This is a genomic window from Clostridium sardiniense, assembly GCF_050584765.1.
GTDB lineage: Bacteria > Bacillota > Clostridia > Clostridiales > Clostridiaceae > Clostridium > Clostridium sardiniense_A.
The window spans coordinates 115,344-173,014 of the sequence record NZ_JBNOOR010000001.1; the positions used below are offsets into that span (position 1 = coordinate 115,344).

57 protein-coding genes and 2 tRNA genes (3 of these 59 running past the window's edge) are annotated in these 57,671 nt (G+C 28.9%); 48 read left to right on the forward strand and 11 right to left on the reverse strand.

What is annotated here, in order from left to right; genetic code table 11:
• Position 1 carries a 1-nt sliver of a ribosomal protein S18-alanine N-acetyltransferase gene (gene rimI / locus ACQPUW_RS00590; protein WP_430835572.1) on the reverse strand. 446 nt of this gene lie to the left of the window's left edge, so only 1 of the gene's 447 nt is visible here; its start codon straddles the left edge of the window (only 1 of its three bases is visible, at position 1); its stop codon lies off the left edge, out of view.
• Positions 1 to 701: the 5' portion of a tRNA (adenosine(37)-N6)-threonylcarbamoyltransferase complex dimerization subunit type 1 TsaB gene (tsaB, locus tag ACQPUW_RS00595; protein ID WP_430835573.1), read on the reverse strand. The gene continues 19 nt to the left of window position 1, outside the view; the window shows 701 of its 720 coding nt (coding positions 1-701); the start codon lies at positions 699 to 701; its stop codon lies beyond the left edge, outside the window. Before tsaB ends, rimI begins: the two co-directional genes overlap by 20 nt.
• On the reverse strand, positions 695 to 1,159 hold the full coding sequence (tsaE, locus tag ACQPUW_RS00600) for a tRNA (adenosine(37)-N6)-threonylcarbamoyltransferase complex ATPase subunit type 1 TsaE (protein WP_430835574.1): 465 nt from the start codon (positions 1,157 to 1,159) through the stop codon (positions 695 to 697). Before tsaE ends, tsaB begins: the two co-directional genes overlap by 7 nt.
• 212 nt (positions 1,160 to 1,371) lie before the next feature.
• Here tsaE and ACQPUW_RS00605 point away from each other — a divergent pair, with 212 nt between their 5' ends.
• The 4 genes from ACQPUW_RS00605 to ACQPUW_RS00620 all read left to right on the forward strand — a co-directional run bounded on the left by ACQPUW_RS00605 (position 1,372) and on the right by ACQPUW_RS00620 (position 4,029).
• Positions 1,372 to 2,247: a metal ABC transporter substrate-binding protein gene (locus tag ACQPUW_RS00605; protein WP_430835575.1), complete on the forward strand. Its 876-nt coding sequence runs from the start codon at positions 1,372 to 1,374 to the stop codon at positions 2,245 to 2,247.
• A gap of 52 nt (positions 2,248 to 2,299) precedes the next feature.
• Positions 2,300 to 2,375: transfer RNA gene (locus ACQPUW_RS00610), tRNA-Trp, on the forward strand.
• A 218-nt stretch (positions 2,376 to 2,593) separates the two neighbouring features.
• Positions 2,594 to 3,010 carry a universal stress protein gene (locus tag ACQPUW_RS00615; protein ID WP_430835576.1) on the forward strand — a complete coding sequence of 139 codons (417 nt, stop codon included), beginning with the start codon at positions 2,594 to 2,596 and terminating at the stop codon, positions 3,008 to 3,010.
• Positions 3,011 to 3,039: 29 nt separating this feature from the next.
• A complete protein-coding gene (locus ACQPUW_RS00620) occupies positions 3,040 to 4,029 on the forward strand; it encodes a Gfo/Idh/MocA family protein (RefSeq protein WP_430835577.1) in 990 nt (329 codons plus the stop codon).
• A gap of 127 nt (positions 4,030 to 4,156) precedes the next feature.
• Here the strand turns inward: ACQPUW_RS00620 and ACQPUW_RS00625 are convergent, their stop codons facing one another.
• Entirely contained in the window at positions 4,157 to 5,188 is a 1,032-nt protein-coding gene (locus tag ACQPUW_RS00625) for a hypothetical protein (protein ID WP_430835578.1), read from the reverse strand.
• Between the two features lie 318 nt (positions 5,189 to 5,506).
• Positions 5,507 to 7,201: an FUSC family protein gene (locus ACQPUW_RS00630; protein WP_430835579.1), complete on the reverse strand. Its 1,695-nt coding sequence runs from the start codon at positions 7,199 to 7,201 to the stop codon at positions 5,507 to 5,509.
• A 108-nt stretch (positions 7,202 to 7,309) separates the two neighbouring features.
• Here ACQPUW_RS00630 and ACQPUW_RS00635 point away from each other — a divergent pair, with 108 nt between their 5' ends.
• The 3 genes from ACQPUW_RS00635 (at position 7,310) to ACQPUW_RS00645 (ending at position 9,615) form a co-directional block, all read left to right on the forward strand.
• The gene (locus ACQPUW_RS00635; RefSeq protein ID WP_430835580.1) at positions 7,310 to 8,095 is read left to right on the forward strand and encodes a MerR family transcriptional regulator; all 786 of its coding nucleotides are present in this window, start codon (positions 7,310 to 7,312) and stop codon (positions 8,093 to 8,095) included.
• Positions 8,096 to 8,145: 50 nt separating this feature from the next.
• The gene (locus ACQPUW_RS00640) at positions 8,146 to 9,183 is read left to right on the forward strand and encodes a M42 family metallopeptidase (RefSeq protein WP_430835581.1); all 1,038 of its coding nucleotides are present in this window, start codon (positions 8,146 to 8,148) and stop codon (positions 9,181 to 9,183) included.
• Positions 9,184 to 9,294: 111 nt separating this feature from the next.
• Positions 9,295 to 9,615, forward strand: a complete 321-nt coding sequence (locus tag ACQPUW_RS00645) for a hypothetical protein (protein ID WP_430835582.1) — start codon at positions 9,295 to 9,297, stop codon at positions 9,613 to 9,615.
• A gap of 48 nt (positions 9,616 to 9,663) precedes the next feature.
• On the opposite strand, the gene ACQPUW_RS00650 is transcribed toward ACQPUW_RS00645, so the two are convergent.
• On the reverse strand, positions 9,664 to 10,731 hold the full coding sequence (locus ACQPUW_RS00650; RefSeq protein ID WP_430835583.1) for an NAD(P)H-dependent flavin oxidoreductase: 1,068 nt from the start codon (positions 10,729 to 10,731) through the stop codon (positions 9,664 to 9,666).
• A 156-nt stretch (positions 10,732 to 10,887) separates the two neighbouring features.
• Here ACQPUW_RS00650 and ACQPUW_RS00655 point away from each other — a divergent pair.
• From ACQPUW_RS00655 to ACQPUW_RS00710, 12 genes are all read left to right on the forward strand, one after another.
• Positions 10,888 to 10,963: transfer RNA gene (locus ACQPUW_RS00655), tRNA-Trp, on the forward strand.
• A gap of 426 nt (positions 10,964 to 11,389) precedes the next feature.
• Positions 11,390 to 12,007, forward strand: a complete 618-nt coding sequence (locus ACQPUW_RS00660; RefSeq protein WP_430835584.1) for a hypothetical protein — start codon at positions 11,390 to 11,392, stop codon at positions 12,005 to 12,007.
• A 128-nt stretch (positions 12,008 to 12,135) separates the two neighbouring features.
• A complete protein-coding gene (locus ACQPUW_RS00665; protein WP_204595920.1) occupies positions 12,136 to 12,321 on the forward strand; it encodes an alpha/beta-type small acid-soluble spore protein in 186 nt (61 codons plus the stop codon).
• Between the two features lie 162 nt (positions 12,322 to 12,483).
• Positions 12,484 to 13,611: a metallophosphoesterase family protein gene (locus tag ACQPUW_RS00670; RefSeq protein ID WP_430835585.1), complete on the forward strand. Its 1,128-nt coding sequence runs from the start codon at positions 12,484 to 12,486 to the stop codon at positions 13,609 to 13,611.
• Positions 13,601 to 16,342 (forward strand): ATP-binding protein, encoded by a 2,742-nt coding sequence (locus tag ACQPUW_RS00675; RefSeq protein ID WP_430835586.1) that lies wholly within the window; start codon positions 13,601 to 13,603, stop codon positions 16,340 to 16,342. The genes ACQPUW_RS00670 and ACQPUW_RS00675 overlap by 11 nt, the downstream gene beginning before the upstream one ends.
• A 75-nt stretch (positions 16,343 to 16,417) precedes the next feature.
• On the forward strand, positions 16,418 to 17,317 hold the full coding sequence (locus tag ACQPUW_RS00680; RefSeq protein ID WP_430835587.1) for a metal ABC transporter solute-binding protein, Zn/Mn family: 900 nt from the start codon (positions 16,418 to 16,420) through the stop codon (positions 17,315 to 17,317).
• Between the two features lie 160 nt (positions 17,318 to 17,477).
• On the forward strand, positions 17,478 to 19,223 hold the full coding sequence (locus ACQPUW_RS00685) for a MutS family DNA mismatch repair protein (protein ID WP_430835588.1): 1,746 nt from the start codon (positions 17,478 to 17,480) through the stop codon (positions 19,221 to 19,223).
• A gap of 32 nt (positions 19,224 to 19,255) precedes the next feature.
• Positions 19,256 to 20,173 (forward strand): exonuclease domain-containing protein, encoded by a 918-nt coding sequence (locus ACQPUW_RS00690; protein WP_430835589.1) that lies wholly within the window; start codon positions 19,256 to 19,258, stop codon positions 20,171 to 20,173.
• 72 nt (positions 20,174 to 20,245) lie between these two features.
• Positions 20,246 to 20,653 carry a CBS domain-containing protein gene (locus ACQPUW_RS00695; RefSeq protein WP_430835590.1) on the forward strand — a complete coding sequence of 136 codons (408 nt, stop codon included), beginning with the start codon at positions 20,246 to 20,248 and terminating at the stop codon, positions 20,651 to 20,653.
• A gap of 270 nt (positions 20,654 to 20,923) precedes the next feature.
• Entirely contained in the window at positions 20,924 to 21,199 is a 276-nt protein-coding gene (locus ACQPUW_RS00700; RefSeq protein WP_204595927.1) for a metal-sensing transcriptional repressor, read from the forward strand.
• 85 nt (positions 21,200 to 21,284) lie between these two features.
• Positions 21,285 to 23,963: a heavy metal translocating P-type ATPase gene (locus ACQPUW_RS00705; protein ID WP_430835591.1), complete on the forward strand. Its 2,679-nt coding sequence runs from the start codon at positions 21,285 to 21,287 to the stop codon at positions 23,961 to 23,963.
• Between the two features lie 98 nt (positions 23,964 to 24,061).
• On the forward strand, positions 24,062 to 24,277 hold the full coding sequence (locus ACQPUW_RS00710; protein WP_204595929.1) for a heavy-metal-associated domain-containing protein: 216 nt from the start codon (positions 24,062 to 24,064) through the stop codon (positions 24,275 to 24,277).
• 32 nt (positions 24,278 to 24,309) lie between these two features.
• Here the strand turns inward: ACQPUW_RS00710 and ACQPUW_RS00715 are convergent, their stop codons facing one another.
• On the reverse strand, positions 24,310 to 24,843 hold the full coding sequence (locus ACQPUW_RS00715; RefSeq protein WP_430835592.1) for a PspA/IM30 family protein: 534 nt from the start codon (positions 24,841 to 24,843) through the stop codon (positions 24,310 to 24,312).
• Positions 24,844 to 25,004: 161 nt separating this feature from the next.
• Here ACQPUW_RS00715 and rpsA point away from each other — a divergent pair, with 161 nt between their 5' ends.
• Complete coding sequence (gene rpsA, locus ACQPUW_RS00720) at positions 25,005 to 26,141, forward strand: 30S ribosomal protein S1 (RefSeq protein WP_430835593.1); 1,137 nt, start codon at positions 25,005 to 25,007, stop codon at positions 26,139 to 26,141.
• A gap of 47 nt (positions 26,142 to 26,188) precedes the next feature.
• Here rpsA and pyk read toward each other — a convergent pair whose 3' ends face one another.
• Positions 26,189 to 27,607, reverse strand: coding sequence for a pyruvate kinase (gene pyk, locus ACQPUW_RS00725; protein WP_430835594.1), 1,419 nt, complete (start codon positions 27,605 to 27,607; stop codon positions 26,189 to 26,191).
• A 181-nt stretch (positions 27,608 to 27,788) separates the two neighbouring features.
• Here pyk and ACQPUW_RS00730 point away from each other — a divergent pair, with 181 nt between their 5' ends.
• From ACQPUW_RS00730 to rodA, 13 genes are all read left to right on the forward strand, one after another.
• Positions 27,789 to 29,246, forward strand: a complete 1,458-nt coding sequence (locus tag ACQPUW_RS00730) for an aminoacyl-histidine dipeptidase (RefSeq protein ID WP_430835595.1) — start codon at positions 27,789 to 27,791, stop codon at positions 29,244 to 29,246.
• 95 nt (positions 29,247 to 29,341) lie between these two features.
• Entirely contained in the window at positions 29,342 to 29,521 is a 180-nt protein-coding gene (locus ACQPUW_RS00735) for a MarR family transcriptional regulator (protein ID WP_430834603.1), read from the forward strand.
• 144 nt (positions 29,522 to 29,665) lie between these two features.
• Complete coding sequence (locus ACQPUW_RS00740) at positions 29,666 to 30,433, forward strand: SPOR domain-containing protein (protein ID WP_430835596.1); 768 nt, start codon at positions 29,666 to 29,668, stop codon at positions 30,431 to 30,433.
• A 212-nt stretch (positions 30,434 to 30,645) separates the two neighbouring features.
• The gene (locus ACQPUW_RS00745) at positions 30,646 to 31,215 is read left to right on the forward strand and encodes a Maf-like protein (protein WP_430834605.1); all 570 of its coding nucleotides are present in this window, start codon (positions 30,646 to 30,648) and stop codon (positions 31,213 to 31,215) included.
• A gap of 46 nt (positions 31,216 to 31,261) precedes the next feature.
• Positions 31,262 to 31,951 (forward strand): RadC family protein, encoded by a 690-nt coding sequence (gene radC, locus ACQPUW_RS00750; protein WP_430835597.1) that lies wholly within the window; start codon positions 31,262 to 31,264, stop codon positions 31,949 to 31,951.
• Positions 31,952 to 31,969: 18 nt separating this feature from the next.
• Complete coding sequence (locus ACQPUW_RS00755) at positions 31,970 to 32,983, forward strand: rod shape-determining protein (RefSeq protein ID WP_430835598.1); 1,014 nt, start codon at positions 31,970 to 31,972, stop codon at positions 32,981 to 32,983.
• Between the two features lie 4 nt (positions 32,984 to 32,987).
• Positions 32,988 to 33,833, forward strand: coding sequence for a rod shape-determining protein MreC (gene mreC, locus ACQPUW_RS00760; RefSeq protein ID WP_430835599.1), 846 nt, complete (start codon positions 32,988 to 32,990; stop codon positions 33,831 to 33,833).
• A gap of 11 nt (positions 33,834 to 33,844) precedes the next feature.
• Complete coding sequence (gene mreD, locus ACQPUW_RS00765) at positions 33,845 to 34,336, forward strand: rod shape-determining protein MreD (RefSeq protein WP_430835600.1); 492 nt, start codon at positions 33,845 to 33,847, stop codon at positions 34,334 to 34,336.
• Positions 34,333 to 37,347 carry a penicillin-binding transpeptidase domain-containing protein gene (locus ACQPUW_RS00770; protein ID WP_430835601.1) on the forward strand — a complete coding sequence of 1,005 codons (3,015 nt, stop codon included), beginning with the start codon at positions 34,333 to 34,335 and terminating at the stop codon, positions 37,345 to 37,347. The genes mreD and ACQPUW_RS00770 overlap by 4 nt, the downstream gene beginning before the upstream one ends.
• Positions 37,348 to 37,549: 202 nt before the next feature.
• Positions 37,550 to 38,185, forward strand: coding sequence for a septum site-determining protein MinC (minC, locus tag ACQPUW_RS00775; protein WP_430835602.1), 636 nt, complete (start codon positions 37,550 to 37,552; stop codon positions 38,183 to 38,185).
• A 19-nt stretch (positions 38,186 to 38,204) separates the two neighbouring features.
• A complete protein-coding gene (gene minD / locus ACQPUW_RS00780; protein ID WP_204596237.1) occupies positions 38,205 to 39,002 on the forward strand; it encodes a septum site-determining protein MinD in 798 nt (265 codons plus the stop codon).
• A 12-nt stretch (positions 39,003 to 39,014) separates the two neighbouring features.
• Positions 39,015 to 39,287 (forward strand): cell division topological specificity factor MinE, encoded by a 273-nt coding sequence (minE, locus tag ACQPUW_RS00785; RefSeq protein ID WP_204596238.1) that lies wholly within the window; start codon positions 39,015 to 39,017, stop codon positions 39,285 to 39,287.
• A 220-nt stretch (positions 39,288 to 39,507) separates the two neighbouring features.
• Positions 39,508 to 40,653: a rod shape-determining protein RodA gene (gene rodA / locus ACQPUW_RS00790; RefSeq protein WP_430837250.1), complete on the forward strand. Its 1,146-nt coding sequence runs from the start codon at positions 39,508 to 39,510 to the stop codon at positions 40,651 to 40,653.
• A gap of 229 nt (positions 40,654 to 40,882) precedes the next feature.
• Here rodA and ACQPUW_RS00795 read toward each other — a convergent pair whose 3' ends face one another.
• On the reverse strand, positions 40,883 to 41,341 hold the full coding sequence (locus ACQPUW_RS00795; RefSeq protein WP_430835603.1) for a hypothetical protein: 459 nt from the start codon (positions 41,339 to 41,341) through the stop codon (positions 40,883 to 40,885).
• A gap of 21 nt (positions 41,342 to 41,362) precedes the next feature.
• Entirely contained in the window at positions 41,363 to 42,853 is a 1,491-nt protein-coding gene (locus ACQPUW_RS00800) for a C69 family dipeptidase (protein WP_430835604.1), read from the reverse strand.
• Positions 42,854 to 43,111: 258 nt separating this feature from the next.
• Between ACQPUW_RS00800 and ACQPUW_RS00805 the strand changes: the two genes are divergently transcribed.
• The 14 genes from ACQPUW_RS00805 to ACQPUW_RS00870 all read left to right on the forward strand — a co-directional run bounded on the left by ACQPUW_RS00805 (position 43,112) and on the right by ACQPUW_RS00870 (position 55,487).
• On the forward strand, positions 43,112 to 43,819 hold the full coding sequence (locus ACQPUW_RS00805) for a peptidoglycan DD-metalloendopeptidase family protein (RefSeq protein ID WP_430835605.1): 708 nt from the start codon (positions 43,112 to 43,114) through the stop codon (positions 43,817 to 43,819).
• 33 nt (positions 43,820 to 43,852) lie between these two features.
• Entirely contained in the window at positions 43,853 to 44,710 is an 858-nt protein-coding gene (locus ACQPUW_RS00810) for a site-2 protease family protein (RefSeq protein WP_430835606.1), read from the forward strand.
• 118 nt (positions 44,711 to 44,828) lie between these two features.
• On the forward strand, positions 44,829 to 46,694 hold the full coding sequence (locus ACQPUW_RS00815; protein WP_430835607.1) for a TIGR03960 family B12-binding radical SAM protein: 1,866 nt from the start codon (positions 44,829 to 44,831) through the stop codon (positions 46,692 to 46,694).
• Complete coding sequence (locus ACQPUW_RS00820) at positions 46,669 to 47,370, forward strand: TIGR03936 family radical SAM-associated protein (protein WP_430837251.1); 702 nt, start codon at positions 46,669 to 46,671, stop codon at positions 47,368 to 47,370. Before ACQPUW_RS00815 ends, ACQPUW_RS00820 begins: the two co-directional genes overlap by 26 nt.
• A 14-nt stretch (positions 47,371 to 47,384) precedes the next feature.
• Positions 47,385 to 48,833, forward strand: coding sequence for a ribonuclease E/G (locus tag ACQPUW_RS00825; protein ID WP_430835608.1), 1,449 nt, complete (start codon positions 47,385 to 47,387; stop codon positions 48,831 to 48,833).
• 129 nt (positions 48,834 to 48,962) lie between these two features.
• The gene (gene rplU, locus ACQPUW_RS00830; protein ID WP_430835609.1) at positions 48,963 to 49,274 is read left to right on the forward strand and encodes a 50S ribosomal protein L21; all 312 of its coding nucleotides are present in this window, start codon (positions 48,963 to 48,965) and stop codon (positions 49,272 to 49,274) included.
• 3 nt (positions 49,275 to 49,277) lie between these two features.
• Positions 49,278 to 49,664, forward strand: coding sequence for a ribosomal-processing cysteine protease Prp (locus ACQPUW_RS00835; protein WP_430835610.1), 387 nt, complete (start codon positions 49,278 to 49,280; stop codon positions 49,662 to 49,664).
• Positions 49,665 to 49,668: 4 nt separating this feature from the next.
• Positions 49,669 to 49,968, forward strand: a complete 300-nt coding sequence (gene rpmA / locus ACQPUW_RS00840; RefSeq protein WP_204596247.1) for a 50S ribosomal protein L27 — start codon at positions 49,669 to 49,671, stop codon at positions 49,966 to 49,968.
• A 216-nt stretch (positions 49,969 to 50,184) separates the two neighbouring features.
• Entirely contained in the window at positions 50,185 to 51,471 is a 1,287-nt protein-coding gene (gene obgE, locus ACQPUW_RS00845; protein ID WP_430834615.1) for a GTPase ObgE, read from the forward strand.
• A gap of 11 nt (positions 51,472 to 51,482) precedes the next feature.
• Positions 51,483 to 51,791, forward strand: a complete 309-nt coding sequence (gene yhbY, locus ACQPUW_RS00850) for a ribosome assembly RNA-binding protein YhbY (protein WP_221861177.1) — start codon at positions 51,483 to 51,485, stop codon at positions 51,789 to 51,791.
• Positions 51,792 to 51,794: 3 nt separating this feature from the next.
• Positions 51,795 to 52,400 carry a nicotinate-nucleotide adenylyltransferase gene (nadD, locus tag ACQPUW_RS00855; RefSeq protein ID WP_430835611.1) on the forward strand — a complete coding sequence of 202 codons (606 nt, stop codon included), beginning with the start codon at positions 51,795 to 51,797 and terminating at the stop codon, positions 52,398 to 52,400.
• Position 52,401: 1 nt separating this feature from the next.
• Positions 52,402 to 52,974 (forward strand): bis(5'-nucleosyl)-tetraphosphatase (symmetrical) YqeK, encoded by a 573-nt coding sequence (yqeK, locus tag ACQPUW_RS00860; RefSeq protein WP_430835612.1) that lies wholly within the window; start codon positions 52,402 to 52,404, stop codon positions 52,972 to 52,974.
• A gap of 34 nt (positions 52,975 to 53,008) precedes the next feature.
• On the forward strand, positions 53,009 to 54,550 hold the full coding sequence (locus ACQPUW_RS00865; RefSeq protein WP_430835613.1) for an LCP family protein: 1,542 nt from the start codon (positions 53,009 to 53,011) through the stop codon (positions 54,548 to 54,550).
• A 28-nt stretch (positions 54,551 to 54,578) separates the two neighbouring features.
• Positions 54,579 to 55,487, forward strand: a complete 909-nt coding sequence (locus tag ACQPUW_RS00870; RefSeq protein ID WP_430835614.1) for an RluA family pseudouridine synthase — start codon at positions 54,579 to 54,581, stop codon at positions 55,485 to 55,487.
• Between the two features lie 44 nt (positions 55,488 to 55,531).
• On the opposite strand, the gene ACQPUW_RS00875 is transcribed toward ACQPUW_RS00870, so the two are convergent.
• On the reverse strand, positions 55,532 to 56,830 hold the full coding sequence (locus ACQPUW_RS00875) for a D-alanyl-D-alanine carboxypeptidase family protein (RefSeq protein ID WP_430835615.1): 1,299 nt from the start codon (positions 56,828 to 56,830) through the stop codon (positions 55,532 to 55,534).
• 123 nt (positions 56,831 to 56,953) lie between these two features.
• On the opposite strand from ACQPUW_RS00875, the gene ACQPUW_RS00880 reads away from it, so the two are divergent.
• Positions 56,954 to 57,671, forward strand: partial view of a helix-hairpin-helix domain-containing protein gene (locus tag ACQPUW_RS00880; RefSeq protein WP_430835616.1) — the 5' portion only. The gene runs 20 nt beyond the window's last position; 718 of the gene's 738 nt are visible here — the first part of the coding sequence; the start codon lies at positions 56,954 to 56,956; its stop codon lies beyond the right edge, outside the window.

Consider the following 57,671-nt stretch of genomic DNA (forward strand, 5'->3'; position numbering starts at 1 on the left):
TTATTCATCTGTAATCTTTTCTCTAATTCTCTAACTGCTTGAGGCTGCTTTAGATATAAAGGAGATGAGTTATCATCATCTTTTATTCCTTTTTTTAGAAGGTTCAATCCTATTTCTCCAATTTGTGAAGCTCTAACTGTATTAAGGTGGATTGGAGCAAAATATGAATTCTTGATATTTTCAACTAAGTAATCCTTATGTTTATATACACCGTCACCTGTAAACATAACTTTTTCACCAAGTTCATTAAGTTTTTCTTTAAGCTCGGAAAGATCCATTGAAGTACAATCAACTATTGTCTCAAGCTTTCCATTATTGCTCTTATAAATTGCTGTATAAACATTTTCTCTTAATGCATCCATTATTGGGCATATAATTCCATCAAATGATGATATAGAAGCAGCTAGTCCTTCTAGTGTAGATACACTAACGTATGGTTTGCCACTACCAAAACTTAATCCTTTTATAGTAGCCATCCCAATACGAAGGCCAGTAAATGATCCAGGTCCCTTTGAAACAACAAAACCGTCCACGTCATCTATTGAGATACCTGAATCATCTAATAATTTTTCTATGATTCCCATAAGAAGAACAGAGTGCTCTCTTTTATTATTTAATGTATATTCTGCTAAAAGTAAATCATCTTTAAGAAGTGCAGCTGTAGCACATTTTGAAGATGAGTCAACACTTAAAATTAGCATAAAGTCAGCTCCTTTACATAACTATATTTTTCCCCATAAGGAGTTACTATTATCTTTCTATAGTTTTCTCCTTTAGTTAAATCTTTTTGTATGTATATATGTAGATAATCACTAGGTAAAATTTCTTCTATATAATTTGCCCATTCAATTATTGAAACGCCATCTCCAAATATATAATCATCAAAACCTATTACATAGATTTCATCAGGGTCACTAACTCTATAAACATCAAAATGATATAATTTAAGTCTTCCTGAATCATATTCATTAACAATAGTAAATGTTGGACTTGTAATATTATCAGTTATACCAAGACCTCTTGATATACCTTTTGTGATATGAGTTTTTCCAGTACCTAAATCACCAGTTAAACAAATAATATCACCAGAATTTAAAAGCTTGCCTAATGCTACTCCAAGGTTTGTAGTTTCTTCAATGCTATTAACTTCAAATTCCATTATATTAATTCCTCCTTTCGCTATATCTAGCTTATCTATATATTCTATCCAAAAATTTAAAAAAAGAAAAGTAAAAGTAGAGTAAATGTAATATAAAAGTAATTGCATTATAAAAATAAAAAGTGTAAAATGGAATAACACAAATATTTACAGAATATAAGTTAAATATAAGATATATATTAAAATGAGAAGGTATATAAAGAGGTGAAACCATGAAGAAATTAACAGCTGCAATGCTAATTATAACAGCAGCGTTTTTTTTAGGGCTTGGAGGAGTTTCAAAGACGCTTATGGCGGATACGTCAGAGGGTGATAAGGACAATAGAGATGTGTATTTAAATATAATGACGGTAAATAAACCGCAATATGAAACAGTTAAGAAGTTAGCTGGAGATAAACACAATGTAGAATATATGTTTAATAATTTTAATGATATGAAAAATTATAAATATGATGAGAATACTTTAAATAATATATCAAATATGGATTTATTCTTTTATTCAGGTGCAGGAAATGAAAGTGCATCACTTAATAATATGATAAGTGAGTTAGATAAGAGTAGTTTAGGTGTAGTAAACTTATCAAGAGGTATAAGGGAATTAAAATATAAGGTTGATGGAAAAGATACGCAAAATCCTTATTATTATTTAGGAATACCTGAATATAAAATAATGCTTTATAATACAAAGTCAGCGCTTCAAGAGAAAGATCCTGCAAATAGAGAATACTATGAAGAAAATTATAATAAGTTAGTTAAGAGTATAGATGATTTAAAAAGCACATTCGATAAAGATTCCAAGGAGTTAAAGAAAAATACATTTATATTACAAGATGCTAAGCTAGAGTATTTCTTTAAGGGACTTGGAATTGATTTTAAAGTTTTACCTGAAAAAGAAAATATAGAAGAGTATGCTAAGAAAAACAACTTAAATCTTAAAGATATAGTATTTGTGCAAGATACTGAATCAAAAGAAGATGTTAAAGATATTAAAGTGATTAAATTAGATACTTATAATGATAATAAGGACTTTCAAGAAATTATAGAGTATAACATAAAACAATTAGAAGGATTAATTGATAAAAAATAAATAAAATTATTGATTTTTTACAGTATATATATTATAATTGATATTGTCCTAAAGGGGTATGGCTCAATTGGTAGAGTAGTGGTCTCCAAAACCATTGGTTCTGGGTTCAAGTCCTAGTGCCCCTGCCAAAGATATTAAAAGCTAGAAACATTATTGTTTCTAGCTTTTTTGTTGTTAGTAATTAATTTAGGGATTAGATTTATATAAAATATTATATCTATATATTATATTTATTTTGAAGTTTTTAACATTATATTAAATAAATATATAAATGCAAATCAAAGAAGGAGATAAGATGTATAATATAGAAAATAATATTATACATTGAGAAGAGAGGATGTTTTAAATGACAAAGAAGAAGATACTAATACCAATAGATGGAAGCGATAGAAGCCTAATATCTTTAAATTATTTAAAGAATAATTTTAAACCTGAAGATGTTGAAGTAACACTTATGAATGTAAGAGAGATAGTTTTTATTAATGGAATGGCTGTTACAGAAGAAGTGAAAGATGCAGAAGTTATAGGAAAGAGAATATTAAGAGAAGCTAGTGAAGAAATAGAAGAATTTAATTGCAAGAGAGAATTCTCATTTGGTTATGCTGGAGATGAGATATTAAGATATGCAGAAGAAAATGATGTAGATATTATTCTTATGGCAAAGAACACTAAGAAAAAATTTACAACATTAGTTGGTTCAGTAACTGCACATGTAGTTAAGAGAGCAAAATGTATAATGATAATAATTCCTGAGTTATACTAAAAGTAAATCTTAAAAGGTGGTATTATAGAATGAATAAAATAAAATTTGGGGTTATAGGAACAGGAAAGATAGTTGATAATTTCTTAGATGCAGCGCTTACTCATGAGAAATTTGAGCTTGTAGCAGTTTACTCAAGAGATATTAAAAAGGCAGAAGAGTTTGGAAGTAAGTATGGTGCAACAAAATTTTTTGATAATTTAGATGAATTTGTAAGCTGCAGGGATATTGATGCGGTATATATAGCATCTCCTAATTCTTTGCATGCATCCCAAGCAATTTTATGTTTAGAGAACAAGAAACATGTATTGTGTGAGAAACCGATGGCTTCAAATAAAATAGAAGTTAACCAAATGATAGAAAAGGCACAGGAAAATGGAGTTCTTTTAATGGAAGCTATGAGGATAACTGTATTACCGAATTTCTTAAAGGTAAAGGAAAATTTACATAAGATAGGTAAGGTAAGAAGATACTTTGCATCATATTGTCAATACTCATCAAGATATGATAAGTACAAAGAAGGAATCGTTCTTAATGCATTTAAAAGGGAATTATCAAATGGAGCTCTTATGGATATAGGAGTATATTGTATTCATCCTATGATATCACTATTTGGAAAGCCAGATGGAGTTGTAAGTCAGGGCGTATTTTTAGAAAGTGGAGTAGATGGGCAGGGTTCTGCAATGTTTAGTTATGAAGGTGCAAGTGGAATGATAATGTACTCTAAAATAAGCGACTCAAAGTTGCCACTAGAAATACAAGGTGAAGAAGGAACTATTGTTATTGAGAATATACTATTTAATAGTGTAAAGATTATTTATAGAGATGGAAGAGAAGAGGTTATTTCTATAAAGCAAAGAGATAATGATATGTATTATGAACTTGATGAGTTTATAAATGTGATAGATAGTAATGAAACAGAGTCTATGAAGAATTCTTATAAGAATTCATTAATGGCAATTGAAGTAATGGATAAGATAAGAAGTCAAATAGGCTTAGAATATCCAGCTGATTTTAAATAATATATGTAAAGGAACTTATAGTAATATAAGTTCCTTTTAATTGTATGATATAATTATTAAAAATTAGTAGTTTAAAAAATAATATGAATCAATAAATTTGGAGATTAGTTATGTAAATAAGATATGTTTAATTTGCGGATCTTATAGTTCTAGCAATTAAATCTCCTTCACTTTTTAATTTATTAAATGTTTCAAGTTCTGGATTATCTAAATCCATTCCACCACAAAATTTTCCCATAATATATTTAACATTATTTATCGTTTTACAATACATACCTTCAGGGATTTCTAGCGAACCACGATGATTTACATTTACTGAATATAAAAGCCCTGGACGTCCATTTTTAGATTCATAAGAGAAACATATTCCTTGTGCACCATTACAATCATATTCATCTACACTATAATGACCATTCCAAGAGGCTGGTAATTCCATTTGCAATCCAAATTTTTTACTTACATAGTGTATGTTAGAATTTCTATTTAATTGAGCATTTTTATTTAATTGATTATTTTTATTTTTTGAACTACTATTTGTTGATGTGGTTTTCTCAATATTTTCTACGCTTTTTATAGCTTGTTTCTTTTCTTTTGATTTTTTTTCTTCTTCTTCTTTAATTCTTAATTCTTCTAAATTTTTATCTATAGTTTTAGAGTACATAGTTAATTTCTCTTTTTGTTCTTTCGTTACATTTTTAGAATCTATAGTATTAAGTGTATTTTTAGCATCTGAATATTTTTTAGCATTTATTAATTCATCTACTTTGTCTAGTGTGTTTTCTATCTTTTTAATAGTTGATTTTTTCTTTTCAATTTCACTTTTTAAATTATCGATATCATTTTTAATTTCATATTTAGAATAATTATCAGGTATTTTACTTATAAACTCTTCTGATGATTCAAGATTATTATTATCATACTGTTTTTTAGCATTTTCATAGTTAGTTATTATATTTATAAGATCATTTGCTTCTATATTTTCGGGATCCTCTTTTATAACTTCTTTAAAATCGCTCTTTGCTTCCTCATATTGTTTTTCGTTTAATAAGGTTATACCCGTATCTAGTTGTTTCTTTATTTCATCACTTTTACATCCAACTAAAGATGTAACCCCTATTGTACCTAAAATAATTAAAGTAGCTATCTTTTTCTTTTGCACTATTTTACTCCCCTTTGTTATTTAATTTTTTATCTTTAAGCGGTACTATTATATCATTTAAATTTCACTTATTAAATAATATGTAATTTTAATATATAGGATTAACTAGAAATAATAATAAGGTGGAGTTATTATGCAATGTGATATTCGCCTGTTTTATTTATAGATTAGAAGGATATAGAACCGTGTAATTAATTTGAGCGATTACACAATAAAGCAGGACTAACAAGAGAAACTATAAGGGTATTAAATTTAAACTTAGTATATTAACAAATTATAAAATACATATATTTTATAAAAGGAGCTTAATCTAAATATTTAGATTAAGCTCCTTTTGAATTTATTATGATAAAAATTTAAAGTAGATAAGCGTATATGACTTATTACTATATATTCAGTATTTATAAGTTCTTTTATTGAAGAATCATTTAAATTTTTTGATAGAGATAGGAGACTAGATTCTACTGTATTACAGTCTAGGGCAAGTTTTATTAAATTTTCTTTATTGCCTTTTCCATCTAATAAATCACAAAGCTCTGATAACATATTTGATGAAAGTTCTAGGTATCTATCTTTTAAATGATTAATATGAGTTGAATGTGTAAATGGCAAAAAGTATTTACTAAATAAAAGTGATATTAATGATCCTAAAATTATAAAAGAAAACCTTAAAGTAGAAAGGGTCTGTAAGCTATCACCAGTTAAGCTCATACTTAAAGCTAGCATACAAGTAAATATTACTTTTACATAATAGTCTGTTGCATAAAAATATACAAATAATATTAAGGATAGAAATAAAGTACTTGGTATATTAGTGTGCAAAATTCCAAAAATCAAAACAAATAAAGATATTCCAAGAATTGTTCCTTTAATTCTTTTCTTAGTTTTGACTATTGTTTCTGAAATGAAAGGTTGCAATAAAACGTATATAGTAATTATCATCCATTGACCATTATTTAAATTAAACTTATCTATAAAAAACATAGATAATGAAATAGCTACTGAAACTTTAAAAGAAAAATTAAATTTCAAAGAGTTAATATTAATGTGATGCTTATTAGAAAGTAATTTCTTTAAATCTAATTTAATTGTATTGATAGGATTATTTAATGCATTTATATTTAAACAAAGTAGTTCAATTAAATTAGTGCACTCGTTAATAATTTTAGATTCTTTATGTGAATCACTATATTTATATGAAAAATCAACATATCTATAATTAAAGTTTTTATTTTTTATAGATTCTATAACATTATGAATTATATAATCTAAATATTTTAAGTACTCTTTTTTTAATGAAACATCTTCTAGCATATTAATCGTATCAATAAGAGTATTTAATCTCTCTAAGATTATTGTAATATTAAAGTATGGCTTATTTAATGCATTAGAAAATATCCCATTTAAGTTTTTATCGTTTATAAGAAGCAGTAGATTTCTTAAGCTATCATGAATTAATATATTATCTTTTTTATGATACTTATTCTCTGAGATGTTTTTAATTTCTTCATTTATACAATATAAACCATCTAATATCATAGTTGTACAGGAATTCTTAAATTTATTTTTATTAAATAAAAATTGACTGACTATTATTATAAAAATTCCAAATAAAAGTGATAAAAATCTTTGAGGTAAAAGATTTAAAGGCACAGGAAGGCTTATCATATAAATATATATAAATACAAAGAAATAAGAGACCATATTTTTAGAAGTATTTGTATATATATAAAACACTATAAATATAGTAAACATATTTATAATTAATCCTACTAGTGGATTTAAACTTGCTAAAAAAGACATTACTAATAAGAAGAAACTTAATCCTGTAAATTCTATGGTTTTATATAATGGATATAAAGTAAAATCAAATTTTAAAAACGATATACAACTTAAAGCTACCATGAATCCAATAGAAGCATTGAAATCTCCGAAGAGAGTTTTATAGGTAATTAATATTATAACTGTAAAAATAGCTTTAAATGCACTTGTTTTCAATTTGTTAGTAGACATATATTTTCCTCCTATTATATTTATTCTAACTTTCAAGCTTTGAAAATAAATTATAAACTATAGTATAATACTAGAGTAAATAGATATTTTAAAGTTAGGTGGTTTAATTTGAAAAAATATTATTCAATTGGAGAAGTATCAAAAATAACAGGTGTATCAATAGATAGGTTAAGAAATTATGATAAAATAGATTTATTAAAGCCAAAATATGTTGATTCTAAAACAGGATATAGATATTACATTGGTGAGCAATTTAGGCAATTACGATTTATAAAATATCTAAGAAAAATAAATGTTCCTTTAGCTGATATAAAAATGATATTAAGTAAAGAAACTAGCTCTGAAAAATTCATATTATTTCTTCATGAAAAGATACATGAAATAGAAAATGAAATAGAAAACTTAAATCTAATAAAAGAAGATATAAGTGAGTTAAAATCAAATATGGAATATAGTATGAAGCGTAGTAATGTAGAGCATATATATATTAAAGATATAGAAGAAAGATATGCAGTTTCTAGAAATATAAATAAAGATACTGAGTTTATATTAGAACATAGAGAAGATATATTTGGAATATTTAGAAGTGAGGAACCATCATTAATAAATAATAGAGTACTAGAAAAGGGAATATATATTGAAGATTATAAAAATTTATATAGTAAAAGTACAAATATTTTTATTATAACTAAGAATTGCAAAGAAAAGAGTAATCTTATAATACCTAAAGGTACATATATCTGCTTATCTTATAAAGAAAACAGAAGAGATGAAGCAATAAAAAAGTTAAGAGAATATATAGAAGAAAATAATATAATTACAAAGGGAATATGTTTAAATGTTATTTTATATACCATGCCAAAGGAAGAATTTCAATTTCAAGTATTAATATAAATTTAGGTTTATAATATATAATAAATTAAAAGAGAAGGAGAGATGAGGTTATGAAATTTTCTATAAATAAAGAATATGTATTAAATACTGCAAAAGAATTATTAGAATTCAATAGTCCTAGTGGATTTTGTTTTGAAATCATGGATATGATTGAGGATAAAGTTAAAAATATTGGGTATAAGTTTGAGAGAACTAATAAAGGTTGTGGAGTAATTACAATCGATGGTAAAAGCAATGAAAAAGTTGTAGGTTTATCAGCACACGTAGATACATTAGGGGCTATGGTTAGATCAATAACAAGCAAAGGTACACTTAAGTTTACATTAATCGGAGGACCTATAGTACCAACTCTTGATAGTGAATATTGCACAATAAGAACTAGAGATGGAAGAGAATATACTGGAACATTCTTAAGTGAAAGTGCAGCAGTTCATGTATATGAAGATGCAGTTTCTAGAAAAAGAGATCCTGAAAATATGGAGATTAGAATAGATGAAGTGGTAAAGAACAAAGAGGATGTAAAGAATCTTGGGATTTCAGTAGGAGATTTTATATTTATAGATCCTAAAACTACTATAACGGAAAGTGGATTTGTTAAATCAAGGTTTATTGATGATAAGGGAAGTGTAGCATGTCTTTTATCTCTTTTAGAATTATTTAAAAGAGAAAGCATAGTACCAAGTTATAAGACAAAAATCTTCATATCAACTTACGAGGAAGTAGGACATGGATCATCTTATATACCTTCTGATATAACAGAAATGATAGCAGTAGATATGGGATGTATAGGACTAGATTTAGAATGCACTGAATATGATGTTTCAATATGCGCTAAGGATTCAGGTGGACCATATGATTACAATATGGTAACAGATTTAGTTAATCTTTCTGAAGATAATAATATAAGCTATGCAATAGATATATATCCAAGATATGGCTCAGATGTTGGAGCTGCTTTAAAGGGTGGAAATAACATAAGGGGGGCACTTATAGGACCTGGAGTTCATGCATCTCACGGGATGGAAAGAACTCACTATAATGCTTTAGAAAATACAATAAAATTACTATGTTTATACTTAACAAAGTAGAAAATAAAGCTAAATTTATTTAATTATTACAAAATTTTAACTTGAATATTTTTATTGAAAGCTTAAAATATATACAAAGAATAAATCACAAATATTATACGAGGTGATGTAATGATTAACTATAAAAAAATAGTATTATCAATAATATTACCAATAATTATAATAGTAGGTGCGCTTATTCATTATAATCATAGTGAAAATTACAATATTCCAAATTTAGAAGCTACATATGATAATAATATTCATAGATATATATCTAGTGGAAATGCAAAAGAAAGCAAAGATTTATTAAAGCTTGAGCTTAAAGTTTTAGAATCTAAAGATTTAAGTAAAGTTGATGAGCTTGAAGGATTTGACTTTGAAAGTGCGTTAAAGGTGTTAGAATATACTAGGGAAGATAGAGCTTCTAGAGATATAGATAGCAAATTATAAATTAACTCTACAATAAATAAAATGAGGAAGACATATGTCTTCCTCATTTTAATTTGCTTCTATTTCAGATTGAAGTTTATCCATTAAATCTTTAACTGTAGTTATTTCGTTAATTCTACTTACATTTTCTCCACAGAATATAAGTCCATTATCTAAATCACCTTTTACAGAATTAATAAGGGCTTGAGTAATACAATATGGAGTATTAGCAGGATTGCAAGGAATTAAGCAATTATAACATTTCTCAACCTTAACATTACCTTGTAATGTCTTTTCTACGAAAGGATTAAGAATTGCTCTTCCAGGCATACCAACAGGGCTTTTTACTATTCCTACAGTATTAGGAGTAGCTTTAACATAAGCTTCTTTGAAAGCCTGTGACGCATCACATTCCTCTGTAGCAACAAATCTTGTTGCCATTTGCACTCCTGATGCACCTAGTTTTAAATATTTAGCAATATCTTCACCTGTGAATACGCCACCAGCTGCAATAACTGGTATTTGTTTATTATATTTTTCTTCATATTCTTTTACGTGACCTACGATATCTTTAACAGTATCATCAAAGCTTTCATTAGCTTCTTCAATTGCATCTTTTTTAAATCCAAGATGGCCTCCAGCTTTAGGGCCTTCAACTACTATCATATCAGGAGCTATATTATCATGTTTATCCCATAATTTAAGTATAACTTTAGCAGCTTTTAAGGATGATACTATAGGAGCTAACTTTACATCATAGCCTTTAGCTAGCTTTGGAAGCATAGTAGGCATACCTGCACCAGAAATTATAAGGTCAATACCTGATTCTATAGCAGTTTTTATATATTCAGCATAACCATTTGTAGCTACCATTACATTAACTCCAATTATGCCATTATTACATTTTTCTTTTGCGATTTTTATATGTTTTCTTAGAGCTCTAAGATTTGCTTCTAATGAATTAGTTTCAAAGTCATCTTCTTTAAATCCAACTTGAGCACTAGAAATTATACCTATACCACCAGCATTTGTAACAGCTGAAGCAAGATTTGAAAGGGATACACCAACGCCCATTCCTCCTTGAATTATAGGTAATCTTGAAACTAAGTTTCCTATTCTTAAAGGTTTTATATCCATTCAATACACCTCATTTAATTTGATTTTTAAATATTTTGATAATCAAAATATATTTTAGTCTATTATAATCTAAAAGTTATTAATTAACAATATATATATGATAAAAAAATATAGTTGACATAATATTAGATATTATGATAAAATTATATACGTCTTAGGGGTATGGCTCAATTGGTAGAGTAGTGGTCTCCAAAACCATTGGTTCTGGGTTCAAGTCCTAGTGCCCCTGCCAGAAGCACTCAGTTATTATAACTGAGTGCTTTTTTTTATTTTTAATTTTTAGATATAAAAATATACTTAGCTAATCTTTATTATCTGAGAAAGGAAACCTCCTTAATATATCAAATTAATTAACAAAAAGTATACAATTATTTCAAAAAGCAAGAAATTTGTCGTAAAATGTATGGTTATTTCCAATTATATGTAAAAATATTCTATATTAAAATATTTAAATATATAAAAATATATAACTATTTATTAAAATTGACACCAGAAAACTACAAAGATTTTAGAAATAAAGACAATATAATACAAAATATTGATAAAAATCCCTTAAAAACAAAGAAAAGAATAAATATTTTAATAAAAACATAAATTTATTAATATTTATTTCAAAAATATGATATAATTTAACAAAAGGGATTTGTAGGAGGAGAAAATGAATAAGAAGAATAAAGGTATTATAATTTTTATTTCGATTATTATAGTTATTAGTTCAATTGCATTTGCAATAACTTTAAATTCAAAAGAAAAAAGAAAAGTAATAGATTCACAGATGAAAATGAAAAGTAGCCAAAGTGGAGTTAGTGATGTAGTAAACACTATAATAGATGTTAACTATCGACCAATTACATCATTAGAAGAAAATGATGGTTCAAATGGCTACATTATAATAGATGCAGAAGACGGATACATAGAAAATAATATTGATAATTTATTAAGCTTAGCTAAAAAGAATAGCGTTAAACTTACATTCATAGAAAATAGTGAAATTTCAAATAAGGACAATCCTTATTATGAGAAAATTGAAGAAAGTGGACATACAATTCTACCTAAACATTTAGATTTAAAACAAATTTTTAATAGTAGTAATATTAAAATAGTAGATAATAAAGAAGATATAGATAATAAAGAAGATATAGATAATAAACGAGATACTGTATTTTATATTGAATTAAATGATGATGTTAAAGATATAAAAGAAATAAACTCTAACATTACAAATGGAATAGATAAATTAAAAGAAAATGGATACACATTTAAGGCTTTCATATAGAATATAATTCCTGTTAAACCTATAATTACATTGAATTAAAATTCACTCTGAGGATAAACTATTAGTGTAAGATAAATCAAAAAGATTTAATCTTACAAATATACCGTAAGCCTTAGGAGGGATTGATTATGTCAAATAGAGTAATAGTTCCAGAAGCAAAGCAAGGTCTAAGTAACTTCAAAAATGAAGTAGCAAAAGAACTAGGAGTTCCATTTACAGATTATAATGGTAATTTAAGTTCAAGACAATGTGGGTCTGTAGGTGGCGAAATGGTTAAAAGAATGGTAGAAGAATACGAAAGTACTTTAAAGTAAGCACCTACTAAAGGGATCTGTTAGATCTTCGGAAGTTACACCAACAAACAAAAGGTGTATTCTTGTACCGAGAGGATGATTTTTATAAATCATCCTCTTTCTTTTTGCGTAAAATATGTGATAAAATGAGAACAAAAGTTCGTTTAAAAGAAAGGTTGTTGTATGAGGAAAATAAAAATATTACATTGTGCAGATATACATTTTGATACTCCTTTTAAAGAGTTTAAAAATACATTAGCTAATAATAGTAAAGAAGAACTAAAAGAAGTTTTTAATAAAATAATAGATTTATGTAATGATGAAAAAGTAGAAATAATGCTTTTAGCAGGAGATATTTTTGATAATTATACATTGAGTAGAAATACCTTAGTCTTTATAAGAGAAGCCTTAGAGAGATTAGACAAAACTAGAGTTTTTATAAGTCCAGGAAATCATGATCCTTATAACTTTAAATCATTTTATAAATTAGTAGATTGGCCTAAAAATGTACATGTTTTTAAAGGTGATTTAGAAAAGGTTTTAATACCAGAGCTTGGAACATGTATATATGGTGCAGCTTTTAATGATAATTATGTTAATAAATCAATGCTAAAAGGTATTAGTGTGGATAATAACTTGATAAATTTAGTTGTAATGCATGGAGAACTTTCAAATGGGTCTATAAATGAATATAATCCAATAACAGTTAAGGATATTGAAGAAAGTAGAGTTGACTATGTAGCTTTAGGACATAGACATAAATTTAATGGAGTAAAGAAAATTGGATTAACTAGTTATGCTTATAGTGGATGCCCTCAAGGAAGAGGCTTCGATGAAATTGGAGAAAAGGGTGTGCTAATTGGTGAAATTAGCAAAGGCTATGTGAATTTAGAATTTAAAAAAACATGCAAAAGACAGTATGTAGAAGAAGAAATAAATATAAATGGATTATTTGGATATAGAGAAGTAAAGAAGAAAATTTTAAGTGAACTTAAAGAATTTAACTTAAAAACTGATATATTCAAATTAAATTTAACAGGTGAAGTAGATGCTAACTTTAAAATAGACGAAAATATTTTATCAGAGAAACTTTCAGATAAATTTTATTTTGTAAAGATAAGAGATAAGACTAATATAGCTGTAGATATAGATAATATAGAAAATGAACATTCAATAAAAGGATTATTCATAAGAAATTTAAAAGAATCTATAGATAATTCATCGGAAGAAGAAAAGGAAATTTTAGAGTTAGCATTAAAGCTTGGTCTTCAAAGTTTAAGTGAAGAGGAGGTGAACTTAGATGATTATTAAAAAGGTTAGAATTAAATCTTTTGGAGGTATTAAGGATAGAGAAATTAGTTTTGAGAGAGGATTTAATTTAGTATATGGAGAGAATGAAAAGGGAAAAAGTACAATACAGAACTTCATAAGAGCATGGCTTTATGGATTTGGTAATTCAAGAGGTGCTAAGAATAACTTAAGAAAAAGATATCTGCCATTTTCCGGAGAGAAAATGCAAGGTGAACTTGTATTAGAATACAATAAAAGAGAATATATAATTCAAAGAACCTTTGGAGCAACAAAGAAGGATGATACTTCAAATATTTATGATGGATTAACTGGTGATGAAATAAAAGAAATTAATAAAGATGAACCAGGAACATACTTTTTAGGGGTTAACGGTAACACTTTTATAAAAACGTTATTTATACCTCAGCTTGGAGTCTTAGTTTCTAAAGATAAAGAAGAACAAATAATGCAAAGAATTATAGACGTATTTGGATGTGGAGAAGGAGAAGTATCAGTTGATAAAGCTGTTAATAAATTAAAGGATAGTAGAAAAGAGCTTACTACATCAAGGAAAAACGGAGAACTTGATATATTAAAAAGTAGATATTCAAAAGTTATAGAAGAAAGATATGAAGCTTATAAGGTAGCTGAGGATAATTTAACTAATGAGAATGAGCTTATTAATAAAAAAGAAGAAAGAAATAAAATAAGAGAAGAGATAACAAAATTAGAGTTATTTAAAAAATATTTAAAGAAGAGTAAACTTCAAAAAGAATATGGTGAAATAACAACATATTTAAAGAAGAGTGAGTCATTAAAAAAACAAGAAAAAGAAATAGATACTGAGCTAAAGAGAGAGAATGGGATAATTAGTGAGGAATATATAAATGACTTAAGTGAAGAAAATAAAAGATATCTAACACTTTTGGATATAAAAAAGGAAAATGAGTACGATTTAAAAGAGATTGAGAAAAGAATAATTTGTGAAAATGGAAAATTAGATAGTTATGAAGTATTTACATCTATGGAAGATGACTTAAAAGAGAAGTTAATTAGATTAAATACTGAACAAGAGGGACTAAGGGAAAGAGTCTTACTAAATAAAAAAATTAAATTATCAATAGAAGAAGAAGAGAAAAAATTAGAACAGAAGAGAAAGTTTTTAGGTGATGTATTTAAGTTAACTTCACATAAGGAAGAAATAAAATTATTGTTTAAAAATTATGAGGATAAACTTCGTGAATTAAAAGAGAATATAGAAGTTTATGATTATGATGATAATATTGGAGATTCAAGAAAAGGCCTAGAGCTTAAAAGAAATATCTCTATATTTTCAGCTATAATAGGTGGATTAATACTTGGTATAAACTTAGCTAGTATTAGTTCAATAGTGCTATACATTATAGGTGCTATTTTAATAGGTGGTGGAGCGGTTTTTGCAATATCTTTAAATGGCGCATTAAAAGATACTGAAAATAAATTAAGCAATAAAGAAAATATTGATAGGTTAAATAAAGAGATAAAAAATATTGAAGAACAACTTACAAGATACATGCATTTAATAAAATGTAATAACTATGAGAATTTATTAAGAGCTATAAATACTTTAGAAAACTTTTATGTATTAGAAGCAAGAGTTAAGTTAAGAATTGAAGAGAGAAGTCTTCAACTAGAAGGAATATCTTTTGAAAATGATGAGGAAAGATATAATCAAAATAATAAAATATTATCTTCAATAATGAAACTTTGTGGATGCGATACATTAGATGAAATATATATTCAATTAGATGAATTCAAAAAGGTTAAAAACAATTTAACTCTTTTTGAATTAGAGTATAATTCTAAAAAAGAAAGCTTAAATAGAATTACTTTTGAATTAGAAGAAAAAGAAAAAGATATAAAAAGTAAACTAGAGCTTATGGATTTAGAAAATGTTCAATTAATAGATTTAGAGATGTATCTAAAAGGTTTTAGAGAAAAAATATCAGAAAAGAAAGATCTAGAAAAGGCACTTCAAAGTGTAGAAGAAACATATAAGGTTCTTCTTAAAGATAGAGATATAGAGAGTATAAAAGATGAATTACAGGATATTATAAATCAAGATATGGATTATAGTTATGAGTCCGAAGAGGAAATTGAAAATGAGATTAGAAAAAAATCTAATTTACTAATAGAGCTAGAGAAGAAGATAAAAGATTTAGAAAATGCAATAAAAACAAGCTTCCTAGGAAAGAGAACTATAACTGCAATTGAAGAAGATTTAGAGAATTTAGTTGAGAGTATAAATATTTTAGATAAAAGACTTCTTGCATTAAATATTGCTATAGAGAATTTAGAAAAAGCAGGTAGAGATATAAGAGGAAGTTTTGGACCTGCATTAAATAATAATATTTTAAATATATTTAAAGAATTAACTGGAGATAAGTATTCAGAAGTAAAACTTGGTGAAAATTATGATATGGTAGTTAGAGATAATTCAAGTATGTTCTCAGGGGAATATTTAAGTAATGGTGCAAATGATCAGCTATATTTAGCTCTTAGATTGGCTTTTATAGAACTTATATTTAAAGGAAGAGAAGTACCTATAATATTTGATGATTCATTTATACAATATGATGATATTAGAAGAGAAAGGGGGCTTAAAATTATAGAAAGCAGAAATTTTGCTCAAACTATAATATTTTCATGCCAATCAATTGAAGAAGAATTACTAAGAAAAAATAGTATAAAATCAAGTTATATTTATATTTAGAATTGACAATAATGGGAAGAGATATTAAAATTATATATGTGCAAATGCAAATCATATGCAAATGAGGTGTAATTTTTGAAAAAAATAATAGGAATATTAAGCGTAGTACTTATATCTTTTGGTCTTATTGGATGTTCAGGAACTAAGGATAAGACGGAGCAAAAAACTGATGGAGATAAATTAAATGTTGTAGTTTCAATTTATCCATTAGAACAATTCACTAAAATGATTGGTGGAGATAAAGTAAACATACTAACTTTAGTTGGGCCAGGACAAGAGCCACATGATTTTGAAATAAAGCCTGCAGATTTTAAAGAACTTACAAATAGTGATATATTTGTTTATAACGGTCTTGGAATGGAAACTTGGCTTGATGAAGTAAAAGGACAATTAAAAGATAGTAAAACTATAATGGTTGATTCAAGTAAAGATGTTAATGTAATTAAAGTGGGCGATAAAGTAGATCCACATATTTGGCTTAGTTTAAAAGATGCAACAATTCAAGCCAATAATATAAAGAATGCTTTAATCGAAAAAGATCCTAGCAATAAAGAATATTATGAGAAAAATTATAATAAGCTAAAGGAAGAGTTTGATGGATTATATAATGAATATAAGCCAAAATTCGAAAAGCTTAAGAATAAGGATTTTGTAACAGGTCATGCAGCTTTTGGATATCTTTGCAGAGATTTTGGATTAACTCAAAAATCAATTAGTGATTTATATTCAGAAGGAGAAGCTACTCCAAAGAAATTAGAAGAACTAGCTGCTTACTGTAAGAAGAATAATATAAAAACAATATTCTCTGAAAGTTTGGCAGAGCCTAAAACTTCAGAAACTTTAGCAAGGGAAGCTGGAGCTAAAGTTGAAAAAATATATAGTTTAGAATCAAGCGAAGATGATAAAACATATTTAGAAGGTATGAAGTACGATTTAGATGTAATATATAATAGTTTAGTAGAAGAAAATAAGTAATAAAAAGGTTTGATTTAACTAAAATAGTAGTTGATCAAACCTTTTTTTGCTATTAATATGCTATAATATATGTAAAAAATAGTAAGGGGAGGCGATTTTTATTAAGGCCTTAGAGTATTATGAGAGTAATATAAAAAAGAGTAAAAATGAAATAGATCAAATGGAAAAGAAAATAGCTACTATAGGTTGGAGTAGATTGTTAATAGTAGTTTTAATGATAGCTTTAGGTTATATGCTATATAACCAAGGTAATATACCATTACTTATAGGTGGTGAGGTTATATTACTTGCTGTTTTAGTATGTACTGTTATTTACCACAATAAATTAATAAATAAAAGAATTAAAGTAGAGAGATTCCTAGAAATAAATGAAAAAGGTGTAAAAAGAATAAGTGGAGAATTTAGAACTATAGAGGATGATGGCTCAGAATACATTAACGATTCACATCCATTCTCTTCAGATATAGATATATTCGGGAAGAGTTCATTATTCCAATTAATAAACGATACCTTAACTAAAGGTGGAAGAGAAAAGCTTGTAAGCAATCTTTCTTTAAAGAAATTACCTACAAAAGAGGTTATAGAAAAGAAACAAGAAGCTATTAAAGAACTTGGAGAAAAGATAAAGTGGAGACAAGAGCTTTTAGTAAAAGGCAAAACTACAATAAAGAATAAGAAAAAAGAAACACAGGAATTAGAAGCATTTTTAGCTTGGAGCACTGAAAAGAAAGAAAAAGGTGTAAGTAAGAAGTTAGTAGCATATTTATTTATAGCTATAACATTTTTAAGTATAGTTTTATCAATAATTAAGATAATACCACCTAGTTATATTTTATTAGTGCTTTTAATTAACTTTGCAGTTATTAAGTTACTTACAAAAGATTATAAAGCGGATTTAGAAATGTTTAATAGTATAAAGCATACTATTAAATCCTATGCTGAAATATTAGAACTTATAGAAAAGGAAGAATTTAAATCAGCATATTTAAAAGATATAAAAGATAAACTTAAAAGTGATACTTCAAATTCATGTGGAGAAGAGATGAAGAAATTATCTAATCTTTTAGATTGGATAGGAGATAGTTCAGGCAATGCATACTATTTAATAATAAATATATTAATATTCTCAGATATATTCATAGTAGAGAACTTAGAGGACTGGAGATCACAAAACTCAAAGGAATTAGAAGTATGGATAGATGTCATAAGTGAGATTGATGCATTAAGTAGTGTATCTAACATCTACTTTGATTTTGATAAGTTTACTTTCCCTAAAATTTCAGATAAGAAAGAGGTAAAAGGGAAGGCTATTGGTCATCCTCTTATAGGGGAGAAGGCTGTGAGAAATGACTATTCACTTTCAAATAATAAAAGGGTAACTCTAATCACAGGATCTAATATGTCTGGTAAAAGTACATTTTTAAGAACAATTGGTTTGAATTTATTATTATCATATATTGGAGCACCAGTTTTTAGTGATGAATTTACATGTGGAATATTTAATATATATACATGTATGAGGACTAAAGATAATCTGGAAGAAAATATATCATCATTTTATGCAGAAATACTTAGGATTAAAATCCTAATAGAAGCAACTAAAAAGGGAGAAGATGTATTCTTCTTATTAGATGAGATATTTAAGGGAACTAATTCCTTAGATAGACATATCGGAGCTACTGAGCTTATAAAACAATTAATAAATGGTGGAGCAATTGGGCTTGTATCTACCCATGATTTAGACCTTTGTAATTTAGAGGAATCTGATAATAGAATAGAGAATTATAATTTTAGAGAGTATTATGAAGATAATAAAATAAAATTTGACTACAAGTTAAGAGTTGGGAAAAGTGAGACACAAAATGCAATACATCTTATGAAACTTGCAGGTATTGAATTTAAATAAGAGGGATAGAGAAGAGAGAGGGACTTTTGAATATGGGGTATGTAATAATAGACTTAGAATTTAATAATTTGAATAATATAACAAAATATTATCCTGAATTTTATGATAAATATCCAGATTTAAAATCACTTTCTATACAAAATGAAATAATAGAAATTGGTGCTATTAAAGTTGATAAGTATATGAAAGTGCAGGGAAGGCTTAAAGAATATGTTAAGCCTTCCATAATACCAGTTTTAAATCCTGAGATAACTGATATAACAAATATAACAGAGAATGATTTAAAAGAAGGCATAAGTTTTGAAGCTGGAGTAAAGAAACTTAAAGAGTTTATAGGGAAAGACGTATTTTGTTCTTGGGCTAAGGATGATGTTGCACAAATTATAATAAATGCGCATCATCATGGTTTTAGAGATTTAAAGTGGATAGATAGATACTTAGATGTTCAAGAATATACAAGTAAAATTTTAGGTGTTAAGAAATCTCTAAGTCTAAAAAATGCATTAAAGAGGCTTAATATAAGAATAGATAATAGGCTTTTGCATGATGCTTTAAATGATGCTGAATTTACAGTTCTTGTATTTAAACAACTGTATAATCATAAAATAGTAAAGAATTATATAGTAGAGAATATTTATGATATGCCGGCTATAACTGTAAAAGAAGTAAGTGAAATAAATTTAGAGATATCTAAAGTTAATTCATTATGTCCAAGGTGTAATAGAAAATTAGAATTAGAATTTGATTATATGCCATACAGGTGGAGATTCATATCGGTAGGGAGATGTTCTAAGTGCGATGGCTCTGTACTTAATGAAGTTGTAGTAAAGAAAACTCTTCATGGAGATATAATTTATTCTGAAATTGGAAGCATGATAGATGAACTAGAATACTCAGATTATAGCTATAAATTAGATAAATATTTTCTTAAGAAAGATAAAGCATTATAACAATATTTATAGAATTATGTTAAAATAGAGACAGGTATATAAATAAAATATTTAAAGAGGAAAGGGTTAACTATGAATATAGCATTTTTTCTTACACCTAAAAATGAAGTGGTTTGTGAGAGTTTAGAATCGACTATGAGACAAGTTATGGAACGAATGGAGCACCATGGATATACAGCGATTCCGCTAATAGATAAGCATGGAAGATACGTTTCTACTCTAACAGAAGGAGATTTATTATGGAAGCTTAAGAATACTCCAGACCTTAATTTTAAAAATACTGAATGCGTAAAAGTGAAAGATATTAAAACGAGAAGAACACATAAAAGTGTATCTATAAATGCAGATATTGAAAGTTTAATATCACTTGCAGTTAATCAAAATTTTGTTCCTGTTGTTGATGACGAAGGAATCTTTATAGGGATTATAAAGAGAAGTGATATAATAAACTATTGTTATAATGAAATAAAAAACAAATAAATATGTTTAGAAGCAAGAACTTAGTAAATAAGATACTAAGTTCTTTTTTTATGGATTTTAAAAAAATTATAGAGAAAATAAACGTATAAAGGATATGGAAATAGTGATAAAAACTTACTTAGATAAGAATGTGAATAAGAATTTTATTATATGAATAATTTAAAGTTTTAAATAAAAAAATAAAAATTCCATTGACACTAATTATTAATAAGAGTATAGTATAAAACATAAATACACCCCCATAGGGAGGGGGTATAAAGGAGTGGTATTATGAATGACGATAAAAAGAAAGCTATGCAAGTTTTAAAGACTTGTAGAGGCCAAATTGATGGAATAATAAAAATGCTTGAGGAGGAAAGATACTGTATTGATGTATCTAATCAAATAATAGCAGCGCAAGGACTTCTTAAAAAAGCTAATAAGCATGTATTAACACAACATATGCATCATTGCGTAAGAGAAGGTTTAGCAAATGAAAATGAAAAAGAGAAAGATGCTAAAGTTGAAGAAATCATAAGTATATTAACAAAACTTATAGATAAATAAAAATTGCTTAGTTATAGAGTACATAAGAAGAGTTTAAATAAATAACGTATAAAAAATAAATAGCCTATATGAGGGAGGGAAATAAATGAAAAAACAGTTTGATATCAAAGGTATGACTTGTGCATCATGTGCAAATAGGATTGAAAAAGTAGTAAATAAGATGGATGGAGTCGACGAGGCTGTAGTAAATCTTGCAACAGAAAAGATGACAGTTAACTTTGATAATGATAAAGTAACTATTTCAGATATTGAAAATAAAGTTAAAAAAGCAGGATATGAGGCAAATGAAATAAAATCAGATGACGTAGTAGATAAGAATTATGATATTACAGGTATGACTTGCGCATCATGTGCTAGCAGAATAGAGAAAGTACTAAACAAAACTAATGGGGTAGAGAGTGCAGTTGTTAATCTTGCAACAGAAAAAGCTACTGTAAAGTTTGATAAAGATGTTATATCATCGGAAGATATAATAAAGAAAGTTGAAAAAGCTGGATATGGTGCAGAAGAAATAAATGATGAGGATAGTTCACAAGGTCACTTTAAAATTAAAGGTATGACTTGTGCATCATGTGTACTTCATGTTGAAAAAGCAGTAGATAAATTAGATGGTGTGGATAAAGCTACAGTAAATCTTGCTGTTGAGGATATGAAGGTAAAGTATGATAGAAGAAAAGTTTCAGCAGAAGATATTGAAAAAGCAGTAAAAAATGCTGGATATGAAGCTATAGAGATAAAAGATACAGATAAAAATGATCATAAGAAAGATTCAGAAGAAAAAGTTAAAAAAGCTAAAAATAGATTTATATGGTCAATAGTATTTGCAATACCACTTGTAATAATTGCTATGGGACCTATGATGGGACTTAAATTACCAAATGTTATAAGTCCAGATGCTAGTCCTTTTAATTATGCATTTATACAACTAATTCTAGCACTTATAGTCGTAGTAATAGGCAGAGATTTCTTTATACATGGTTTTAAAAATCTATTCCACTTAAGTCCGAATATGGATACACTTATTGCTTTAGGTAGTAGTGCGGCTATACTTTATGGAGTATATGCATTAGTGAAAATTTATGGTGGAGAGGTACACTTTGCACATCACTTATACTTTGAATCAGCAGGTATGATTATTGCATTTATTAGCTTAGGTAAGTTCTTGGAGGCTATTACAAAAGGTAAGACTTCAGATGCTATAAATAAGCTTATGGGTCTTGCGCCAAAAACTGCAACAATAATAGTTGATGGAAAAGAAAAAGTTGTAGGAATTGATGATGTTAGAGTTAACGACATAATTCTTGTAAAACCAGGTGAAAAGTTACCAGTAGATGGTGAAGTTGTTGAAGGAACAACAAGTATAGATGAAGCTATGCTTACAGGAGAAAGTATTCCTGTAGATAAGAAACCTGGTGATCAAGTATTTGGAGCAAGTATAAATAAAAATGGAATGTTTAAATATAGAGCAACTAAAGTTGGTAAAGATACAGTTCTTTCAAAAATCATAAACTTAGTTGAAGATGCTCAAGGAACAAAGGCACCAATTGCAAAACTTGCAGATGTTATTTCAGGATATTTTGTACCAGTTGTAATTGTAATTGCAATTTTATCAGCATTAGCTTGGTTCTTTATAGGTAATGAAGACTTAGAGTTTGCATTAAATATATTAATATCAGTTCTTGTTATAGCTTGTCCATGCGCTTTAGGCCTAGCAACACCTACAGCAATTATGGTAAGTACAGGTAAAGGAGCTGAAAATGGAGTTCTTATTAAAAGTGGTGTAGCACTTGAAGAAGCTCATAAGATAAATACAATAGTATTTGATAAAACAGGTACAATTACAGAAGGTAAACCAAAGGTTACTGATATAGTATCAGTTTCTATTAAAGAAGATGAATTACTAAAATTTGCAGCAGCTGCTGAAAAGGGATCAGAACATCCACTTGGGGAATCTATTGTAAAGGAAGCTGAAGATAGAAATATAGAATTACCACAAATTAAAGATTTTAAGTCTATCCCAGGTGAAGGTATCAATACAAATATTGAAGGAAAAAATATTGTAATTGGTAATAGAAAAATAATGGATAGAAACAATATAGATATTAAAGATATTGAAAGTAAAGCACATGAACTAGCAGACAGTGGTAAGACACCAATGTTTATGGCTATAGATGGAAACTTAGCTGGAATTATAGCAGTTGCAGATACAGTTAAAGAAAATAGCCAAAAGACTGTAAAAGCTCTTCATGCTATGGGAATTGAAGTTGTAATGTTAACTGGTGATAATGAAAAGACAGCAAAGGCAATTGCAAAGCAAGTTGGAATAGATAGAGTAATATCAGATGTTTTACCAGAAGGTAAAGCAAATGTTGTTAAAGAATTACAAGGTGAAGGCAAGAAAGTTGCAATGGTTGGTGATGGTATAAATGATGCACCAGCACTTGTTACAGCAGAAATAGGTATAGCAATAGGATCAGGAACAGATGTCGCTATAGAATCAGCAGATATTGTACTTATGAGAAGTGATCTTTTAGATGTTGTTACTGCTATTCAATTAAGTAGAGCAACAATTAGAAATATAAAACAAAACTTATTCTGGGCATTTGGATATAACGTATTAGGTATTCCAGTTGCTATGGGCATATTAAAACTATTTGGAGGACCACTTTTAGATCCTATGATTGCATCATTTGCAATGAGTTTAAGTTCAGTATCAGTATTATTAAATGCTTTAAGATTAAAAGGGTTTAAACCAAAATTTTAAGAAGATAAATTTAAATTAAATTTATATAAAATAAAACAAAAATAAAACATCTAAAGAAAAAGCTACTTTAAATGTAGTTAAATTAAGGAGTGATTATTATGACAAAATACAAAATCAAAATTGATGGCATGGGATGCCAAAAATGTGTAGATAACGTAGAAAGAGCTTTTGCAGGTGACGGTAGAGTAAAGCAATATGAAGTAAAGGTTGGAGAAGCTATAGTTGAATGTGATTTAACTAAAGAAGAACTAAAAGATTTAATTGATGATGCTGGATATGATTTAGAAACAGTAGAAGAAATAGAAAAAATGTAATACTAAAAAAGGGGCAGTATACTGCTCCTTTTTTATAGGTATTTTTTTATTTCTTCATCAATGTTCATATCAAAAGTTGGAGGTGGCAGACTATCAAGACCTTTTTCAATATTTGAGAATTCTGTTTTTAGTTCTGATTCTATGTTTGAGAAAATCTTCATGGAAGATGATACTTTAGAATTAAGTTTACTTTCATAGCTTGCTACTAGATTATCATATTCATCTTCTAATTCTTTTAATAATATATGAATAGTTGATTTACATTCAGATAAATAATTAAATTTAGTATAAAGATGATTTAATTCAATATCTGAAGTGAGCTTTTTCTCTAAAGCTTTTTTTGCAAGATGAATATTTCCTTTTTTAATTGCTAGTTTTACTTTAGAGTCATAATCTGAGCAAATATCTTTTATCCATTCCATATCAGTTTTAAGAGTTGATAATTTATCAAGTAAATTAGAAAAATCTAATGATAAATCATCTAAAATCTTTTTTAAATCAACTATTTCCTCATATTTTTTTATAGATACATTTCTTTTTAAATTTAATTTTTTTAATATTTCCATAATACCTCCAAGATTAATTAATCCCTTTATATAATTAATATATGAGTTAATCTAAATAATGTTTAATTATTAAAAAATAAGGCTTTTTCTTGTATTAAATTTATTGATAGATTAAAATTAAAATTGAAGTATATGTGGGGAAAAAGAAGGAGTGAATTTAAATGACAAATGAAAATACTATGGGTCAATTACTAGATTCTTATGATGTCAAGAGAATTAATAAAGGTGACATATTAGATGGAAGAGTAATCGATGTAAATGATAAAGAAGTAACAGTTGATATTAAATATGCTTTTGATGGTATTATATCAAGAGAAGAGCTTACAGCTGATGATAAAAATCCATTAGATATTATAAAGCCAGGTGATGAATTTAAAGTTGTTGTACTTTCACCAAATGATGGAGAAGGATTTGTTAAATTATCAAGAAAGAGAGCTTTATTAAAAGAAGAAAAAGAAGAAATAAGAAACGCTTTTAATAATGGAACAATTATAAAAGTTAAAGTCAAGGAAGAAGTTAAGGGTGGATTAGTTGCAGAGTACGGATCAGTTAGAGTATTCATACCAGCGTCACTTGTATCAAGAGAAAGAATTGATATCAAAACAGTAGTTGGAAAAGAGCTAGAAGTAAAAATCATAGAATTAGATTTTAATAATAATAAGGTGGTTGCTTCAAGAAGAGTTATTGAAGAAGAAGCTTATCAAGAAAATCAAAAAGCTCTATGGGCAGAAATTAAGAGCGGAGAAAAGAGAAAAGGTGTAGTTAAAAACATAGTTAAGTTTGGTGCCTTTGTTGATATCGGAGGGGTGCAAGGATTAGTTCATATAAACGACTTAGCTTGGGAGAGAGTTAAGAGAGTTGAAGATGTAGTTTCTGTTGGAGATGAAGTAGAAGTTTATGTTGGAAATGTAGATTTAGAAAATAGAAAACTATCATTAATTTTAAAGGATGTTAATAAAGAACCATGGAATGTTCATGGGGATTCAATGAAGATAGGTGATACTTTAGAAGGAACAGTTGTAAGACTTACAAGCTTTGGTGCTTTTGTTGAAGTATTTAAAGGCATAGAAGGATTAGTTCATATTAGTGAAATAACTGATGAAAATATTGCAAAGCCTGAAGATGTTTTAAAACTTAACCAAAAGGTTAAAGTTAAGGTATTAAATATAGATAAAAACGCTAAAAGATTAGCATTAAGTATTAAAGATGCAACTGAAAAGAGTGCAGAATATCTTGAATATGTTGATAATAAAGATGAAGGAGTAAGTCTTGGTGACTTATTTAAAGATTTATTCTAATTAGAAAAAGATTAAGGATACTAGAATTTTCTAGTATCCTTATATTTTTAAGCTCTTTCAATTTTTAACATATTTGTTCCGCCTACGTGTGCAGTTGGCATACCAGCAGCAACTATTATTTCATCATTTTCTTTTACGAAATCAAAAGTTTTTGCAATTCTTTTTGCTTCACGTAATATTTCATCTGTTGTATTAAACATTTCACAGTGTACTGGAAGAACTCCAAAATTAAGAGCTAATCCTCTCATTACATAATCAAATGGAGTTATAGCTATTATTGGTGCTTTAGGTCTATACTTGCAAAGCAGTCTAGCTGTTGCACCACTTTGAGTTGCAGCAACTATAGCTTCTGCATTTACTGCATTTGCAGTTCTGCAAGCGGAGTAGCTTATAGCATCAGAGAATGAAAGATTTGAAGGCTCAGTATCATTATAAGTAATATGCATATAGTCTAAGTTTTCTTCTGCTTCTATAGCAATTTTGGACATAGTTTTTGCAGCTTCTATTGGGAAACTACCAGAAGCACTTTCGCCACTTAGCATTATAGCATCAGTTCCGTCAAATATTGCATTACAGATATCACAAGCTTCAGCTCTAGTTGGCATTGAATTTCTAATCATAGAATCAAGCATTTGAGTTGCAGTAATAACTACTTTGCCAGCATTATTACATTTCCTTATAATCTTCTTTTGGATTATAGGAACCTTCTCTATAGGAATTTCAACGCCCATATCACCACGTGCAACCATTATTCCATCTGCAGCTTCAATTATAGAATCTATATTATTTACACCTTCTTGACTTTCTATTTTAGCTATTACTTTAATATGACTTCCATTATGATCATTAAGTATTCTTTTGACATCTAATATATCGGAAGCTTTTCTTATAAATGATGCAGCTATAAAGTCAACACCGTTTTTGCATCCGAAGATTATATCATCTGTATCTTTTTCTGTAATTGATGGTAAGTTTATACTAACATTTGGGACGTTAACACCCTTATGGTTCTTAATTGTACCACCAACTTCAACAGTACAATTTATAGACTTACCTTCAATGTTATCAATTTTAAACACTAAAAGTCCATCATCAACTAACATAGTACCGCCAGGTGTAACATCTTTATAAAGATCTCTATAAGTTATTGAACATTTAGAATTATCTCCAAGTATTTCATCATCACATATAAATGAGAATTTATCACCTTGCTTTAGCTCAGCTTGATCATTTTCAAAATTATGAGTCCTTATCTTAGGTCCCTTAATATCAAGAATAATTGCTGTTGAAGAGTTCATATCTTCTCTTATTTTTTTGATTAAATCAATTTTTTCTTTATGAGTTTCATGAGTTCCGTGGGAAAAATTAAGTCTTGCAGCGCTCATACCTATTTTTATAAACTCTCTTAAGATTTCTTCAGAGTCACTTGCAGGTCCAATAGTAAAAATCATTTTTGTTTTTTGCATAAAATCACCTCGCAAATATTTGTTGGATTATTTTAAATACTATAGACAATTAGTATGTGCAAATATTCAATAAACTAAATTAAATATTTATTATTAATTAGTTTAAAATAAGTAGACTATGATATACTAAAATTATCCACAATATAATTTTATCATAAATTAATAGGAGGTAAGGTTAAAAATGTCAGTTTTAACAAATATTCAACCAAAATTAGTTTTCAAATATTTTGAAGAAATTTCAAAAATTCCAAGAGGTTCAGGAAATGAAAAAGGAATAAGCGATTATTTAGTTTCATTTGCTAAAGATCTTGGATTAGAAGTAATACAAGATGAAGCTTTAAATGTAGTTATTAAAAAACCAGCATCAAAAGGTTATGAAAATGCACCAGGAGTTATACTTCAAGGTCATATGGATATGGTTTGTGAAAAGAATAAAGGAACAGAACATGATTTCACAAAGGATCCAATTGAATTAAGAGTTGATGGAGACTACATATATGCAAATGGAACAACACTTGGATCAGATAATGGAATAGCTGTTGCATATGGAATGGCAATTTTAGCTGATGATACTATAGAGCATCCAGCTCTTGAAGTGCTATTAACTTCAGATGAGGAAACAGGAATGACAGGAGCTATGAACATATCACCTGATCATATAAATGGAAAAATTTTATTAAATCTTGACTCAGAAGAAGAAGGCGAACTTTTAGTAAGCTGTGCAGGTGGAGTAAGAAGTAAGTCAGCTATAAATATTAATTGGGAAGCTAAAGAAGAGGAACACGTTACTTTAGAAGTTAAGCTTAGAGGTCTTATGGGTGGACACTCAGGAATGGAAATAAACAAAGGTCGTGGAAACTCAAATAAGCTTATGGCAAGATTATTAAAAGATCTTTATGATAATTATGATATAAGATTAGTTCACCTAGAAGGTGGATCTAAAGATAATGCTATTCCAAGAGAAGCTGATGCAGTTATTACTGTTTCAAAGGATCAAGCTGAAGATATAAAGGCAGAAATAGCTAGATATGATGGAATCTTTAAGCATGAATTTAAGGTTCAAGATCCAAACGTTACTTTGGAAATATTAGAATGTGATGATGCTAAAAAGACTTTTGATAAAAAATGCACAGAAAATGTTATAAATCTTTTATACCTTTACCCAAATGGTATAAATACAATGAGTAAAGCTATGCATGGCTTAGTAGAAAGCTCAACAAATATAGGGGTTGTTACTACTTCAGAGGATAGAGTAAGAATAGATAGCGCTGTAAGAAGTTCAGTTGCTACATTAAAAGATGAAATTGTTTTAAGAAGTAAAACAATCACAGAGATATTAGGTGGAAGCTTTACAACTAATGCAGAATATCCAGAATGGGAATATGATAGCGAATCAAAAGTAAGAGAAATCTGTAAAGATGTATATAAAGACATGTACGGAGAAGAACCAAAGATAGTTGCAATTCATGCAGGTGTTGAATGTGGATTATTTAAAGAGAGATTAGGAGACTTAGATATGATAAGTTTTGGTCCAAATCTTTATGATGTTCATACACCACAAGAACATATGAGCATAGAATCAGTTCAACATGTTTGGGAATATCTATTAAATATTTTAAAAGCAATAAAAGAATACTAATAATAATTATTAATTAAAAATTATTATTGTAATTCCGAGTGGATTGGTATATAATAAAATCATAGTAAAAAATATTGTTTTTGGAGGTAATTTTTATGGATATAAAAGATAAGGTATTAGAAATATTAAATAACTCAGAGGAACCATTAAAAGGTGGCCAGATTGCAGAAGCTTCAGGAATTGATAAGAAAGAAGTTGACAAAGCAATTAAAGAGTTAAAAAAAGAGGAGAAAATTATCTCACCAAAAAGATGTTTTTACGCAGCTAACAAATAATTTTATATACATTGATTTATCAAAACAATCCCTTATTAGTTTTAAATCTTCACCTAAATTTTAGGTGAAGATTTTTTTACATAATGAATATTATTGAATCCTTCCTAATATATTTTAATAAAGTAATGTTTTAGGAGGGATAAGATGGGATACACAAGATATAATTATAAGCCAAGAAAAAAGCCTGGAAGAAACTTTTTAACAATAGGAATTATTGGAGTACTTCTAGCAATAGTTATAGGATTGCTTATAGGGAAAGTTTTATTTAAGGGTAATGGTGCTCCGAATGAAGATCAAACAAATGCAATTGAGGGGACGGAGCAAAGCGGTACTATAGATAATGAAGAAAAAGATAATGCTAATAAGGGCGAAGTTGATAAAGAAACAGTTGGAAAAGTTACAGAATCTGGGGATAAAAAAAGATTTTCTATGATTCAATGTGGATATTATGGAAAGAAGGAAAATGCAGAGAAAGTACTAAATGATATTCCATCAAATTATAATAAATTTATAATAGAGGAAGATGGAAAATTTAGAGTAATCGCTGGAATCTATACAGAGGATTCTGTAGAGAAGGTAAGCGAGCAATTAACAAAGAAAGAAATAAGCAATGTTAAAATAAATTGTGAGTATGAATTAAGTGATAATCAAAATTCGATGATATACGAAATAATTACGGGTTTTATGAAAATTTTAAATGAATTAGAGAATGAACAAGTAAGAAGTGTAAATACGACAGATTTTAAAAAATGGACAAATGAACTTGGAAAAGATTCTAAAGATAAAGAAGATAATGAGGAACTTAAAAAAATAAGGGAACACATAGAAAAATTACCAGAGGAATTAAATAGAGATGGTGCCAAAAAATCACTTGAATTTATATATAAAATGCTTATAAAACATAGAGTGTAAGCAATTCTTAAAAAAAAATTAATTCTATCTTTATAAGGCGTTTTTACTTGTTTATGGTCTTATAAAATGATAAACTATATTAGGTGTAGTAATCTTTGGTTTAAAGAATACTACACCTAATATTATTTTAAAAATATGTAGTATTTATATCTAAAGAGATTGAAAATGGAAATACTATATTATATTAAAAGTTATTTATAAAGAGGGATATTATGAAGTTTATTTTAGCATCAGCATCCGCAAGAAGACAAGAATTACTGAAAAGAATAGTAGGTAATTTCGACATTATAGTCAGTGAATTTGAAGAGAAAAATGTCGAATTCAAAGGCGACGTTAATAAGTATGTGGAGGAAATTGCATTAGGTAAGGCTAAGGCTGTTTTAAATAATGCAAATAGCGAAGACATAATAATATCAGCAGATACAGTTGTTTCTTTTAATAATAATATCTTAGGAAAGCCTATAGATGAGGAAGATGCCTTTAAAATGCTAAGAATGCTTAGTGGAAACACTCATGAAGTTTACTCTGGAGTTTGTATTATAAATAATAAAACAAAAGAGATAATATGTGAGAGTTTTAAAACAGAGGTAACTTTTTCAGAAATTAGTGATGACAGAATAAAAAAATACATTGAAAGTGGAAGTCCTCTTGATAAAGCAGGTTCTTACGGGATACAAGACGAAGGTGGAGTTTTCGTAGAAGGCATAAAAGGAGACTATTATAATGTAGTCGGACTACCGCTTAATGGGACATACAAGATGATTAAAAGAGTAACTAAATAATTTTAAAGGGGGATGGGTATTCTAATAAAAGTAAGGAGAAATAAAGTTGGACAATTACCTTAGAATGTTGGATATACCTGAAAATGAGAGACCTAAAGAAAAATTATTAAGATACGGTGCAGAATCTTTAAGTAACCCAGAACTTTTAGCTATAGTTTTAAGAACTGGGACTAAGGGTGAAAATGTATTAAATTTAAGTCAAAAAATAATTGCAGAACTTAATGGGTTGAATGGTATTTTAAATGCATCAGTAAAAGAAATGACAAAAATTAAAGGTGTAAAAGAGGCAAAGGCTTCGCAAATACTTGCAATAGCTGAGCTTTTTAGAAGGTTTAATACCTATAAATCTTTTAATGAATTTAAGAGAATTACATCACCAAGAGAAGTTGCAAACATGCTCTATGGTGAAATGGGAGCAAGTAATCAAGAAGTATTAAAATTAATTATACTAAATACTAAAAATGAAGTTGTAAAAATTAAAGATGTTTTTAAGGGGAGCTTAAATTCTTCTTTGGTCCATCCAAGAGAAATATTTAATGAAGCTATAAGAAGTAGTGCAGCTTCAATAATTATATGTCATAATCACCCATCAGGAGACCCAACTCCAAGTAGTGAGGACATAAAAGTTACTACCAGAATTAATAAAAGTGGAGAGATAATAGGGATTAAACTTATTGATCACATTATAATAGGTAGAAATAATTACGTAAGCTTAAAAGAAAAAGGAATATTATAATCGAAAGGGGAATGAAAAATGGGATTTTTCGGAACTAGTAAAGACATGGGAATAGATTTAGGAACAGCTAATACACTTGTATTTGTTAAAGGTAAAGGTGTAGTTCTTAGAGAGCCATCAGTTGTAGCAATAAACAGTACAACAAGAAGACCACTTGCAGTTGGTACAGAAGCAAAAATGATGATTGGTAGAACACCAGGAAATATCGTTGCTATAAGACCACTTAGAGATGGTGTAATTGCAGATTTTGATGTTGCACACACAATGATAAAGTCATTAATAGAAAAAGCAGCAAGTAAGAGTGCATTTAAGGCACCAAGAATAATAGTATGTTATCCTTCAGGAGTAACTGAAGTTGAAAAGAGAGCAATAGAAGAAGCAACTAAGCTTGCAGGTGCAAGAGAAGTTATATTAATGGAAGAGCCAATGGCAGCAGCAATTGGAGCAGGACTTCCAGTAAGTGAACCAACAGGAAGCATGATTGTTGATATCGGTGGAGGTACTACAGAAGTAGCTATCATTTCACTTGGAGGAATAGTTACAAGCAGATCATTAAGAGTTGCTGGTGATGAATTAGATCAATCAATAATTGCTTATATTAAGAAAGAATTCAACTTAATGATTGGTGAAAGAACATCAGAACAAGTTAAGATGGAAATCGGATCAGCTTATAAAGTTGATGATGAAGAAAAAATTATGGAAATCAAGGGAAGAGATTTAGTTACTGGATTACCTAAAGTAGTTGAAATTTCAGAATCATTAATAAGAGATGCTTTAAAAGAACCTGTATATGCAATAATTGAATCAATAAAGACAACACTTGAAAAAACACCACCAGAACTTGCAGCTGATATAATGGAAAAAGGAATAATGTTAGCTGGTGGAGGTGCAATGCTTAAAGGATTAGATGTTTTAATAATGAAGGAAACTAATATGCCTGTACATATTGCGGAATCACCATTAGATTGTGTTGTTCTAGGAGCTGGAAAAGCTTTAGAAGATTTCGACAGAATTAGCAAGGAAGATAGATAAAGACATGAAGCGTCTTAAGAACAAACTGGCAGTCACTATAATAGTGCTGTCAGTTGCATTTTTAGGCTTAATTATCTATACATTCAAGGATCCTAATAAAAATGCTATTGAAAGTGGTGCAGGTGCAGCGTTAAATCCTATACAGAAAATTGCGTATACCGTTAATGTAAAGATTAAAGATTTTGTTGATTTATGTTTAAATTTCTCTACTGTAAAAGAGGAGAACAATAATCTTACAAAAGAAAATGCAGAGCTTAAGAAACAACTTTTAGAGTATTCAGATCTTAAGCAAGAAAATGATCAATTAAGAAAAGTTTTAAATTTTAAAGATTCAAGAGATAACTATAATTATGTAGCTACTAATATCATAGGATATGCTGGAGGAAATATATTAGATGGATATATTGTTGATAAAGGCAAAGATGATGGCATAGAAAAAGGTATGATAGTAATTGCGGCTGATGGTTTAGTTGGTCAAGTTACTTCAGTTGGTAGCAACTGGGCAATAATAAAGAGTATTTTAAATGAAAATATTGCAGTAAGTGTTAAAGTAGAAAGCACTAAAGAAAATACTGGTATATTAAGAGGTTATAGAAACGCAGATGGAACTGCAGAATGTAAAGTTGAAAATCTTCCTATGGATTCGAATATAAAAGAGGGAGATACAATAGTTACATCAGGTCTTGGACAAATATATCCTAAAGATATAATGGTTGGTAAAGTAGTCTCAGTTCAAGAAGATAAGGTGAATGTAATGAAAAATGCAATTGTTAAACCAAGCGTTGACTTTAATAAACTTGAAGGCTTATTCATTGTAGTACCTAAAGATAAACGTGAGATTAAATATTAAGAGGTGATGATATGAAAAAATTGATAGTAGTTTTAATATCTATTCTCTTATTAGTAATTGATAATTCAGTAATGCCATTTTTAAGTATATATGGTGGATTCCCAAGTTTATTATTTACTTTTGCTGTTCTATACTCATTAATAAATGGAGTTGAAGATGCAGTTTTTATTGGGGTAGTGAGTGGAATACTACAAGATATTTATTTTGCAAATGGGGTAGGAATAAATGCAATAGTTAATATGTTTATATGTATATTAGCAGCTTATATAGGTAATGGAGTATTTAAGAAGAGAAAATTAGTTCCAGTAGCTGCGGTGTTTGGAGCTACTATAGTTAAGCATTTAGTTGTTCTTGCTATATTATACTTCTTAAATTACAAAGTAAATTTAAATAATATACTTATAGTTGCAATATATAATTCAGTAATAGCATTTATAGTATACAAATATGTATTAATGTTTTCAAATACTGAAGATGTAAACAATAAGTGGAGGTTTAAATGATAGTTAATAAACCAAAAAGTAAAAAGAAAAAACTTTCCAGGTATACAGTACTTAATATTATCATGCTAATAATCTTTTGCATAATATCATTAAAGTTAGTTTATTTACAAGTTTATAAACATGATGATTATGAAGATAGGGCAAACCAGAATGCTACTAGATTTATTGCAGAAAAAGCTCCAAGAGGAGAAATTTTAGATAAAAATGGTAATGTGTTAGCAACAAATAGACAAACTTATACATTAACATATACAACAACAGATGAGGCACAAAAGAAGTTCTATAGTACAATGGATTCAATCTTTAAGGTTCTTAAAGAAAATGGAGAAAGCGTTCAAGATGATCTATTAATAAAGATTGATGATAAAGGTGGATTTTATTTTGGATATAAGGATTCATCTCCTGATAATCAACAATATGAAAAGCTTAGATTTTTAAAAGATAGAGGAATGAACGAGCAAATTCAAAGGGATCTTTTTGGAGATGAAAGTAAAGATTTAACAGATGATCAGATTGCGCAAATAGATCAAAAGTTATTACAAGTTACTCCAGAGGAAGCATTCTACTATTTAGTGAAAAGCTATGACCTTATAGGACTTGTTAATCCAGAGCCATCAAAAGATGAAAAGGCACAATATAAAGATATGACTGGTAAACAGCTGACAGATCTTATATTAAAGAAATATTCACTTAATGATATAAGAGATTATATGGTTGTTAAAGACGCTATAAAGATGCAAAGTTTTAAGGGTTATAAAGCTGTAACCATTGCAAGCAATATAAAGAAAGACACGGCATTTATAATATATCAAAAACTTAATGAATTACCAGGTATTGGTGTTGAATTACAACCAGTTAGAGAATACCCTTATAATAATTTAGGATCAGCAGTCCTTGGATATGTTGGAACAATAGATAGTTCTTTAGAAGATGACTATAAATTAAGAGGATATGATCCATCAACTGATCTTGTTGGAAAGTCTGGTATAGAGTCAGCCTTTGAAGATGAACTTAAAGGTGTTAAAGGTGGAGAAACTGTTAAAGTAAATTCAGCAGGTAGAAAAACAGAAGAATTATTTAAATTAGAATCTTACCCAGGTAATAATGTAAATCTTACTATAGATAAAAATGTTCAGTATGCTATGCAAGAATCATTAAAGGATACAATAAATAAAGTTAGAACACAAACTACAGATTCAGAAGGTCATAGTTTCCCGAATGCAACTAGAGGGGCAGCTCTTGCAATTGATGTTAATACTGGTAAGATACTTGGACTTGCAAGTTATCCGGATTTTGATCCAAATCTTTTTGCAATACCAGGACAACTTACAAAAGAACAAACAGAGCAGTATTTCTCACCAGACCTTGAAAAGTTTGGTAAAGAGCTTATAAAGAAGACAGGAGTTAAAAAATCAGTAGATGATTTATTCCCTAAAGATAAAAATGGATATAGAACAGACCCATATGATTTATATGCAAAACCATTCTATAACTATGCAACTTTAGGTACATTACCTCCAGGTTCTATATTTAAGCCAGTAACAGCTGTAGCTGGGCTTCAAGAAGGAGTAATAAAACCAGGTGATACTATAAATGCTACAGGTAAATTTAATATCCATCCTGAAACCTTTGGTACGGGATTTGGACCTGTATGTTGGATATATCCAGGTAGTCATGGTTATACTGATGTTGAAAAAGCGCTTCAAGTTTCATGTAACTTCTTCTTCTATGAAACTGCATATAGATTATATATGAAAGATGGAGGAAATGCTAATAGACCGGAATCTTTAAATGTTATTGCAAAATATGCATGGCAATTTGGGCTTGGAGTTGACCCAAATAGTAAGACTAATCCTTCAACAGGCATAGAGATAGAAGAAAATACTACAGGTCAAACATACAATTTCAAAACATTTAAAGAGAGTACTATAGCACTTTCAAACTTTGAAATAGCAGACTTTTTAGAAAAGGAAACCCCAAGTGGATCAGCATTAGCTACTTATCAAGGAACGTATAATTTTATTCCTTTTGATTTTTCATATAAAGATGATGATTCAGAGAAGGTTAAGAATTTAAAAGTAGATTTAAAACAAAAAATTAAAGATAGATTTGAAGTAGTAGCTACAGGAAAATCTGCAATGGGTCAAAATGAATTTGCAGCTAGTATTGTATCAGATGTAAAAGGTATAATGCAAAACTCAGATGTTTATAAGAATAATGTTAAGAAGTATGAAGATAAGTATAACAAAAAGGCTAATATAGATGAGCAGGCATCAAATGTTTCTAATGCAATTGCAAGATATGTTGTTACTGATAAATCAGCAGAAATGACATCACCAGGTCAGGTTATTTATTCAGCTATTGGTCAAGGTATAAATCACTATACTCCACTTCAACTTGGAGCATATATATCAACACTTGCAAATGGAGGAACTAGATATTCTCTTCATTTAGTAGATAGTGTAACAGATGTAGACGGAAAAGTAGTAGAACAATTTAAACCAAAAGTACTTGGTAAAGTAGACATGAGCCCATCAACACTTGCTGCAGTTAAAGAAGGTATGGCAAAAGCAAATGATTCTGAAGGTGGTACAGCCTCAGCAGTATTTAGTTCATTCCCTATAAAAACAGCAGGTAAGACAGGTACAGCGGATTATTCAAATGATCAAAGAGATTATGGTAGATCACCTTATGCAACATATGTAAGTTTCGCACCTATTGATAAACCAGAAATAGCAGTTGTTTCGGTTATATATGATGGTGGCCATGGTGCATATAGTGCACCAGTTGCAAAAGCTGTTTATGAAGCATACTTTAAAGATAAAATCTTAAAAGATTATCCAGAATATGCGAAGAGTTCACCTACATTCAAGAAATATGTTTTAGATGCACCTAAGGATAATAGTGAAGCAGCACAAAAAGCAGCGCAAGAAAAAGCTGATAAGAAGGATGCTTCAGATAAAAAGGATGCCAAAGATAAGGCTAAAGACAAGAGTGCTTCTAATAACTAAATAAAGCTAATAATTATTATATTTAAATAATTTTCACTAATTAAAAAACAACATTGGACCTTACTGGTATCAATGTTGTTTTACTTTAAAAAAGAAACTAAAACTACAAATACTTACATTTTAATGCTATAATAATAGAAGGATTTTATTATGTTTTGTAGAATAATGTTAAAGTGACGAGGATTGGTGGAGGGAACCAATAATGGATGATAAAATAGTTATAAAAGGTAATAGAAGTGGCTTAAGTGCTATTATAAATATGAATAAATTTAGTGATTTTGAAGAAATGCTAGAACATTTGCTTACTAAATTATCAAGAGGAAAGCGTTTTTATAAAAACTCTACATTAACTATTAGCACAAATTTAAGCTCTATTAATGAGAAAAACCTAATACATCTTAAAGAAGTATTATTTAATGAAATAGAAATAAAAGATATTATATTGCAAGATGAATCTTCAAAGGATAAAGATAAGAAAACTTTTGCGGGAGTGTATGAGGGTAGAACAAAATTTTTGAGAAAGACAGTAAGAAGTGGTCAGTGTATAAATTATAATGGAAATATCGTTATAGTTGGAGATATAAACAGCGGTGCAGAAGTTATAGCAACTGGTAATATTATTGTCTTAGGTAGTATAAAAGGAAATGTTAGCGCAGGAGCTAATGGTAATGCAAAAGCAATAATTGCAGCCTTTAGTCTTCAGCCAGAAATATTAAAGATTTCAGATATTGCGACACTATCACCGGATTCAGAAAAGCCCCAATATCCAGAAGTTGCAAAAATAAAAGATGGGGCAATAATAGTAGAACCGTACTTACCGAATAAATATATTTATTAAAGCGTGGAGGGATTGTTAAATGGGAGTATCTATTGTAATTACATCAGGAAAAGGTGGAGTTGGAAAAACTACAACAACAGCTAATATTGGTACTGCATTAGCAGCACTTGGGAAAAGAGTAGTAGTTGTTGATGGTGATACAGGACTTAGAAATCTAGATGTACTAATGGGATTAGAAAACAGAATAGTGTATACTATAGTTGATGCTATAGAAGGAAGATGTAGATTAAAGCAAGCTTTAATTAAAGATAAGAGATTTCCAAATCTATGCCTTCTTCCAACAGCGCAAACAAAGGATAAAGATGATATAAGTGCACAACAAATGCTTAAGCTTGTAAAAGAACTAAAGGAAGATTTTGATTATGTAATTATAGATTCTCCAGCTGGTATTGAACAAGGCTTTGAAAACTCAGTAATCGGAGCTGATAAAGCTATAGTTGTAGTAAATCCTGAAATTACATCTGTTAGAGATGCCGATAGAGTAATTGGTAAACTAGATGCTAAAGGTCTTGAAGATCATTCTGTTATTATAAATAGAATGAACTATGCTATGACTCAAAGAGGAGACATGCTTGATGTAAGTGATATAATCGAAACACTTTCAATTGAATTAATAGGGGTTGTACCTGATGATAAAGAAATAACTGTTTCTACAAATAAAGGTGAACCAATAGTTTTAGAAGAATCAGCAAGAGCTGGAGAAGCATTTAGAAATATAGCAAAGAGAATAACTGGCGAAAATGTACCTTTTATGGATTTAAGTGATGCACCACAAGGTTTATTTGGATCTATAATGAAGTTATTCAAACGTAAGTAGGGGGTATTTGAAATGGGGTTCTTTAGTAGTTTTACAAATAGTAAGCCTAAGCCAAAGGATATTGCTAAAGATAGATTAAAGTTAATACTTATACATGATAGAGGAGATCTTCCAACTGATACTTTAGAGCAAATAAGAATGGAAATATTAGAAGTTCTTTCAAAGTATGTAGAGATATCAGCAGAAGATGTGGAAATATCAGTAAGTAAAAGCGATATTGAAGAGGGAGAAGCAGCTTCATCATTAGTTGCTAATATACCTATTAAGAACATAAGAGGTCAATAAGTTAAAAGGTAAAATAAGAGAAATATTTATAATTAAAAAAGGCTACATACGTAAAAGTATGTAGCCTTATATATATATATAAATATAATATCTTTATATATTAAAAATTTATTATTTTTCTTATTTCCCAATGATTTATTATAGAGAATAACAAAATAATGATATATAATAGAAATACAGGTTTTTCGGGAGGTGAAAGATTTTGTTAAGAGGGGATTTATTGTTTGATAGACAAGGAACTTATAGTAAATATAAGCTGGATTTTAAAAAAATTAGAGATATAGATAAAGTACTATTATTTTCAACAATAATATTAGTACTGTTTGGTGTTTTAAACATATATCTTGCAACTAAAGGAACTTACGGATTTAGCTATGCTAAGAAGCAATTAGTATGGTTTATAGTTTCTCTTGTAGCACTTTATATATTTATGGCTATTGACTACAGAGTTCTTTATAATTATGTTCCAATTTTTTATTGGGCTGGAGTTGTTTTACTTATTGCAACAAGATTTTTGGGTTCTGTTAGAGGTGGAGCTAGAGGTTGGCTTGTATTTGGACCAATTTCCTTGCAGCCAGCGGAACTCGCAAAGATTGGTATGATACTTATGCTTGCTAAGAAATTAGAAGAGATGGATTTAGAGATAAACAATCTAAGAAATTTCTTTACTCTTGTTTTTTATGCTGCAGTGCCAGTTCTATTTATTGTAATTCAACCAGATATGGGAATGACTATGGTATCATTCTTTATAGTGCTTGGTATATTTTATGTTGCAGGACTTGATATGAAAGTAATAGGTGGAGGACTACTCGCGCTTGTTATTGGAATATTGATAGTTTGGAATTCAGGGCTTATACAAGATTATCAAAAAACAAGAATAACATCATTTATGAATCCAGAAGCTAATATGGCAGGGTCTGGATATCATCTCAGTCAATCTTTAATTGCAATTGGATCTGGCGGGGTTACTGGTAATAGACCATCTCTTTCAAATGATGCAACTTCAGGATATGCAGCGCAACATGTACCAGAAGTTCAAACAGACTTTATTTTTGCATCAATAGCAGAAAACTGGGGATTGCTAGGTGTTTTATTCTTGCTAACTATGTATGGATTACTTATAAGTAGGATGGTAGCTATTGCGCGAACATCAAAAGATATCTTTGGATCAATAATATGTGTTGGATTAGTATCATATTTCTTATTTGCAATACTACAAAATATAGGGATGACTATAGGACTTATGCCTATAACAGGTATAACATTACCTCTTATAAGTTATGGTGGTAGTTCACTTTTAACTACAATAATGTCAATAGGTCTAGTATTAAATGTAGGTATGAGAAGAAAGAAAATCAGATTTTAAATATAAAGTAAGTGGAAGTGATTTAAATATTACTTCCACTTATTAATTAGAAAAATTTAATAAAGATATTCATTAAAAGGTACTGTTATATAGTTAATAAAATCTACTATATAACAGTACCTTTTATGGGTTTTAAAATAATATATAATTTTAAAAATATATATAAAATAGGGATTAACTTAGATTTCTATCTTAATTTATATATAAAATAATGAACTTAATTAAAATATTATCTATTTATTTTACTGGCATTTGTTACAAGTGTTTTTTGTGCATCTGTTAAAGTGTCATAATCTTTAGTTACTTTTTGGACTTCTCCCTCATTATTCATATTTAAGTTTTTAATTTCTTGAGATACTTTCTCGCTTACTTTAAAATCTTTATCGGCAGCTTCATGTCCTTCTTTTATCGCTTTTATAACATCTAGGTCTTGGTTTAATTTATCAACATTTTTAATCTTTTTTTGATCAGATTCTGAAAGTTTATCAAACTGATTTTTTATTTCGCTTATTTTTGAATCGTCATTTAAAGTTATATAAGAGGCTTTTGGAAGGGCATCAATTTCTTTTGTTATGCTATTTACTGAGCCTTCTTTATCTCCGCATCCATAGATTAATATAGATACTGTAAATATAGCTATAATTGAAAGTATAAGTTTTTTATGAAAAAGTTTATTTTTATTAATCATAACTTTAGTCCTCCTTATATGTTAAAGATTTGAATCATGATGAACAGGAGTTTGTTTAGTTGTTTCTGTTATCAAATTTTTATTTACTTCTTCAGTCTTTTTAAGTGAGTAATTTGCCATTCTTGTACAATAATCTGTCATATAATTTTCTGCCTCTTTAGGATTTTTCTTATAAAGGTCTAAAACATATTTATCAGTTTCTTTTAGGTTATCTGTAAGCTTATCTTCAACAGCTCTAAGGGGAGGTTTCGTATATTTATTAACATATTCATCATAATAAGGAGTTGTTGATGCTCCAGCTCTTCTGTAAGTCCAATAAGCTGAAGTATAATCAGGTATATTTGTACCTTCTCTGTATGCTTTTGGAGTATTATTTATACCAGAATAGAAGGGAACGTATACACTGGTTTCAGGAACTCCAAGAGCTAACCAATGAACAGCACCTACAGCACTTGGCATATTAGGTCTACATTGTAATATGTGAGATTCCATTGTATAGGCAACGTTTATTGGTCTATATTTATCTTTATATTCACCGTATGGATCATATTCTGTGCCATCATAATGAGAACGCAAGACTTTTGCCACATCTTTAACTTCTATTTTGTTATCTGGTTTCATAAATAAGCTAAAGTCTTTGCTTGTTATATCTTGCTTTTTAGATGGAGTTAAGATTCTTTGACCATCCCATATTCTTGGATTGTTGTACTTGGCATCCTTTTCATTTTCAGTTCCAAATGCTTTTTTAAAGCTAAAGTCTCCATCTTTTTGAGGATCATAAAGACCTTTATCTTCTGAGAATTTAACCAAATCTTTAGAGCCTAAGTAATTTTTGTCATCTTTTAAATCTACTTTATCTATACATAATTTATTTGGAATTACAGCATATGAATCATCAGGAACTCTTTGTGCTACCCAATGATGTCCAGATCCTATTTCCATGTACCAAACTTCATCTTTATCGGATATTATGACACCATTAACTTCAGATGAACCTTTTTCATCTACTATTTTTCCAAGCATCTTAACGCCGTCTTTTGCAGTTTTTACATGAGGTAGAACTACTGATGTTATTGAATCTTCACCAATACCATCTTTAACAAGAGGGTCTGCTTTTAGTGCTTTATCATTTGCAGTAGCACTTTCTGTGGCACTAAGTGCTACACCATGTTCATTTATGCCGTCTTCTTCAAACTGACCATCCTTTTCAGTCCACTCTGGAGTTGCAGTATATTTATAATTTGTCTTTGGAAGCTTGTATGTAAATCCATTTCCCTTTGACGTATAAGTTGCACCATCTTTATTTGTACTATGAGGATGAACAACAAATCTTTTATCCCAAGCAGTTTTAGCATCTTCATTACGAGCAGCAATTGTTGACCCGTCTGCAGTAGCATTTTTACCTACGACTACTGTTGTACAAGCAAATGCATTTAGTGCTAATGGTCCTAGCAAAATACTTGAGGTAATTGAAGCTAGAAAAAGTAATTTTGATATTTTTTTAGTTAACATAATTTCACTCCTTTTAATAAAGCCAATATATTCCCGCAGAAAAATATAAATTATATTAAGGCTATCATATAAAATTCTAGACCCATTGTAGGATTAATTCAATATTTCATAGAATAGGTTTACATTAACTTAATATAATTAAAATAATAATTATGTTAAATTGTGAAATTCTATAGGAGAATTTATACATGTGTTTTCATAAAATCTTAGCTTTTTAAATATAATAAAGTAGTGCTAAATAACAAGGAGATAAGAAAGATGGGAAGTTATAGGGATCAGTATGAAAAATATTACAAAAACATAGGAGGAAATAATAGTAGATATGTACCAATTTCAAATAATGGAGGTAATTCAAATTTCCACTATGGAGAAGGTAGAAGAAAAAAGAAGGATGGGGGAATGCTCTCTATTTTAGTAACTCAAACTATAGGCATATTAATAATTACATTAATTATGATGGCATTAAAATATGTACCTTATAAAGAAGCAAATGATATTTACTTAAATGCAAAAGAGGTTATGGCTACAGAAATGGAATTTGGCGACTTTGATGCTATAGAGGTATTTAATGAATTTAAAAGCAAAATATCAAAAGATGATGGACTGGAAAATAAAATAAATGGAAGCTTAATGGCTCCTTTAATAGGAGAAGTAGAAACTTTGGAAGATGGAGTTATCATAAAAACAGATAAGAAAAAAGAGGTTTTTGCAATATTTGATGGTGAAATAAAAGATATAAAAGATGGGGATAAAGGAAAGGATGTTGTAGTTGACCACGGCAATGGAATAGAGAGTTACTATAACATGATAAATGAGTCATTAGTTGAAAAAGGTGATAAGGTTGAGAAAGGAGAGTGTATAGGAGTTAATACAAAGATTGGTGATAAAGGTTATAAAGTAGAATTTAAAATTAGTTATATGGGACAATTTAAGGAGCCTGGAAAGTATATTAATTTTAAAGATTAGGAATCTGTAGCTAGCAATGTTTTGAGGGTAGAAATGAAGAAATCTTATAAATTAATGATTATAGAGGTAGTGTTATTATTACTTGCAATTAGTTTTGAAAGCAAAATTTTAATTGGAGTTATATCTATAATACTGCATGAATTTACACATATATATGTTGGAAGCAAACTAGGATGTAAGGTATATAATTTAGAACTTGGAATAACTGGTGCAAAAGCAGAACTTTCAGAGATTGATGATCTTAGAGAGAATGAAAAACTTATATTATATTTAAGTGGACCAGCTATGAATTTTATTTTAGCATGTTTATTATATGCCTTATACAATGTTAGTCATATTCCTATATTGGAAATTGGATATGAAGTAAATATAGGTCTTTTTATATTTAATTTATTTCCTGCATATCCTTTAGATGGATCAAGAATATTAGAAATAATATTATCTAAATATAATTCATATATAAAAAGCAAAAAAATAACTACTTGGATAAGCTATACTGCTTCAGCGTGTCTAATAGTATTATTTTTTATTATGATCTTTTTACATAAAGTGAATCTAAGTTTATTTTTAATGGGAATTTTGATAATATATTCAACTGTTCTAGAGAAAAATTGGACGATGTATATAATAATGGGAGATATAATTAAAAAGAGAAGGAAGCTTAAAAAATATGATTTTATAGAAAATAGGACAGTATCCGTGTTTTACAAAAATGAACTACTTAATGTAATGAGATTAGTTGATAAAAGCAAGTTTAATACTTTTTATGTATTAGATGAAGAGCTTAAAATTCTTAAAATAATTCATGAGGATGAATTACTTGAAGGGTTAAAAAATTATGGTAATATAACTTTAGAAGAGTATATAAATGGATTAAAGGAAACTCAGTGATGGGTTTCTTTTTTAGTAGAACAAAAATTTAATTTATGCTAGAATATAGGGATGTATATGGATAAGTATATTAAGTATGAAACTATATATAAAGTAATTTTTAGGAGGATGTAATTTAATGAATAAAATTTCAGATAACATCTTATGCAAGGTTGAGAAACCAGCAAGATATGTTGGTGGAGAACTAAATCAAGTAATTAAAGACCCAAAAGAAGTAGACATTAGATTTGCTTTTTGTTTTCCAGATGTTTATGAAGTAGGAATGTCTCATTTAGGAACAAGAATACTTTATCATACAATAAATAATAGAAAAGATACTTACTGTGAAAGAGTTTTTGCACCATGGCCAGACATGGAAAGAGAAATGAGAATGAATAATGTATCTTTATATGCATTAGAAACTAAAGACTCACTTAATAAATTCGATATTCTAGGCTTTACTCTACAATATGAGATGAGCTACACAAATATATTAAATATGCTTGATATGTCAGGTATAACAATAAGAGCATCAGAGAGAGGCGAAGATGAGCCGATAGTTATGGCTGGGGGACCTTGTGCATACAACCCAGAACCTCTATATGATATAGTAGATTTCTTTGAACTTGGAGAAGGCGAAGAAATGATGAATGATGTATTAGATGTATATGCTAAGTATAAAGGAAAAGGAAAGAAGAAAGAATTCTTAAGAGAAATATCAAAAATAAGAGGTATATATGTACCTTCACTATATGATGTAACTTACAATGAAGATGGAACAATAAAAGAATTTACTCCAAAGTATGATGATGTTCCTAAAGTTGTTAAAAAGAGAATTATAAGAGACTTTGATAATGTAGAATTCCCAATTGAGGACATGATAGTACCTTATACTGAAGTTGTACATGACAGAATAGTACTTGAAACAGCTAGAGGATGTACTAATGGATGTAGATTCTGTCAAGCAGGTATGATTTATAGACCTGTTAGAGAAAAAACTAGAGAAACATTGATTAATCAAGCAAGAGAATTAGTGAAAGCAACAGGATATCAAGAAATCTCACTAGCTTCATTAAGTATATGTGATCACTCAGATATTCAAGGTCTTATCCATGGATTAATGGAAGAACATGAAGAAGATAAAGTTGGTATAGCATTACCTTCAATAAGAGTTGATGCATTCTCAGTTGATTTAATAAAAGAAATCCAAAAGGTTAGAAAAACTGGATTAACTTTTGCTCCAGAAGCTGGATCTCAAAGAATGAGAGATGTAATAAATAAAGGGTTAACTGAAGAGAGAATACTTGAAGCTACTAAAAGTGCCTTTGAAAATGGATGGAGTACAATAAAGCTTTATTTTATAATAGGTCTTCCTTATGAAAATATAGAAGATTGCGCAGCTATTGGTGAACTTGCAGAGAAGATGGTAAGTGAATACTATACTGTTCCAAAAGAAGTTAGAAAAAAAGGACTAAAGATTACAGTAAGTACTTCAATACTTGTACCAAAGCCATTTACACCATTCCAATGGGCTCCAATGGAAAAGATTGAAGTTGTTAATGATAAGATAAATGCGGTTAAGGATTCAATAAAATCAAGAAGTATTACATATAACTATCATGCACAAAAGACTTCATACATGGAAGCTGTATTTGCAAGAGGTGATAGAAAACTTTGTGATGTTTTAATAAAGGCATTTGAAAAAGGATGTAAATTTGATGGATGGTCAGAATATTTCAACTTTTATGCTTGGAAAGAAGCTTTAGATGCATGTGGAGTTGACGGAGACTTCTATGCTTATAGAGAAAGAGATTATGATGAAATACTTCCTTGGGATTTCATTGATATCGGAGTTGATAGAGCATACTTAGTTGAAGAAAATGAAAAAGCTAGAAGAGTTGAGCTTACACAAAACTGTAGAAAAGGTTGTACAGGATGTGGAATCAACGTTAACTTTAGAGAAGGGAAGTGTTTTGAAGGTGCGATATCTAATAAAATTCACTAAAGAAGCAGATATAAAATTTGTAGCTCATTTAGATTTAATGAGAACAATACAAAGAGTTATTAGAAGATCAGGATTGCCTGTTGATTACTCAAAGGGATTTAATCCACATATGTCCCTTTCAATAGCACAACCACTTTCAGTTGGAGTATACTCAGAAGGTGAGTATATGGATGTAGTTTTAAAAGAAGAGGTCGATCCAAAGGAAATAGTAGAGAGACTTAATAAAAGTACTGCAAGTGGAGTAAGATTTTTAGATGCATTAGGAATTGAAGTAATAGAAAATGTTAAGAAATTACCACAAGCTATGGCTTTAATAGATGCAGCAAGATATACAATAAAGATGCATTATACAGATACTACAAACTTTGAAGAGGAAATGAAAGCTCTTTTAAGTAGAGAAGATTGGGTAATGACAAAGAGAAGTAAAAAAGGTGCAAGAGAAGTTGATATAAAGCCTTTAGTTCATGAATTAAAATACTGGATTAAAGATAATGAAGTTGTATTAAATGTATTAATAAGCTCAGGAAGTAGAGAACATTTAGCACCAGACTTATTAGTAAAACTTATACAAGAAAATACAACTAACTGTGATGAAGAAGCTTTCGTTCAAATAAAGAGAGAAGAAATGTACTTCATGAAGGAAGAAAAATTAGTACCTCTTTATAAATGTGTATAGGAAGTGGAATTTTGATGAGAGAAATTTTTATTGAAAGAAGAGAAAAATCCATAAGGATTGCAGTTAAAAATAATAATGAATTAGAAGAGTGTTTTATAGAAGAGAAAAGTAGTGAACCAACTTACGGAGAAATCTATAAAGGAAGAGTTAAAAATATAGTTCCTGCAATAAATTCATTATTTTTAGATATAGGCCTAGATAAAGAAGGCTATATGTACTATAGCGAAGACTTAAAAAAGTTAAATATTAAAAAAGGTGATGAATTTTTAGTTGAAGTTTTAAAGGAACCTTTAAATGAAAAAGGCGCAAAGCTTACTAATAAATTCAATATACCTGGAAAGTATTTAGTATTTACAAAAGGTAAGAGTGGTATATCATTTTCAAAAAGAATAACTGATGAAGTTAAAAAGAAATTAATTGAAGCAGAAATTGAAGAGATTGATGGAATTAACATAGTCGTAAGAACTGAAGCAGTTAATGTTCCAATAGAAATCCTTAAAGCAGAAAGAGATAAGCTAAAAGGAATATTGGATGAAATGAACAGAAAACTTAACTATAGCACTGAGCTTTCAAAGGTTTATGGAGAAGATGTATCTTTAAACAAGGTCTTAAGAGATAATATAACAAAGGGAAATCTAAAAATCTATGTTGATAACATTGAAGATGAAACTTATGTTAAGTCATTTTTAGATGGGGAAAAAGATATTGAAATTATAGTATACGATGGACTACGTACACTATTTGATTATTACAATATTGAAAAAGAAATATTAAAGCTTAGACATAACAAAGTAAAATTAAATTGTGGTGGAGATATTGTTATTGAAAAAACAGAAGCTATGTATGTTATAGATGTAAATAGTGGAAAGAATATTAAAGGAAGAAGTTTGGATAAAACAATTCTTCAAACAAATTTAGAAGCTGCAAAAGAAATTGGAAAGCAAATAATGCTTAGAAATCTAAGCGGAATAATTCTTATAGACTTTATTGATATGAGAGATCATAGTCAAAGAGCCAATGTAATGAAAGAATTGAAAGATTCACTTAAAAGTGACAAAGGGAATAGTAAGATATATCCTTTTACAGAACTTGATTTAGTACAGATTACAAGAAAGCGCAGGGGAAAGAGCATATATGATTCAATAGAAGATAAATGTCCACTTTGCAAAGGTTCAGGTAATATTCTTAAATTATCATATATTGAAGATTTAATAAGAAATGATATATTAAGATCTGTTGAAGACAATACTATAGAAAGCTTCTTTATAGAACTTGATAACATTTATAGAGAAGATGTAAAGGGAGATTTATTTAGTTTCTTAAAAAATATAGATGGCTTAGATAAAGAAATGTTCCTTAAATTCTCAGAAGGAATTGATGGATATAGAATAGAACCTTTAATATTTAAAAATCAAAAGGAAAACCTTGCAGATTATAAGGTTAAAGGTATTGAAAAATATTAATTAATTTCTTTACAAAAAATAGACGATATGTTAAGATAGGTTAGTAAACCGCTCACGATAGGGTTTTTTTATAAAACAAAGTTTTACTTTGTACCCGTAGTGGCGAGACCGTTATGAGGAGGTGTTTTAATGTACGCAGTAGTATTAACAGGAGGAAAGCAATACAGAGTTCAAGAAGGAGACGTATTATTCGTTGAAAAGCTTGAAGCAGAAGTAGATTCACAAGTTGAATTAACAGAAGTATTAGCTGTTTCTAATGGAGAATCTTTAACAATTGGTAAGCCAATGGTTGAAGGAGCTAAAGTTGTTGCTAAAGTTGTATCACAAGGTAAAGCTAAGAAGGTAACAGTATTCAAGTATAAGGCTAAAAAGGACTACAGAAGAAAAGCTGGTCACAGACAACCTTACACTAAGTTAGTTATCGAAAAGATCGAAGCATAATCTATGATTAAAGCAAAGATTTTTTATCAAAGTAACAACATTAAAGGATTCGTCATTGATAATCACGCAATGCCAGGAGACAGAGATTTTAATAATGATGTCTTATTGGTAGGAGAAGCTTTTGATATGGTTTGTAACTCAGTTTCAGTCTTATCACAAAGTGTTCTTATAGGTATAGATGAAGTTTTAAAACTGAATTGTACATACGAGATTGGAGACGGATATTTGAAATTAGACTTATCTGATTTCTCAGAAGAGGAATTAAGAGAGTCACAGGTTTTACTTAAAACCTTCGAGAAGAGTTTAGAAAGTGTAATTTCTAGCTTGGATCAAATGTTTGGAGATAATAAACGTAGAGAATATATAAAATTATTAAAAGAGGAGGTGTAGTGACATGATGATAATGAACCTTCAATTATTTGCCCACAAAAAAGGGGTAGGTAGCTCAAAGAATGGTAGAGATTCTGAGTCAAAAAGACTAGGTGTTAAATCAGCTGACGGAGAATTCGTACTTGCTGGAAACATCATCGTAAGACAAAGAGGAACTAAGATCCACCCAGGAAACAACGTTGGAAGGGGTAAGGATGATACTCTATTCGCTAAAATCGATGGAGTTGTTAAGTTCGAAAGAGTGGGAAGAGACAAGAAGAAAGCTTCTGTTTACCCAGTAAATGTAGAAGAAATAGCTGAATAGTAGTTATTTATATAAAGCACCCATGAATTTGGGTGCTTTTTAAATGTCAAAAAATAAAGAATTACTTAAATAATAGCATTAAATAGTGCTTTTTTTCTTCATATATAATAGTATTATGTTATAATGAAGAAAATATTTTTAAATAAGTAGATTTATTATTCATATATTAAGGAATAATATGAATATAGAGATTTTTACAAAAGGAGAGGTGAGTATATGTTTATAGATAAGGCCAAAGTATTTATAAGGTCTGGTAGAGGCGGAGATGGAGCAGTTTCTTTTAGAAGAGAAAAATATGTTCCACTTGGTGGACCAGATGGTGGAGATGGTGGAAAAGGTGGAAGTATAATTTTCACAGTTGATACTGGAATAACAACCTTAATGGATTTTAAATATAAGAGAAAATTCGTAGCAGCGCCAGGAGAGAATGGTGGTACATCAAAGTGTTACGGTAGAGATGGAGAAGATCTTTACATAAAAGTGCCAATGGGAACAATCATTAGAGAGGCTGAAAGTAACAAAATTATTTGTGACCTTTCAGAAAAAGATGATGAATATGTTCTTCTAAGAGGTGGAAAAGGCGGAAAAGGAAACTGTAAGTTCTGTACACCTACAAGACAGGCACCAAACTTTGCAGAGCCAGGTATGCCAGGAGAAGAAATGGATATAGTTTTAGAATTAAAACTACTTGCAGACGTTGGACTTTTAGGATTCCCAAATGTAGGAAAGTCAACATTCCTATCAATGACAACTAAAGCAAAACCAAAGATAGCAAACTATCATTTCACAACATTAAAACCAAACTTAGGAGTAGTTGCGGCAGATGGTGTTGAAGCCTTTGTAATGGCAGATATTCCAGGAATAATTGAAGGTGCAAGTGAAGGTATAGGTCTTGGACTTGAATTCTTAAGACACATAGAAAGAACTAGATTATTAGTTCATGTTGTTGATATATCAGGACTTGAAGGAAGAGATCCAATTGAAGATTTCATTAAGATAAATGAAGAACTTAAGAAATATTCAGTTAAACTTTGGGATAGACCTCAAATAGTAGTAGCTAATAAGACAGACCTTTTATTTGATGAAGAAGTATTTGAAAACTTCAAGAAAAAGGTTAATGAATTAGGATTTGATAAAGTTTATAAAATGTCAGCTGCAACTAGAAATGGTGTTGACGAAGTAATTAAGGAATGTGCAAGAATGCTTAAGGAAATTCCTATAACAGGACTTGAAATATCAGATGAAGAAAGATACATCCCAGAAGATAAGAAGTTCACTTATGAAATCAGAGTTGAAAAAGGCGAAGAATACGATACTTACTTTGTTGAAGGTAGCTTCGTAGACAGACTGCTTAGCGCAGTTAATGTAAATGATGCAGATTCATTAAGATATTTCCATAAGGTATTAAACAATAAGGGAGTACTTAGCGAATTAAGAGAAATGGGAATTCAAGATGGTGATATGGTAAGCCTTAACGACTTCGAATTCGAATACTTATTATAGGAGGAACAAGAATGCTAATAGGAAAACAAAGAGCTTATTTAAGAAGCTTAGCTAACGATATGCAACCAATATTCCAAATTGGTAAAAATGGAATAGAGGATAGCTTTTTAAAGCAAGTAAGAGATGCACTAGAAGCTAGAGAACTTATTAAGATAAAAGTTTTAGAAAATAGTGGATTTACTGCAAGAGAAGCTTCAGATTTTATATGTAAAGAAATAAAATGTGAGGGCGTTCAAGCAATCGGAAGTAAAATAGTTTTATATAAAAGATCTTCAAAGAAACCAAAAATAGAGATACCAAGAAAATTTAAAAACCAATAATAGATGAAAAAGTATGGGATTATTGGAGGAACCTTTGATCCTATCCACAATGCACATCTTTATATAGCTTATGAGGCAAAAGTTAAATTAGGCTTAGATAAGGTGATCTTTATACCAAATGGAAGTCCCCCACATAAAACTTTAAGTAATGTAACGGGGGCTTCTTTAAGGTATGAAATGGTTAAAGAAGCTATTAAAGATTTTGAGGATTTTGAGGTTTCAGATTATGAAATAGAAAAAAGGGAACTCAGTTACACATATAAAACATTAAAGCACTTTAATAGTGATGATGTGATGCTATACTTTATAACAGGTGCAGATTGCCTTGTTGATTTAGATAAGTGGAAAAATGTAAGTGAGATTTTTTCTCTTTGTAATTTTGTTGTATTTACAAGACCAGGTTTCAAAGAAGAAGATTTACAGAAAGAAAAAGAAGAAGCTGAAAGAAAATATAATGGAAGAATTATATTTTTAAATATATTAGATTTAGAAATTTCATCAACAGATATTAGAAGAAGAATTAGGGAAGGCAAAAAAGTGGACTTTTTTGTACCAAAAGAGGTACTTAAAATTATTGAAAGAGAGAAGCTTTATGGCAAGGGGAACTAATATGGAAATTACTTATATTTATGATTATTTAAGAGAAAATTTAAGACCAAAAAGATATATGCATACATTAGGAGTTGTATCTACAGCCAAAAAATTAGCTAAATTAAATGGTGTAGATGAAGATAAAGCAGTACTAGCTGCATTATGTCATGATGTAGGCAAAAATTTAACAATTGAAGAATTAATGAGTATTATTAAAAAGAATAATATAGAATTAACAATGGATGAGAAAAAAACACCAGAGCTTTGGCATGGGATTGTTTCAAGAGTACTTGCTAAAGAAAAGTTTAATATAGATGATGAAGAAGTGCTTGAAGCAATGAGATGGCACACAACTGGAAAAGAAGATATGAGTACTCTAGATAAGATTATTTATATTGCAGATATGATTGAACCATCAAGAGTTTATGATGGGGTTGAAGAAATAAGAGAGAAGGTTTTAGAGAATTTAGATGAAGGAGTTCTTATGGGTATGAATCATACTATAAAATACTTATTATCTAAAGGACAGCTTATAGATTTAAATACTGTTAAGGCAAGAAACTATTTAATATTAAATAGAAGAAAAGTATAACTTAAATTTATAATGGAGATGGGGTGTAGGAAATTTGACGGATGATAGAAGGTCTATGGATTCTTCGAGAAGAAAAAGGAATGAAAGTGAAAGAGAAGAAGCTATAAGAAGAAAAAGACGTATTGCAAAAAGAAATGAAGAATTAAAAAGGGGAAAAAAAGTAAGTAGGAGAAGTTTAGATGAAGGATACATTCCTGCTGATGATGCAAGAAGAAGAGTTGACTCTCCAAAAAGATCACAAGAAGGCTTTACAGATAGAGACTTTGAAAGTAGAAAGAATCCATCTAGAAAAGCTGCACCTAGCAATTTACAAAATAAAAGTAGAAATTCAAAAAAGAATTTATCAAAGAAAAAGAAGAAAAAGAGAATATCATTTAAGAAAATATTTGGAATAATAATTGCAGCACTTTTAATACTTCTCTTAATAGGTGGAGTAAGAATAGCAAAACTTGTTAACAATATAAGCACAGATAAGATGATAGCACCAGTAGAGGTTCCTATGGATCAAACCGTAAATATTTTACTTCTAGGAATGGATGTTGGAGATGTAAATAATCCAAATGACGAGGCTATTAAAAGAACTGATACTATGATGCTTATAAACTTTAACCCTAAAACTAAGAAGGTAAATATAGTATCAATACCAAGAGATACTCTAATTACTATAAATGGGCGTAGATGGAAGATGAACGCTGCTTATCCAATTGGAGGAGACCAAAGGGTAATAACAGAAGTAGAGCAATTATTAAATGTTAAAATAAACTATCTAGCTAAAGTAAATTATAAAGGCTTCAGAGATTTTATTGATGCAATTGGTGGAGTTGATATGAAAATAGAACACAACATGGATTACACTGATAAGTCTCAAAATCTTCGTATTGACTTCAAAAAAGGAACAACGGTTCATCTAGATGGTAAGAAGGCAGAAGAATTCTTTAGATGGAGAAAAAACAATGATGGAACAGGTCTTCCAAATGGAGATATAGATAGAATAAAGAATCAACACGCATTCTTAGAGCAAGTTGTTAAGAAATGTACTAGTCCAGCGATAATATTCAAGATACCAGGAATACTTAGAGCAGTAGAGCAAAATGTAGAGACTAATATGACTGGAAGTACAATGTTCAAATATGCACTAAAATTAGCGACATTAAAGCCAAGTGATATTAAGATGACTACAGTTAAAGGAGACTCTAAGATGATAGATGGGCAGTCTTACTTTATATTTAATAAAGAAGCAAATGCAGATTTGATAAAAGCACTTAACTCATCAGATACTGGAAGTGCAGATATAAAGCCTGAAGATGTAAGAATAAAGGTGTTAAATGCAACAAAAATAAGTGGACTTGCAGCAACTTATCAAATAGAACTTAAACAACTTGGTTATAAAAATGTTGATACAGGAAATACAGACCTTAGAGACAAGAGTGTAATCATGGTCGACAATGACAATATAAAGAATTCTCTTAAAAAGAATTTTAAATCAATAACTGATTATGAGAGTATTAATTCAAAGTACGCAGATACAGGGTATGATGTAATAGTTATACTTGGAAATGATGCTAAAAATTATTAAGATTTATAAATTAGGAGGACTTTAAGCTTTGAGTACCTTAGAAAAAACTGTCCCATCAGAATATGATGGAGTTAAAATTAGAAAATACTTAAAAGAGGGGTTAAACTTTTCATCAAGACTTATAAGTAGAGCATCCAAGGAACAAAGAATATTTGTAAATGATGAAGTAGTTAGAATGAATTTTAAGGTATCTACAGGGGATAACCTAAAGATAAACTTGGATAGAGAAGAAAGCCAAGACATTACCCCAGAAAAGATGGATTTAGATATTGTATATGAAGATGAGGAAATACTAGTTGTGAATAAAAGACCATTTCTAGTTGTTCATCCTACAAATAGCTATCAATCAGGAACCTTAGCTAATGGGGTTATAAATTACTTTAAGGAAACTGGATCGAATTGTATAGTAAGACTTGTAAGTAGACTAGATATGAATACTTCAGGACTTATTTTAATTGCAAAAAATCAATTTGCACATATGGCACTATCAAAAGAGATGGAGAAGAACAATATTAAAAAAAGATATATTGCAGTTGTCCATGGAAATTTAAAAGAAAAAGAGGGAACTATAGACCTTCCAATATACAAACCTCAAGAAGGTGATGGATTTGATAGTATAAAGAGAGTTGTAGATGATAGAGGACAAAGAAGTATAACTCATTATAAAGTTCTAGAGAGCTTTAAAGATGGAGATATAGTTGAATGTCTACTTGAAACTGGTAGAACGCATCAGATAAGAGTTCATCTATCTCATTTAGGTCATCCTATATATGGAGACTTCTTATACGGTGATGGAGATGAAGAGAAAGACTTTATAAATAGGCAAGCGCTCCATGCATATGGATTAGATTTTAAATCTCCAAAAACTGAAAAACCATTAAGCTTAAGAGCAGATCTTCCATATGATTTCAAGGAATTAATAGAGAAGATTAAATAAATTAAAAAGCATCAATTACTATAAAGTAGTTGATGCTTTTTATATTAATAAATATTTTTTTTCTTCTTATCACGTTTTAATTTTTTATAGAAAGCTCTCTTTCTTCTTCTATTTCTAACTATAATAATTCTGATAATAATTAAAATTATAAGTATGACTATTGATATACATATAACTTTAAATAAATTATTTGTAATCATCTCTGATACTGCTATCTTAAAATTATATTCTCTATCGATTCCACTTAATAGATTAACTTCAGATACAGTTTTTCCATCTACTATGACTTTAGCAGTTGTTATTACATCACCTTTTTTTAGTGATTTCTTTTTTATCATTCTAGGTAATTTGTAATCTAAAGTAGGTTTTATACCATCTAAATTAGATTTTTCAGCAGTAAAAAATACATCCTTATCAATAACTATAGGCATATTAATATTATCTGTAATCTTTATATTATCAATCTCTTGATCTTTAGAATATAACTTATAATCCTTAAAATTATTAAAGCCATAGTCTAAAAGATTTGCCATATCTTTATAATTTGCATCTTTATCTTCTGCCTTCAAAAATGCCGCAACTAACACCTGATCATCTTTTTTACCAGATATAACAAAGGTGTGTCTAGCAACATCTGTATAGCCACTTTTACCAGCAAAGGCATTAGGGTAATAATACTTAGAATTTGGATTGATTAAATAATTATGATTGTTAGCCCATCTCTTAGCTCCATCTAAATTACTAGGTGGAAGTTCTACAGATAATAATCTTGAAATTCTAACATAATCAGGATTCTTTATCGCTTCGTTTAATATTAACGCTAAATCATAAGCGGTTGATACATGCTTATCATCTGGTAATCCACTTGGATTTTCAAAATTAGAATTTTTACATCCGATCTCTTTTGCTTTTTTATTCATCATTTCTGCAAATCCTTCAATAGATCCTCCAACATGTTCCGCTAAAGCTTCGGCACAATCATTACCAGATTCAAGTAAAAGGCCTGTAAGAAGTGTTTCAACACTAAACTTTTCTCCTTCTTTTAAGCCAATTGAACTGCCCTTTGCAAAAGGAGGATTAGCTCCTACTGTAACAATATCACTGAGCTTTGTATTTTCTAGTACAACTAATGCTGTAAGAACTTTAGTTGTAGAAGCAGGAAAATGTTTAACATCATCATTTTTAGAATATAAAATTTGACCAGTTTTACTATCAATTAATATTGCAGATTCTGCATTTAGCTTCGGAGGGGCTTCTTGTGCATTTGCACTAGTTAAAATTAAACTATAGAAAATAGGTATAAAAAATAGAAATTTTACCACAGATTTAAATTTTTTACTCATAAGCTCTCCTTATTATTAAGTTTGACTTTTTTATTTTAACAAAAAGTTCTTTTATTTTCCACAATTGTATCATATATTATTTAAAAAATGTTAATAATCTAGAAAAAAACTAGGAGATTTTATATGGATACAAAAAAGAAGAGTATTGGATTAATAGCTATACTTATAATTTTAGGAAGTGGATTTTTTATAAATTACTTATTTAATGGTAGAGGAGAACTTAACAAAAATAATAATGATAGTATTTTTGTTGAAGAGAATAATTACGACTTAGATAATAGCTCTCAAGGTGTAAATTCTAAAGATAAAACAGCAAAAGGTAATAAAGAAAATGTATTAAAAGAAGAAAACAAAGAAACTGGAGAAACGATAAAGCTTAAAGATAATAAAATAGCAGTCGATATAAAAGGAGAAGTTAAAAATCAAGGAGTATACTATCTAGATGATGGAAGTATAGTAGAAGATCTTATAAAAGAAGCAGGAGGGCTTACTGACAAAGCATCGCTAGATTTAGTAAATAGAGCTGAAAAGCTTACAAATAATAAATGTGTTGTAATACCAAGTAAAGAAGAAAGCGCAGAGGCTAAAGAATCTAAAAAGGATTCTAAAGAAAAAGCTATACCTACTATATCAGGTAATGGAACTTTAAATAGTAGCAATGATAACAATGGAATAATAAATATAAATACAGCAGATGAGAGTGAACTTACTAAAATAAATGGTATAGGACCATCCAAGGCTAAAGCTATAATAAGCTACAGAGAGGAAAATGGGAGCTTTAAATCTATTGAAGATATTAAAAATGTAAGTGGAATTGGTGAAGGAACCTTCTTAAAGATAA

Excerpts from the sequence above, each read along its gene's own strand:
- ACQPUW_RS00815 (WP_430835607.1), top strand. The coding sequence starts at position 44,829 with ATGAATAAAATTTCAGATAACATCTTATGCAAGGTTGAGAAACCAGCA.
- ACQPUW_RS00730 (WP_430835595.1), top strand. The coding sequence starts at position 27,789 with ATGTCAGTTTTAACAAATATTCAACCAAAATTAGTTTTCAAATATTTT.
- yqeK (WP_430835612.1), top strand. The coding sequence starts at position 52,402 with ATGGAAATTACTTATATTTATGATTATTTAAGAGAAAATTTAAGACCA.
- nadD (WP_430835611.1), top strand. The coding sequence starts at position 51,795 with ATGAAAAAGTATGGGATTATTGGAGGAACCTTTGATCCTATCCACAAT.
- ACQPUW_RS00605 (WP_430835575.1), top strand. The coding sequence starts at position 1,372 with ATGAAGAAATTAACAGCTGCAATGCTAATTATAACAGCAGCGTTTTTT.
- yhbY (WP_221861177.1), top strand. The coding sequence starts at position 51,483 with ATGCTAATAGGAAAACAAAGAGCTTATTTAAGAAGCTTAGCTAACGAT.
- ACQPUW_RS00735 (WP_430834603.1), top strand. The coding sequence starts at position 29,342 with ATGGATATAAAAGATAAGGTATTAGAAATATTAAATAACTCAGAGGAA.
- ACQPUW_RS00705 (WP_430835591.1), top strand. The coding sequence starts at position 21,285 with ATGAAAAAACAGTTTGATATCAAAGGTATGACTTGTGCATCATGTGCA.
- ACQPUW_RS00875 (WP_430835615.1), bottom strand. The coding sequence starts at position 56,830 with ATGAGTAAAAAATTTAAATCTGTGGTAAAATTTCTATTTTTTATACCT.
- ACQPUW_RS00670 (WP_430835585.1), top strand. The coding sequence starts at position 12,484 with ATGAGGAAAATAAAAATATTACATTGTGCAGATATACATTTTGATACT.
- ACQPUW_RS00645 (WP_430835582.1), top strand. The coding sequence starts at position 9,295 with ATGATTAACTATAAAAAAATAGTATTATCAATAATATTACCAATAATT.
- ACQPUW_RS00710 (WP_204595929.1), top strand. The coding sequence starts at position 24,062 with ATGACAAAATACAAAATCAAAATTGATGGCATGGGATGCCAAAAATGT.
- ACQPUW_RS00835 (WP_430835610.1), top strand. The coding sequence starts at position 49,278 with ATGATTAAAGCAAAGATTTTTTATCAAAGTAACAACATTAAAGGATTC.
- ACQPUW_RS00700 (WP_204595927.1), top strand. The coding sequence starts at position 20,924 with ATGAATGACGATAAAAAGAAAGCTATGCAAGTTTTAAAGACTTGTAGA.
- rpmA (WP_204596247.1), top strand. The coding sequence starts at position 49,669 with ATGATGATAATGAACCTTCAATTATTTGCCCACAAAAAAGGGGTAGGT.
- ACQPUW_RS00620 (WP_430835577.1), top strand. The coding sequence starts at position 3,040 with ATGAATAAAATAAAATTTGGGGTTATAGGAACAGGAAAGATAGTTGAT.
- ACQPUW_RS00810 (WP_430835606.1), top strand. The coding sequence starts at position 43,853 with ATGAAGAAATCTTATAAATTAATGATTATAGAGGTAGTGTTATTATTA.
- ACQPUW_RS00660 (WP_430835584.1), top strand. The coding sequence starts at position 11,390 with ATGAATAAGAAGAATAAAGGTATTATAATTTTTATTTCGATTATTATA.
- rplU (WP_430835609.1), top strand. The coding sequence starts at position 48,963 with ATGTACGCAGTAGTATTAACAGGAGGAAAGCAATACAGAGTTCAAGAA.
- mreD (WP_430835600.1), top strand. The coding sequence starts at position 33,845 with ATGAAAAAATTGATAGTAGTTTTAATATCTATTCTCTTATTAGTAATT.
- ACQPUW_RS00615 (WP_430835576.1), top strand. The coding sequence starts at position 2,594 with ATGACAAAGAAGAAGATACTAATACCAATAGATGGAAGCGATAGAAGC.
- ACQPUW_RS00650 (WP_430835583.1), bottom strand. The coding sequence starts at position 10,731 with ATGGATATAAAACCTTTAAGAATAGGAAACTTAGTTTCAAGATTACCT.
- tsaE (WP_430835574.1), bottom strand. The coding sequence starts at position 1,159 with ATGGAATTTGAAGTTAATAGCATTGAAGAAACTACAAACCTTGGAGTA.
- obgE (WP_430834615.1), top strand. The coding sequence starts at position 50,185 with ATGTTTATAGATAAGGCCAAAGTATTTATAAGGTCTGGTAGAGGCGGA.
- ACQPUW_RS00795 (WP_430835603.1), bottom strand. The coding sequence starts at position 41,341 with ATGATTAATAAAAATAAACTTTTTCATAAAAAACTTATACTTTCAATT.
- ACQPUW_RS00740 (WP_430835596.1), top strand. The coding sequence starts at position 29,666 with ATGGGATACACAAGATATAATTATAAGCCAAGAAAAAAGCCTGGAAGA.
- ACQPUW_RS00800 (WP_430835604.1), bottom strand. The coding sequence starts at position 42,853 with ATGTTAACTAAAAAAATATCAAAATTACTTTTTCTAGCTTCAATTACC.
- ACQPUW_RS00665 (WP_204595920.1), top strand. The coding sequence starts at position 12,136 with ATGTCAAATAGAGTAATAGTTCCAGAAGCAAAGCAAGGTCTAAGTAAC.
- ACQPUW_RS00630 (WP_430835579.1), bottom strand. The coding sequence starts at position 7,201 with ATGTCTACTAACAAATTGAAAACAAGTGCATTTAAAGCTATTTTTACA.
- ACQPUW_RS00805 (WP_430835605.1), top strand. The coding sequence starts at position 43,112 with ATGGGAAGTTATAGGGATCAGTATGAAAAATATTACAAAAACATAGGA.
- ACQPUW_RS00745 (WP_430834605.1), top strand. The coding sequence starts at position 30,646 with ATGAAGTTTATTTTAGCATCAGCATCCGCAAGAAGACAAGAATTACTG.
- ACQPUW_RS00715 (WP_430835592.1), bottom strand. The coding sequence starts at position 24,843 with ATGGAAATATTAAAAAAATTAAATTTAAAAAGAAATGTATCTATAAAA.
- mreC (WP_430835599.1), top strand. The coding sequence starts at position 32,988 with ATGAAGCGTCTTAAGAACAAACTGGCAGTCACTATAATAGTGCTGTCA.
- pyk (WP_430835594.1), bottom strand. The coding sequence starts at position 27,607 with ATGCAAAAAACAAAAATGATTTTTACTATTGGACCTGCAAGTGACTCT.
- ACQPUW_RS00675 (WP_430835586.1), top strand. The coding sequence starts at position 13,601 with ATGATTATTAAAAAGGTTAGAATTAAATCTTTTGGAGGTATTAAGGAT.
- rpsA (WP_430835593.1), top strand. The coding sequence starts at position 25,005 with ATGACAAATGAAAATACTATGGGTCAATTACTAGATTCTTATGATGTC.
- ACQPUW_RS00640 (WP_430835581.1), top strand. The coding sequence starts at position 8,146 with ATGAAATTTTCTATAAATAAAGAATATGTATTAAATACTGCAAAAGAA.
- minD (WP_204596237.1), top strand. The coding sequence starts at position 38,205 with ATGGGAGTATCTATTGTAATTACATCAGGAAAAGGTGGAGTTGGAAAA.
- ACQPUW_RS00770 (WP_430835601.1), top strand. The coding sequence starts at position 34,333 with ATGATAGTTAATAAACCAAAAAGTAAAAAGAAAAAACTTTCCAGGTAT.
- ACQPUW_RS00695 (WP_430835590.1), top strand. The coding sequence starts at position 20,246 with ATGAATATAGCATTTTTTCTTACACCTAAAAATGAAGTGGTTTGTGAG.
- minE (WP_204596238.1), top strand. The coding sequence starts at position 39,015 with ATGGGGTTCTTTAGTAGTTTTACAAATAGTAAGCCTAAGCCAAAGGAT.
- minC (WP_430835602.1), top strand. The coding sequence starts at position 37,550 with ATGGATGATAAAATAGTTATAAAAGGTAATAGAAGTGGCTTAAGTGCT.
- ACQPUW_RS00755 (WP_430835598.1), top strand. The coding sequence starts at position 31,970 with ATGGGATTTTTCGGAACTAGTAAAGACATGGGAATAGATTTAGGAACA.
- ACQPUW_RS00825 (WP_430835608.1), top strand. The coding sequence starts at position 47,385 with ATGAGAGAAATTTTTATTGAAAGAAGAGAAAAATCCATAAGGATTGCA.
- ACQPUW_RS00685 (WP_430835588.1), top strand. The coding sequence starts at position 17,478 with ATGGAAAAGAAAATAGCTACTATAGGTTGGAGTAGATTGTTAATAGTA.
- ACQPUW_RS00690 (WP_430835589.1), top strand. The coding sequence starts at position 19,256 with ATGGGGTATGTAATAATAGACTTAGAATTTAATAATTTGAATAATATA.